This is a genomic window from Sinorhizobium sp. 22678 (assembly GCF_052044265.1).
In the GTDB taxonomy this organism is placed as follows: Bacteria; Pseudomonadota; Alphaproteobacteria; order Rhizobiales; family Rhizobiaceae; genus Sinorhizobium; species Sinorhizobium meliloti_A.
In genome coordinates this window covers 1-57671 of sequence record NZ_JBQEMS010000023.1, presented here as the reverse complement: position 1 = coordinate 57671, position 57671 = coordinate 1, and the positions used below count along the sequence as shown (strand labels likewise).

38 protein-coding genes are annotated in these 57671 nt (G+C 61.1%); 17 read left to right on the top strand and 21 right to left on the bottom strand.

All coding sequences use genetic code 11. The features are described from left to right. Nucleotides 1–209 precede the first annotated feature (209 nt). The 9 genes from ACTJKL_RS25800 to ACTJKL_RS25760 all read right to left on the bottom strand — a co-directional run bounded on the left by ACTJKL_RS25800 (nucleotide 210) and on the right by ACTJKL_RS25760 (nucleotide 10189). Nucleotides 210–1817 (bottom strand): GMC family oxidoreductase, encoded by a 1608-nt coding sequence (locus ACTJKL_RS25800; RefSeq protein WP_440854138.1) that lies wholly within the window; start codon nucleotides 1815–1817, stop codon nucleotides 210–212. A 68-nt stretch (nucleotides 1818–1885) separates the two neighbouring features. Beyond that, on the bottom strand, nucleotides 1886–3316 hold the full coding sequence (locus ACTJKL_RS25795; protein WP_440854137.1) for an NAD-dependent succinate-semialdehyde dehydrogenase: 1431 nt from the start codon (nucleotides 3314–3316) through the stop codon (nucleotides 1886–1888). Beyond that, the gene (locus tag ACTJKL_RS25790) at nucleotides 3306–4298 is read right to left on the bottom strand and encodes an NAD(P)H-dependent flavin oxidoreductase (protein WP_440854136.1); all 993 of its coding nucleotides are present in this window, start codon (nucleotides 4296–4298) and stop codon (nucleotides 3306–3308) included. The genes ACTJKL_RS25795 and ACTJKL_RS25790 overlap by 11 nt, the downstream gene beginning before the upstream one ends. A 1-nt stretch (nucleotide 4299) precedes the next feature. After that, complete coding sequence (locus ACTJKL_RS25785; RefSeq protein ID WP_440854135.1) at nucleotides 4300–5913, bottom strand: AMP-binding protein; 1614 nt, start codon at nucleotides 5911–5913, stop codon at nucleotides 4300–4302. Beyond that, nucleotides 5910–6677, bottom strand: coding sequence for an enoyl-CoA hydratase/isomerase family protein (locus ACTJKL_RS25780; protein ID WP_127666962.1), 768 nt, complete (start codon nucleotides 6675–6677; stop codon nucleotides 5910–5912). The genes ACTJKL_RS25785 and ACTJKL_RS25780 overlap by 4 nt, the downstream gene beginning before the upstream one ends. Further along, the gene (locus ACTJKL_RS25775) at nucleotides 6674–7864 is read right to left on the bottom strand and encodes a CaiB/BaiF CoA transferase family protein (protein ID WP_440854134.1); all 1191 of its coding nucleotides are present in this window, start codon (nucleotides 7862–7864) and stop codon (nucleotides 6674–6676) included. Before ACTJKL_RS25775 ends, ACTJKL_RS25780 begins: the two co-directional genes overlap by 4 nt. Beyond that, on the bottom strand, nucleotides 7861–8559 hold the full coding sequence (locus ACTJKL_RS25770) for an enoyl-CoA hydratase/isomerase family protein (RefSeq protein WP_440854133.1): 699 nt from the start codon (nucleotides 8557–8559) through the stop codon (nucleotides 7861–7863). Before ACTJKL_RS25770 ends, ACTJKL_RS25775 begins: the two co-directional genes overlap by 4 nt. Before the next feature lie 57 nt (nucleotides 8560–8616). Further along, entirely contained in the window at nucleotides 8617–9543 is a 927-nt protein-coding gene (locus ACTJKL_RS25765; RefSeq protein ID WP_440854132.1) for a hydroxymethylglutaryl-CoA lyase, read from the bottom strand. A gap of 85 nt (nucleotides 9544–9628) precedes the next feature. Then, nucleotides 9629–10189 carry a MarR family winged helix-turn-helix transcriptional regulator gene (locus ACTJKL_RS25760; protein WP_274857747.1) on the bottom strand — a complete coding sequence of 187 codons (561 nt, stop codon included), beginning with the start codon at nucleotides 10187–10189 and terminating at the stop codon, nucleotides 9629–9631. Nucleotides 10190–10324: 135 nt separating this feature from the next. Here ACTJKL_RS25760 and ACTJKL_RS25755 point away from each other — a divergent pair, with 135 nt between their 5' ends. The 6 genes from ACTJKL_RS25755 to ACTJKL_RS25730 are packed head-to-tail and all read left to right on the top strand — an operon-like array spanning nucleotide 10325 to nucleotide 16751. Then, nucleotides 10325–11452, top strand: coding sequence for an ABC transporter substrate-binding protein (locus tag ACTJKL_RS25755; RefSeq protein WP_440854131.1), 1128 nt, complete (start codon nucleotides 10325–10327; stop codon nucleotides 11450–11452). A 25-nt stretch (nucleotides 11453–11477) separates the two neighbouring features. After that, nucleotides 11478–12542 carry an ABC transporter ATP-binding protein gene (locus ACTJKL_RS25750; RefSeq protein WP_440854130.1) on the top strand — a complete coding sequence of 355 codons (1065 nt, stop codon included), beginning with the start codon at nucleotides 11478–11480 and terminating at the stop codon, nucleotides 12540–12542. A gap of 17 nt (nucleotides 12543–12559) precedes the next feature. Continuing rightward, on the top strand, nucleotides 12560–13441 hold the full coding sequence (locus tag ACTJKL_RS25745) for an ABC transporter permease (RefSeq protein WP_440854129.1): 882 nt from the start codon (nucleotides 12560–12562) through the stop codon (nucleotides 13439–13441). After that, nucleotides 13441–14265 carry an ABC transporter permease gene (locus ACTJKL_RS25740; RefSeq protein ID WP_440854128.1) on the top strand — a complete coding sequence of 275 codons (825 nt, stop codon included), beginning with the start codon at nucleotides 13441–13443 and terminating at the stop codon, nucleotides 14263–14265. Before ACTJKL_RS25745 ends, ACTJKL_RS25740 begins: the two co-directional genes overlap by 1 nt. Nucleotides 14266–14318: 53 nt before the next feature. Further along, nucleotides 14319–15701 (top strand): aspartate aminotransferase family protein, encoded by a 1383-nt coding sequence (locus ACTJKL_RS25735; protein ID WP_127666953.1) that lies wholly within the window; start codon nucleotides 14319–14321, stop codon nucleotides 15699–15701. 27 nt (nucleotides 15702–15728) lie between these two features. Next, nucleotides 15729–16751, top strand: a complete 1023-nt coding sequence (locus tag ACTJKL_RS25730; protein ID WP_440854127.1) for a histone deacetylase family protein — start codon at nucleotides 15729–15731, stop codon at nucleotides 16749–16751. A gap of 352 nt (nucleotides 16752–17103) precedes the next feature. Here the strand turns inward: ACTJKL_RS25730 and ACTJKL_RS25725 are convergent, their stop codons facing one another. From ACTJKL_RS25725 to ACTJKL_RS25710, 4 genes are all read right to left on the bottom strand, one after another. Beyond that, the gene (locus tag ACTJKL_RS25725; protein ID WP_440854126.1) at nucleotides 17104–26793 is read right to left on the bottom strand and encodes a Tc toxin subunit A-related protein; all 9690 of its coding nucleotides are present in this window, start codon (nucleotides 26791–26793) and stop codon (nucleotides 17104–17106) included. Between the two features lie 22 nt (nucleotides 26794–26815). Continuing rightward, on the bottom strand, nucleotides 26816–34432 hold the full coding sequence (locus tag ACTJKL_RS25720; RefSeq protein WP_440854125.1) for a SpvB/TcaC N-terminal domain-containing protein: 7617 nt from the start codon (nucleotides 34430–34432) through the stop codon (nucleotides 26816–26818). Nucleotides 34433–35214: 782 nt separating this feature from the next. Further along, on the bottom strand, nucleotides 35215–35628 hold the full coding sequence (locus ACTJKL_RS25715) for a DUF5615 family PIN-like protein (protein ID WP_027991992.1): 414 nt from the start codon (nucleotides 35626–35628) through the stop codon (nucleotides 35215–35217). Then, a complete protein-coding gene (locus ACTJKL_RS25710; RefSeq protein WP_155251006.1) occupies nucleotides 35625–36290 on the bottom strand; it encodes a DUF433 domain-containing protein in 666 nt (221 codons plus the stop codon). Before ACTJKL_RS25710 ends, ACTJKL_RS25715 begins: the two co-directional genes overlap by 4 nt. 471 nt (nucleotides 36291–36761) lie before the next feature. On the opposite strand from ACTJKL_RS25710, the gene ACTJKL_RS25705 reads away from it, so the two are divergent. After that, on the top strand, nucleotides 36762–38321 hold the full coding sequence (locus ACTJKL_RS25705; protein ID WP_440854124.1) for an ABC transporter substrate-binding protein: 1560 nt from the start codon (nucleotides 36762–36764) through the stop codon (nucleotides 38319–38321). Nucleotides 38322–38397: 76 nt separating this feature from the next. Here the strand turns inward: ACTJKL_RS25705 and ACTJKL_RS25700 are convergent, their stop codons facing one another. After that, nucleotides 38398–39300 (bottom strand): LysR substrate-binding domain-containing protein, encoded by a 903-nt coding sequence (locus ACTJKL_RS25700; RefSeq protein WP_411926841.1) that lies wholly within the window; start codon nucleotides 39298–39300, stop codon nucleotides 38398–38400. Nucleotides 39301–39394: 94 nt separating this feature from the next. Here ACTJKL_RS25700 and ACTJKL_RS25695 point away from each other — a divergent pair, with 94 nt between their 5' ends. From ACTJKL_RS25695 to ACTJKL_RS25655, 9 genes are all read left to right on the top strand, one after another. After that, the gene (locus ACTJKL_RS25695) at nucleotides 39395–40504 is read left to right on the top strand and encodes an NAD(P)/FAD-dependent oxidoreductase (RefSeq protein WP_440854123.1); all 1110 of its coding nucleotides are present in this window, start codon (nucleotides 39395–39397) and stop codon (nucleotides 40502–40504) included. Further along, nucleotides 40485–40784 (top strand): (2Fe-2S)-binding protein, encoded by a 300-nt coding sequence (locus ACTJKL_RS25690; RefSeq protein WP_411926839.1) that lies wholly within the window; start codon nucleotides 40485–40487, stop codon nucleotides 40782–40784. Before ACTJKL_RS25695 ends, ACTJKL_RS25690 begins: the two co-directional genes overlap by 20 nt. Beyond that, nucleotides 40781–42157 (top strand): FAD-dependent oxidoreductase, encoded by a 1377-nt coding sequence (locus tag ACTJKL_RS25685; protein ID WP_440854122.1) that lies wholly within the window; start codon nucleotides 40781–40783, stop codon nucleotides 42155–42157. Before ACTJKL_RS25690 ends, ACTJKL_RS25685 begins: the two co-directional genes overlap by 4 nt. Beyond that, nucleotides 42154–43275: an NAD(P)/FAD-dependent oxidoreductase gene (locus ACTJKL_RS25680; RefSeq protein ID WP_440854121.1), complete on the top strand. Its 1122-nt coding sequence runs from the start codon at nucleotides 42154–42156 to the stop codon at nucleotides 43273–43275. Before ACTJKL_RS25685 ends, ACTJKL_RS25680 begins: the two co-directional genes overlap by 4 nt. Continuing rightward, nucleotides 43272–44213: an ABC transporter permease gene (locus ACTJKL_RS25675; RefSeq protein WP_411926836.1), complete on the top strand. Its 942-nt coding sequence runs from the start codon at nucleotides 43272–43274 to the stop codon at nucleotides 44211–44213. Before ACTJKL_RS25680 ends, ACTJKL_RS25675 begins: the two co-directional genes overlap by 4 nt. Next, nucleotides 44210–45088: an ABC transporter permease gene (locus ACTJKL_RS25670; protein WP_440854120.1), complete on the top strand. Its 879-nt coding sequence runs from the start codon at nucleotides 44210–44212 to the stop codon at nucleotides 45086–45088. The genes ACTJKL_RS25675 and ACTJKL_RS25670 overlap by 4 nt, the downstream gene beginning before the upstream one ends. Nucleotides 45089–45108: 20 nt before the next feature. Then, nucleotides 45109–46956 carry an ABC transporter ATP-binding protein gene (locus ACTJKL_RS25665; RefSeq protein WP_440854155.1) on the top strand — a complete coding sequence of 616 codons (1848 nt, stop codon included), beginning with the start codon at nucleotides 45109–45111 and terminating at the stop codon, nucleotides 46954–46956. Between the two features lie 92 nt (nucleotides 46957–47048). Continuing rightward, nucleotides 47049–48158, top strand: coding sequence for an NAD/NADP octopine/nopaline dehydrogenase family protein (locus ACTJKL_RS25660; RefSeq protein ID WP_440854119.1), 1110 nt, complete (start codon nucleotides 47049–47051; stop codon nucleotides 48156–48158). Next, complete coding sequence (locus ACTJKL_RS25655; protein WP_440854118.1) at nucleotides 48155–49519, top strand: MmgE/PrpD family protein; 1365 nt, start codon at nucleotides 48155–48157, stop codon at nucleotides 49517–49519. The genes ACTJKL_RS25660 and ACTJKL_RS25655 overlap by 4 nt, the downstream gene beginning before the upstream one ends. Before the next feature lie 224 nt (nucleotides 49520–49743). Here ACTJKL_RS25655 and ACTJKL_RS25650 read toward each other — a convergent pair whose 3' ends face one another. From ACTJKL_RS25650 to ACTJKL_RS25635, 4 genes are all read right to left on the bottom strand, one after another. Further along, nucleotides 49744–52005: an ATP-binding protein gene (locus tag ACTJKL_RS25650; RefSeq protein WP_440854117.1), complete on the bottom strand. Its 2262-nt coding sequence runs from the start codon at nucleotides 52003–52005 to the stop codon at nucleotides 49744–49746. A 591-nt stretch (nucleotides 52006–52596) separates the two neighbouring features. Then, entirely contained in the window at nucleotides 52597–52815 is a 219-nt protein-coding gene (locus ACTJKL_RS25645; RefSeq protein WP_440854116.1) for a hypothetical protein, read from the bottom strand. A gap of 17 nt (nucleotides 52816–52832) precedes the next feature. After that, complete coding sequence (locus ACTJKL_RS25640; RefSeq protein WP_440854115.1) at nucleotides 52833–53270, bottom strand: hypothetical protein; 438 nt, start codon at nucleotides 53268–53270, stop codon at nucleotides 52833–52835. Next, on the bottom strand, nucleotides 53257–53562 hold the full coding sequence (locus ACTJKL_RS25635; protein WP_440854114.1) for a hypothetical protein: 306 nt from the start codon (nucleotides 53560–53562) through the stop codon (nucleotides 53257–53259). Before ACTJKL_RS25635 ends, ACTJKL_RS25640 begins: the two co-directional genes overlap by 14 nt. 136 nt (nucleotides 53563–53698) lie before the next feature. Between ACTJKL_RS25635 and ACTJKL_RS25630 the strand changes: the two genes are divergently transcribed. Next, on the top strand, nucleotides 53699–53944 hold the full coding sequence (locus ACTJKL_RS25630) for a helix-turn-helix domain-containing protein (protein WP_127587153.1): 246 nt from the start codon (nucleotides 53699–53701) through the stop codon (nucleotides 53942–53944). A 277-nt stretch (nucleotides 53945–54221) separates the two neighbouring features. Here ACTJKL_RS25630 and ACTJKL_RS25625 read toward each other — a convergent pair whose 3' ends face one another. From ACTJKL_RS25625 to ACTJKL_RS25615, 3 genes are all read right to left on the bottom strand, one after another. Then, nucleotides 54222–54425 (bottom strand): cold-shock protein, encoded by a 204-nt coding sequence (locus ACTJKL_RS25625; protein WP_411934440.1) that lies wholly within the window; start codon nucleotides 54423–54425, stop codon nucleotides 54222–54224. Nucleotides 54426–54518: 93 nt separating this feature from the next. Further along, nucleotides 54519–56351 carry an adenylate/guanylate cyclase domain-containing protein gene (locus ACTJKL_RS25620; protein ID WP_440854113.1) on the bottom strand — a complete coding sequence of 611 codons (1833 nt, stop codon included), beginning with the start codon at nucleotides 56349–56351 and terminating at the stop codon, nucleotides 54519–54521. 421 nt (nucleotides 56352–56772) lie between these two features. Then, the coding region (locus tag ACTJKL_RS25615) for an IS30 family transposase (RefSeq protein WP_440854112.1) at nucleotides 56773–57671 on the bottom strand (899 nt) is incomplete at its 5' end.

The following is a 57671-nucleotide window of genomic DNA, read 5'->3' as shown; positions in this document are numbered from 1 at the left end:
CCTCACCACGGGCGCCAGTGCCGCGCCAGCGGCTTCGTGCTCGGACCGAAGAGAGCTGTTCTTCAGTTCTTCACGAGCCCCGTGGACGGCTTGTTGCGAGGATGTTCACGTTCTGGGCTATTAAGATCGCATAATGTATCGACGGGAATTCGCTGGGGAGGTCCGGCGGCGTGAGCGGGCGCGACCGGCTCAGGTGCTAGGTGGGGTACTTACCTCAATCTACGAGCCTCGGGCTCCGACTTCTGGAGCACAAAGTCGGCGCAACGCTCGGCAATCATGATCGATGGGGCGTTGGTATTGCCACTGACGAGCGTCGGCATGATCGAGGCGTCTGCTATCCGCAGGCGCGGCACGCCGATTACCCTGAGCCGAGTATCTACGACCGCCATCTCGTCCCGACCCATCTTGGCCGTGCCTGAGGGATGATAGACGGTCTTCGCGATGGAGCGCGCGTGATACTCGATCGCAGCGTCAGTTTGCGCTTCGTCCCCGGGCGCCAGTTCACGGAAGCCGAGCGCTTTCATTGCCGGGGCGGCGAGAATCTTGCGGCCTAGCTTGATGCCGCGCACCAACGTATCGATATCGGCTTGTTTGGTGAGATTGTTCCCGACGAAAACGATTGGATCTTCTGCCTTTGCGCTTCTGATCGATACTTTGCCTCGAGCTTCCGGTCGCAGGATACATGGGTTGATAGAGACGCCGTGGCCGTCCATCTGGCCGCGCGACGCATCGCCAACAAGTGCCGGTGTGACGTGAAACTGTACGTCGGGCCGGCCGCAGCCGGACGTGTCGATGAAACCGCCAGTCTCAACAACGTTCGACGAGAGCAGCCCCGAGCGGTTGAACAGATATTGTAGGCCGTTGACCGCCGCACGTATCCCCCTGTCCTGCCCTTTCAGCGAAATCGCCCGGTCGGTAATGCCATAAACCGAGGCGGTAATGTGATCCTGAAAGTTCTCTCCGACGCCAGGCAGATCGCGTAGCACCGGAATGCCGTGGGACGAAAGATGGGCGGCTGGGCCAATGCCGGAAAGCATCAGAAGCTTAGGCGTGGCGAGGGCACCAGCGCAAAGGATGACCTCTTCTTTTGCTTTCGCCTTGTGGTCGATACCGTCAGCTGTCCGATAAGCAATCCCAGCGGCCGCGCCGTTCTCCATCAATATGCTGCGAACGGCACTTTCGGTACTGATCGTCAGGAGCGGTGATCCCCGTACAGCCTTCAGATAGGTTGCCGCCGTCGATCCGCGACGGGCACGAAACGTGGTCGTCTGGTAGAAGCCTATGCCTTCCTGGGACGCCCCATTGAAGTCATGCGAAAAGGGCAGGCCCACTTCCTGCGCGGCGCGGACGAAGGCTGAACTGATCGGGTGGCGGTGGCGCGGCTCGGAGACCTTCAAGGGCCCGCCGGTCCCGTGATACTCGCCGGCGAGTGTCTCGTTGTCCTCGCAGCGCTTGAAGACCGGCAGAACGTCTTCGTAGCCCCAGCCCTCGCAGCCAAGATCACGCCAGGTATCGTAGTCCTGCGCCTGGCCGCGAACATAGATCATTGCATTGACGGAGGAGCCCCCGCCGAGGGTTCGGCCCTGTGGCACAACAAGAACACGGCCATTGGCACCTGGTTCGGGTTCTGTTTCGTACATCCATGTACGCTTGGAACCGATCACGCGTACAAAAGTGGCGGGGATGTGGATGAAGGGCGTATTGTCCCGCGGACCTGCCTCCAGCAGAAGGACGCTTTTGCCCGCCTGGACAAGCCGGTTTGTAACTACGCAACCGGCTGAACCGCCTCCCACCACAATGTAATCGAAAGTCTTCATCCGCTGTCTGATCCTCCACGGCCCAGAGATAGAATGCGCCGAACGATGTTCAGCACACTGAAGAGGCCTCAGGCGCCGATGTGGCTGACGAATTTCACGGTTTGATAGGCATCGAGACTTTCCGCCCCGCCCTCGCTGCCATAGCCGCTATCCTTGATGCCCCCGAACGGCGTCTCCGCCGCGGCAATGCCGAAATGATTGATCGACACCATGCCGGCTGCAAGCTCGGACGCGAAGCGGTCAGCCACCGCCAGCGAGCGGCTAAATGCGAAGGCGGCCAAGCCAAAGGGCAAGCGATTGCTGCGCTTGATCGCCTCATCGACAGAGCTGACACGAACCAGTGCAGCCAGCGGCCCAAAGGGTTCCTCGTTCATTATGCGTGCCCCTTCCGGCACATCGGACAACACCGTCGGCTCGAAGAAGAAGCCGGCATTGCCAATGCGTCGGCCACCACATTCCAGCTTCGCGCCGGTTGCCACTGCATCCTCGACGAACATTTCCATCGCATCGAGACGCCGCGGGTTAGCCAGCGGACCCATCTGCGTGTCTTCTGCCAGTCCGTCACCGACCTTGAGCGCCTTGGCTCCGGCGACGAAGCTATCCTTGAAGCTGTCGTAGACGGAATCCTCGATATAAAAGCGGGTTGGCGATGCGCAGACCTGACCGGCGTTACGATACTTCAGCATGACGCCGAGCTTTGCGGCGGCTGCAATATCTGCGTCCGCCGCAACGATGTAGGGGGCATGTCCGCCGAGCTCCATCGTCGAACGTTTCATGTGCGAGGCGGCCGCCGCAGCCAACGCCTTGCCGACCGGAACCGAGCCAGTAAAGGAGATCTTCTGAATGATCGGCGATGCAATAAGATATTCGGAGACGTCGGCTGGGATGCCGAAGACGATGTTTACGACGCCATCTGGCACGCCAGCGTCCTGGAATGCCTTAGCGAGCTCGATGCAGGCGGATGGCGTTTCTTCCGGTGGCTTCGCGATCACGGAGCAGCCGGCCGCCAGTGCGGCGGAAATCTTGCGAACCAGCTGATTGATCGGGAAATTCCAGGGAGAGAAGGCGGCAACGGGGCCGACCGGCTCCTTGACCACGATTTGCCTGGCGCCAGGAATGCGCGAGGGGATCACCCGACCGTAGGAGCGGCGAGCCTCTTCCGCATGCCATTCGATGTGCTCCGGCGCTGCATTGGCCTCGCCCCGTGCTTCCGCCAGCGGTTTGCCTTGTTCACGCACCATGTGCTGAGCGATTGTCTCTGCGCGTTCGCGAACCAAAGAGGCTGCGCGCAGCATGACGCGGCAGCGTTCCAGAGCTGTCGTCTTTCGCCAGATTTCAAAGCCCTTGTCTGCGGCGGCCAGCGCTTCATCGAGATCGGTTCGTTCGCAGACAGGCAGTCGCGCAATGACCTGTCCGGTTGCCGGGTTCTTGACCTCGGTTGTGCGGCTACCAGAAGGCGCGCGCCAGGTTCCGTCAATCAGAAGCGGTTTATCCAACATTGCTTATTTCCTTCGAATTTCCGTCATAGACGGCGTTCGGCAGGCTGCTTACGACCTGCACATATTCCTTCGCGATACGGGTGACGATTTCGGCCGCAGGCAGAACTTCGGAGACGAGCCCCGTGCTCTGGCCGGCCTCCACCTTGCCCCCACTTACGTCCCCGTCGAGGGCCGCGGCTTTTAGAGAACTGGCGACGAAGACCGCCTTGCGCTGATCGTCGGAAAGTCCTTCGGTTTCGGCCCTGGCCATCCCTTCTGCGAACTGATTGCGAATAACGCGAATGACCCCGAAACCGCGTCCGACCACCATCGTGTCGGCAACTCCGGCTTTCACTAGCATATCCTGATAGGCCGGATGCAGACGTGCCTCGCGCGACATCATGAAGCGCGAGCCAAATTGCGCAGCACCCGCCCCGAGCGAGAGAGCGGCAGCGAGCCCGGAGCCATCGGCAAACCCGCCAGAAAGGATCAGGGGCATCTCGGGCACGGCCTTGGCGATCGCCCGACCGAGAACGAGTGTAGAAACCAGTTCCGGAGGCGGATGACCTCCGGCCTCGCCGCCAACCGCAATCAACCCATCGACGCCTGCGTCAGCTGCCTTGCGGGCATGAACCTCACCCGAGACGACATGCAAGCAGATCGTTCCGGCGGCCTTGAACCGATCGATGTACTTCTTCGGCCCGCCCTGGGAAGCAATCAACACCGGGATGCGTTTTGCCAAGAGCATGTCGATGATCGCGTCAGCGCCATGGCGGTAGAGGGGCAGGTTGACGGCGAAAGGACGATCAGTTCCCGCCCTGATCTCGTCGATTGCATCTTCGAGATCATGAGGATACATGGGGCCGGCAGCAAGAACACCAAGGCCCCCGGCATTCGACACCGCGAGTGGCAATGCCGAGTTGGAAGACGCCCAGGACATACCTGCCTGAATGATCGGCAAGTCGATGCCGAGCAATTTGGTGACGTTTGTCTCGATGCGCATGTCAGCCCTCGATGCCCACGAGTTTGCGCGCGTAGGCGACAAGGTGCTTCTTCTGAATTTTGGAGCTGGCGGTCATGCCAATCGACTCGAAATCCTCGACGATCCAGACGTGGCGCGGCACCTTGAAGCCCGCCATTTCCCGCTTCGACCACTCGATGATCTCCGCCGGTGTCGTCGCGCAGCCGTCGTTGAGAATTATGAAGGCGGCGGTAACTTCGACTAGCCGTTCGTCCGGTACGCCGACCACGGCCGCCTGGCGGATCAGCTTGTTCTGATGCAACACGTTTTCGACATCGGCGGGCGATACGTTCTCGCCGCCCACCCGGACGATATCCTTCGCTCTGCCGAGAAACCGTAACCGACCGGAGGGGTCCAGCGCACCGAGGTCGCCGGTCGATAACCAGCCATCGGCGGACAGCGCGGCTGCGGTTTCTTTCAGTTTGTCGAAATAACCCTTCATGACGTTCCAGCCGCGCACCTGGATCTCGCCAGGTTCGTCCGGTCCTGCATCACGCCCCTGTTCAGTGCGGATGCGGACATCGATGCCGGTTTGAACTCGCATGGCGGCGCTGACCCGAACTTCCTCTGGCTCCCACCAACAAGATTGCGCCACATTGGGAGAGGCTTCTGACAACCCGTAGCCAACGACGCATTCGCGTGCGCCGAGCTCGTCGATCACACGGCGAACGATCGTGGGGGAGGCCGCAAGCCAGGCGCCGCGCAGGTTGAGGTGACGCGACGGAAGGTCGGGATGCGTCAGGAGCATCAGCGCCATCGTGTCGTTACCGGAGAAATGCGTGCAGCGTTCCCTTTCCATCAGGCGGAGCGCCTCGCCGGGCTCGAAGCGGTCCATGCTCACCAGCGTAGCCGCGTGCTGCAAACATGACAGGATGGACAGCGTGGTGCCCGCTACATGGAAAAAGGGGCGGGCACTGTGGAAACGGTCTCCAGGCCGCAACCCCATTCGCAGGCCTGAGAAGAAGGCATTCGGCAACATGTTACGATGCCGAAGCAACACGCCCTTGGGGAAGGAGGTTGTGCCGGATGTGTATTGAACGAGGAGGACGTCGTCGGCGTCGTCCTCTGGTTTCGTGCGCACCAGCGTGCTTGCGCACAGCTCCCGCCAGTTTTCCGCGGCAGAAGGAACATCGTCCCCAATCACCAGAACTCGCTGCAGGTCTGGCAAGGCACCGTGGGGGAGCGCACCATCCAGGCCTGGACATACCTCGCGCAGCATTGCGATGAAGTCAATCTTGAGAAAACGATCGCAGGTAACGAGCGTGGTCACGCGCGACTGTTTCAGCGCATACGCCATTTCGGCGGCAACGAAGCGGGTATTGATGGGGACGGTCACGGCCCCCATGGATCCGATCGCCAGGAAGATGACGACCCATTCGGCGGAATTGCCGAGGCACAGCCCGACATGATCTCCCTTGCGCACGCCCGCTGCTGCAAGCGCATCGCGGGCGTCGGCAACCCTCGTTTCCAGATCCTGATATGTCAGTCTTCCATCGCTTGCGACAATCGCTTCGACATCCGGCGCAATTGTCGCCGAACGGAGTAGAGCGGCAGAGATCGTTAAGGGGCAAGTGGCTTGGAGATCGAGGTCGCTCATGTGCCGCTCTCACTGCCAAAGACTTCGGAGAACTTTTCGATACCGGAGCGCCAGTCGCCATCGGCAAGGCAGCGTTCGATTGCTGCCATCTCGATGCGGATACCGTTGCTGAGATTGGTTTCATAGCCGAGATCAACGGCCTGCTTGGACAAAGCCATGGCAAGAGGTGGTGCTGCGGCAATACTCTCGGCGATTTCCTGACCAACCTTCTCGAGTTCGTCAGCCGGCACGACCCGCGAAACGAGCCCGCGTTGATAGGCTTCTTCCACCGGCATGGTTCGGCCGGTGAAGAGGAGTTCCTTGGCGTTCATGCGTCCAATCACCCGCTGGAGCCGCTGGGTGGCGCCGACGGTCCCCCATTGTGGCTCCGGGAAGCGGAAGGTGGTTTTCTGCGATGCGACGACGAAGTCGCAACTCATGACAATCTCGCCGCCAGAACCGACGACCGGCCCTTGCGTCAGCGCGACAATCGGCTTACCGCAGCGACCGATCGCGTCATAAGCGGCGAAGGAGGCCTGCCGGCGAGCGAGCACCCAAGCTTCGTCCTTGTCGGTGCGTTCCTTCAGATCGGCGCCTGCACAAAAGACCGGACCGTTGGCTGAGAGCAGGATAACCCGAACGTCCGGCTTTGAGTCCAGGCGTTGAAATGCCTCGCGAAGCGCGATGCACATTTCAAGATTGACCGCGTTGCGGGACTGCGGGCGGTTCAGGACAACGCGCGCGACGGCCCCGTCCTGCGTTACCGATACAGCATCGAAGCTCATCCGATCGCTCCTTCCTTCCGAAGCGCCGCGATCTCGGCGTCGGTCAGGTTCATCTCGTCTTTCAAAATGGTGTCGGTATCCGCGCCGAGCAGCGGCGGACAGCCTATCTCGGGGGAGTCGAAGCCTTCGAAAATCACAGGGGTGCGAAGCGCCTTGAACGTGCCCTCTGCCGGGTGGTCGAACGTACCTACCATACCGCGCGCCCGCATATGCGGATCGTCAAGGATTTGCCGCGTCGTGTTGACTTCGCCGGCCGGGATGCCGACGGCGCGCAGCGCTTCTGCCAGCGGCTCGCGCTCACGTGCCGCGATCGCCGTGCGCATCTCGTCCATCACTCGTTTTCGATTGGCCACTCGCCCACCATTCTTGGCGAGGGCGGGATCGGCGCCGAGCTCTGGCAGGCCGAGCACATCACATAGTCGTCCCCAATGCTGATCGCTGCCGCTGATATGCAGCCATCCACCATCGCGGCACTGGAAGGCTGCTGAGGGAACGCGGCCCGGATGCTCTGTGCCCGAGCGGCCGATATCTTCATCCAAGGCGAAAAGGCGCGCGGCGGCCAATGCAAGCAGACTTGCCTGCACATCCATCATGGCAAGGTCGATATGGCACCCCTTACCACTGCGGCCCCTGCCGATGAGGCCGGTCAGAATGGCGATCGCGATCCACAGGCCGGCGGTTAAGTCCGCGATCGGCACTCCAGCCTTGGCCGGCGGCGTATCGGGATGGCCAGTCAGGTGCATGATACCGGACAATGCTTGAAACACCGTGTCGTAGCCGGCACGCTCCCGATAGGGCCCGGTCTGGCCGAAGCCGGTGGTGGAAACGTAGATCAGGCTTGGATTGAGCGCCGAGAGTTTGCCGTAGCCAAGATCGAAGCGATCCATGTCGCCCGGCAGGAAGTTCTCCAGCACCACATCGTGCTGTGCTGCAAGCCGTGCTGCGATCTCCTGCGCTTTCGAGGATTTCAGGTTCAACGTCAAGGAACGCTTGCCGCGATTGAAAGCAAAGAAGTAGGCACTTTCGCCGCCGGGAAGACGCGGCTCGAAGACGCGCGATTCATCGCCGCCACCCGGCCGCTCCACCTTTGTGACAGTTGCGCCCAATTCAGCGAGAATCTGGGTCGCCATCGGGCCTGCCAGGACGCGAGAGAAGTCCAGAATACGGATGCCTTCAAGCGGTTTCATTTGGCCTCCGTGCGGAAGCTGCGCATTTTAGCATTAAGCTCTCGGCCCGCGGCCATGGCTTGAGGGTAGGGGAGGTCTGCCACCTGATAGTAGAGCGCCTTTGCGGCCGACATGGCGAGCGGATTAGCCGCCGCCCAAACTTCCGCGATCTCCACGGCCGTTGCGACGACCTCCTCCGGAGCCACGACGCGATTGCACAGGCCGAGCGAAATAGCTTCGTTAGCACCGATCAGGCGACCGAGGCTGATCATCTCAAAGGCAGCCTTGCGGCCGAGCGACCGCTGTAGGCCGGTCATGACGAGTGCCGGCACGATGGAATGCTTCAGCTCGGGATAGCCGAATTTCAGGTTCGTCGCCGCCACCATCATGTCGCAGCCGATGGCAAGCCCCGCACCGCCGCCGACAGCTGCGCCCTGTACGGCAGAAACGATGGGCTTCGACAGGCTCTGCATCATCGCCTGCGTCCGGCAAGTCAGATCAGCGCGCTTTTCAACCAGATCTTGGTTTTCCGGCGTCAGCGCATCGAACTCGGACAGGTCGGCGCCCGCGCAAAAACCGCGGCCACTACCTGCCAGCACGATCGCGCGGATCGCCGGATCCTCATCCGTGGCCAAAAGCGCGTCGTGGATCGCTCGGGTGAGTTCGGTATTCAAAGCGTTGAGCTTGTCAGGGCGGTTCATCGTAACGATGCGCACGGCGCCGCGAGTCTCGACGAGAAGAACGGAGGAAGATCGATTGCTCATGCCCTAACCCTATGCTGCCAGATGGCCGAAGCCGCTGCGTGCGACCCGGCTCAAGAGTTCACGTTTGAGGACGGCCTCGCAGTGACGGGAGGCTTCTTGCAGTTTCTCCAAGTCGAGACCCGTATCGATACCTTCGGCTTCGAACAGGTTAACGAGGTCTTCTGTGGCGACATTGCCCGTAAAGCCCTCACCGTACTTTATCTGCGCCGGATGTCCCCCGACGCCGCCGATGGCGCTGTCGAACCAGCGGCAGCCTGCCTCATAGGCGGCGTAGCAGTTGGCGAGCCCCGTTCCGCGACTGTCGTGGAAATGAGCGATAGGCGTCATATCCGGCAATTCGCCGGCAATCCGCTTGAAGAGACTTTTTATCGAGGCCGGCGTGCCATGACCTGTCGTGTCGCAGACGGAGACATGATCCACACCAAGGTTCTTAAAGTGGGCAAGATCGGCGAGCACGCTCGACGGATCTACCTTGCCTTCGAAGGGGCAGCCTAGCGCCATGGAAATCACCCCGATTAGGCGGAAGCGGCCGTCCGCCAATTTCACCATTTCCGCAACATTCGCCCACTGCGCTTCGCGGGTGGTTCGAAGGTTGCGCTGGGTGTGGGCTTCGGTGGCAGAAACCAGGAGGCTGATTTCGTCAGCGCCATGTCCGGTATCGAGATCGGTAATCGCGCGCTGAACAGCTTTGATGTTGGGGCAGGTGGCCTTGTATCGAGTACCCTGGCGTCTGGTGATGCCGGCCAGAACCTCCGACGCGTCCGCAAAGACAGGGACGTGCACCGGGCTGCTGTAGCTCGTCGCCTCAATCCGGGGAAAGCCGGCATCCGAGAATGCATTGATCAACGCAATCTTCTCGGCCGCAGACGTCGAAACGGTCTCGTGCTGCAGTCCATCTCGCGCAAAGCATTCGCAGATTTTGATTTCGCTCGCCATGCCTCACCTCCGTTCGGCTTGACGACAGAAATGTATTTATTCGTTCACACTGTCAACTAGTTTCTTGCCCATGCAATGACATGCCTCACTCTTCCTCCAGGCTCTTCAGGTCCGATTGTGAGGCGGTGTTGCGCAATTCGTGGTAATATTTGCTGCTTGTTCGGGTAACGCGGCGCAAGAGCTCTACAAGGATTTGTTGCTCGGCACGGCTCAAGGTAGCGAGCATTGCCTCGTTTCGCTCGAAAGAGTCTTCGAGGATGCTTCGCGAAAGGGCCAAGCCTTCTGGGCTTAGCGTCAGCAGGATGCTGCGCCCGTCCTGCGGGTTGGCGGTCTTCCTAATGTAGCCGCGCTCAATCATTGTCGAAACAGTGCGGCTCATTTGGCTTTTCAGGAGGCCGCTATGTTTCGCCAGTTCCTGTAGCGGCACCTCTCCAAGGTATTTTAGAACTGCAAGAACGCGCCACTCTCGTGGCGTAATGCCATATTTGGGCCGAATGGAAAGGGCTGCAATACGGGTCGAAAGGCCTGCCAAGCGCTGAAGCTGGAAACTGAAGAGGTCGCGGATATCGGGTTCCTTTTCCGACTGCTCGTGGAGTCGGTCGAAGTAGTCCCCTGATTTTTCATTAAGCTGATCGCGGTTCCGCACGGCGTTTCCCCTCCGGGTGTGAATCGGTCTCTTTTCTGATCGATTTCTTTCGGCGACGCCAGCTTCGCCGAGATCTCGCAGAAAATTAGTTGACAGCGTGAACAATGTAGTTAATTTCGTCAACTAGATTGGCATGTGGCCGACGACTTGTCGACCGCGATGATCTCGCCAGAGGAGCGGCGGGGCGGTCCGATCTGTTTTCGTGGAGGAGCAAAAATGATTTCACTGCGGCATAAATCGGCCTGCCTCATTGGTGCGGCCATTATTGCGTCGATGGCGGCGCCTGCCATTGCCGCCGACGCGACACTGACGATCGCTGGCTTTGGCGGCAATCTACAGACGGACCTGCGCAACACGATCTGGCAGCCAGCGGCCGATGCGGCCGGGGTCCAACTTCGCGAGGAAACCCATGACGGCCTGGCGGCGGTACGGGTACAGGTACAATCCGGTTCACCGACATGGGATGTGGTGCATCTCGGCGCCGACGAATGCGCCGTTGGCGGAAAAGAAGGCCTGTTCGAAACGCTCGACTACAAGGTGATCGACACCGCTGGTTTCGATCAGCTCGGCTACGGTGACAACTGGATCGCAACGAACACGTATTCGGTAGTGCTCGCCTGGCGCACAGACGTATACAAGGACAAAAAGCCGCAAGGCTGGAAGGATCTTTGGGACGTGGAGAATTTCCCAGGCCGTCGTGCGCTGAGCAGCTATCCGCAGGAAATGATGGAGATTGCACTCCTGGCTGACGGTGTTGAGAAGGATAAGCTCTATCCGCTCGACACCAAGCGCGCGCTCGCCTCTCTGGACAAGATTAAAGCGAATGTCGCCGTCTGGTGGTCCTCCGGCGCACAGTCTGCGCAGCTGATCAAGGACAAAGAAGTGGACATAATGGCGATTTGGGGTAGCCGTGTTGCCAATGTCATCAAGGATGGTGCCCCCGTCGAGTTCACCTATCAGGACGCCATTCTCGGCTACGGCTGCCTCGCCATTCTAAAGGGATCGCAGAATGTCGAGGCGGCGCAGAAGTTCATCGCTGGCGTTGTGTCTCCTGAAGTCCAGGCGCGGATTCCGGAAATGATGCCATATTACGGTCCAACGAACAGCCGCGCCTTCGAAGTCAAGAAGTTCGCGCCCGAGGTGCTGGCCAAGTCGAACATGTCACCGGAAAATGTCAAGAAGCAAACCTTTTTGAACGCCAACTGGTGGCGCGACAATAATGTCCTCGTCCGCGAGGACTACAGCCTGTTGATGTCGAACTGACGTCGATCGCATACGGAGAACGGCAATGACATCGGGTGCAGTTTCGATCCGCCAGATCTATAAGGCCTATGGGAGCTACAAGGCGTTGGACGGCATATCTCTTGATATTGCCGCCGGGGAATTCCTGACGCTTCTCGGCCCCTCGGGTTCGGGTAAGACCACGCTCCTGAATGTCATTGCCGGCTTCGAGAGACCGGACAGCGGTAGTCTACTGGTCGACAATACCGAGTTCATCGCGCGGCCGCCGCATAAGCGCGATCTCGGCATGGTGTTCCAGAGCTATGCTTTGTTTCCGCACATGGACGTTTTCGCCAATGTCGCCTATCCGCTGAAGCTCAGAAAGGCGGATGCCTCGACGATTCGGTCGAAGGTGACAAAAGCGCTCGAAACCGTGCATATGGCCCATCTCGCCGGCCGACGCATTCACGAACTCTCAGGCGGTCAGCGTCAGCGCGTCGCACTGGCACGCGCCATCGTTTTCGAACCAAAGCTCCTTCTAATGGATGAGCCTTTGTCGGCGCTCGACAAGAATTTGCGCGAACATATGCAGGTCGAACTGAAGCGTCTACATCGCACGCTCGGCATGACGACTATATATGTGACTCATGATCAGCAGGAAGCGCTGACCATGTCGGACCGCATCGCCGTTCTCGATCGCGGCCGCATCATCCAACTGGATACGCCGAGGGCCGTTTATGACTCGCCGAACTGCAAGTTCGTTGCTGGCTTCATGGGCGATACCCGATTCGTCCCGGTAGAAAAGAATGGCTCGGATTTCGCCTTGAGCGGTCGACCACTGAAAGTTCGCGCCGCACCGGCAAAGGCCTCAAGCGACATCTTCCTGATGGTGCGCCCGGAGCGGTTGCGCTGGCACGGCACTCCCGAGCGGGACAATCGGATCGAAGGCAATGTCATCGATGTGATTTACCTTGGCGACAGCCATATGGTGTCCGTCGAACTGCCCCAAAGCACGGAGATTTCTATCCGCCATACCGGCGCGGAAACGACCTCCTTGCCGAAACCGGGCGATCGCCTCGCCCTTTGGATGACGCCAGAGTCCAGCGTCATCATCGACGGGGCCCGCTCATGACTATGGCGGAAACTCATATGCCCTCAATTGAACTCAATACGGACGTCCTGCAGCGGTCCCGCCGCAGAACAGGGCTTACCTTTATTGGGCTGTCTGCTCCCGCGTTCGTATTGGTCGTCTTGGTGCTTATTATCCCGTTCGCCTGGCTCGCGTGGATGTCGCTCTATGACGCATCGGGCGCTTTGTCGGCAGAAAATTATGCGCGTTTACTGCGCCCCGCCTATGTCGACAGCTTTCTGACGACCTTCAAGGTCGCGGCGATCGTCACCGTCGTCTGCGTCGTACTCGGCTACCCGGTGTCGTACCTTCTTTCCCAACTGCCGGAGAGGGTGGCGCAAATTTTGATGATCTTCATCATCCTACCCTTCTGGACGTCGGTTCTGGTGCGCACCTATGCCTGGCTCGTTCTCCTGCAGCGCCAGGGCCTCATCAACAACTGGCTGACGAATCTTGGGTTGATCTCGGAGCCGCTGCCACTCGTCAACAATCTGACGGGTACCATCATCGGCATGGTGCACATCATGCTGCCCTTTTTGATCCTGCCCCTCTATGCCTCAATGAAAACGATCGACCCCATCTTGTTGCGAGCGGCGTCCAATTGCGGAGCTTCGCCGGCCCAGGCGTTTCGGCAGGTGTTTCTGCCCTTGTCCCTACCGGGCGTGGCGACAGGTGTGGCGCTGATCTTCGTGCTGTGCCTCGGCTACTATCTGACGCCGGCTCTGCTTGGCGGAGGGCGAGTGGCGATGTGGTCGACCCAGATCGCCGACATGATCGCCAAATTTGCAAACTGGGGGGCGGCCAGCGCTCTGAGCGTAGTCCTGCTCGTTGTCACCGGCACCATTCTGTGGATTGTAAACGCGCTGTTCAAAGCCGCCAGTGTTAACAGAGGAGGCGTCTGATGCTGAAATTTCCGGCCTCCTCCAGCCAGATCACCCACGGCGAGCGGCTCTGGCTCTATATCTTCGTTGGGATCATCTTGGCCTTCCTGATCATCCCGTGCCTGATCGTCATTCCGATGTCCTTTTCGGATTCCCAATATCTCGAGTTTCCGCCCCGTGCGCTCAGCCTTCGCTGGTACGATACGTTCTTCTCCTCGCCAGAGTGGCGGCAATCGGCAATCGTCTCGTTCAAAGTGGCTGGCGCCACTACTCTCTTGGCGACGATCCTGGGAACGCTAGCAAGTTATGGCCTCTTCAAGTCGACGAACCCGTTCAACTTCGTCATTCGCAGCGTTCTCATCCTGCCAATGATGGTACCGCTGATCTTTGTGGCGATAGGCGTGTTCTTTGTCTTCGCGAAGCTTGGCATGAACAATACGCTGACGGGCCTCATCCTGGCCCATACGACGCTTGCAATCCCCTTTGTCATGATTGCCGTGACCAATGGTCTCCAGGGTTTCGACTTTAACCAGGAGCGGGCCGCCCGCAGCCTTGGTGCATCGCCGGCCTTGGCCTTCTTCACCGTCACCCTGCCGCAGATCAAGATCTCCATCTTCTCCGGGATGCTGTTTGCTTTCATTACTTCATTCGACGAGGTAATCGTGTCGTTGTTTGTCTCCAGCGGCGCCAACTCGACGCTCACCAAGCGCATGTTCGCCAACATCCGCGACCAAGTTGACCCGACCGTGGCTGCTATTTCGTCCATGCTGGTGGTTGCCTCGATCGTGATCCTTATAAGCGCGCAGTTCGTCAAAAGGCCGAAGGCCAGGGCCTCCGAACATTGAGCTTCGCGGTCCATCATTCAACGACTGGCAGCAGTCGCCCTTAGGAGGAAACCATGCTTCAGAATTCGCTTCGCGCGCTCGATATTGCCGTGCAGATCCATCCGCAGACCAATCTCGCTTTGCACGAGAAGCTAGGCCCGACGATCATGTCGCGCGGCGAGGGCGCTTATGTCTACGACGATGACGGTAAGCAGTACATCGAAGGGATGTCGGGCCTTTGGTGCGCCGCTCTCGGCATGAGCGAAAAGCGCTTGGTCGAGGCCGCGACGCGCCAGATGAATACTCTGCCTTATTACCAGAATTTCGCCCATCGAACGACGGAGCCGGCCATTGAGTTGTCCGATCGGCTGCTGCGGTTGGCGCCAGTGCCAATGTCGAAGGTTCTCTTTCAGAGCTCCGGATCGGAAGCCAATGACACCGCAGTCAAGCTCGTTTGGTACTACTTCAACTCGCAGGGGCGCCCGGAAAAAAAGAAGATCATTGCTCGCAAGCGCGCCTATCACGGCACCTCAATCGCATCCGCCAGTATTACCGGCCTGCCGCATCTACACCGCGACTGGAACCTACCGCTCGACGGCTTCCTGCATGTGACCTGCCCACATTTTTATCGTGATGGCTTGCCAGGCGAGACTGAAGAGGAGTTTGCAACGCGTCTGGCCGATGAACTTGACGCGCTGATCGTTGCTGAGGGGCCCGATACCGTCGCGGCCTTCTTCGCTGAACCCGCCATGGGCACCGGAGGTGTGGTGCTCCCCCCGAAGACCTATTTTGAAAAGATCCAGAAGGTCCTGAAGAAGCACGACGTCCTCCTGGTCGCCGACGAAGTCATCACCGGCTTCGGTCGAACTGGCAACTGGTGGGGGGCGCAGACCTATGAGATGCGACCCGATATAATCACCTGCGCGAAGGCATTGACGTCCGCATATATGCCGCTGTCGGCAATCCTCCTCTCGGAGCGCATCTATGAAGGCATGAGGGCACAGAGCGAGAAGATCGGTGTCTTCGGCCACGGATACACCTATGGTGCTCACCCGGTGGCCTGTGCTGTCGGGGTCGAAACTTTGCGCATCTACGAGGAAGACGGCATTATCGACGGCGTTAAAGCGCTTGGGGAGCACATGGGCAAGCTCATGCACCCTCTCATGGATCACCCGCTAGTAGGGGAGGTCCGTGGCGTCGGCCTGATGTGGGGCGTGGAACTGGTGCGTAGCAAAAGGAGCCGTGAGGCATTTTCGCCCGAACTGCAGTTCGGACTTGGCGTCCAGAACCACGCCTTCGAAAACGGCCTCGTTTGCCGCTCGCTTGGTTCGGCCATTGCCTTTGCGCCGCCGCTCATCGCAACCACGCAACAGATCGACCAAATCGCCGATCGTTTCAAGCGCGCGCTCGATACGGCTCTGGATGACTACACCCGTTCGGGCGGGAAGCTCGACTGAGCGAGATGTCTCACTGAGGGAGAACGAATGCTGGCAATATGCGACGATCGGCAGGCGGCTCACCGGCCATTAACCCGGCTGGCTGGCGGAGGGCTCGCCCCAAATCCGGAACAGCCGCAACGTATCGAATTATTGAAGCTGGGCCTGAGAGACTGCGGCATCAGACTAGTTGCCCCGACTGCGCATAGTCGAGACGCGATCGCGGCGGTCCACGATGCCGACTACCTGGATTTCCTTCAGAACGGGTTTTCGGAATGGAAGAAATCTTCGGCCAATGGGCCGGAGATGCGTGCCAGCGTCCACCCGACCGTCCGGATGAACCGCAAGCCGATCGATATTCTTGGCCGTGCTGGATATTTTCAGGCGGATGCCAGTTGTGTCGTTCTTGACGGGACCTGGGAAGCGGTGCGCGCAAGCGCCGATACCGCAGTTGAGGGAATGACGCGGGTCTTGAATGGCGAAGACATGGTATATGCGCTTTGCCGTCCGCCCGGTCACCACGCCTACGCCGATAAAGCTGGTGGTTTCTGCTACCTCAACAATACTGCGATCGCTGCGGAGCTTGCCGCCCAGCGCGGATTGCGGGTTGCGATCGTCGATGTTGACGTTCACCACGGCAATGGGACGCAATCGATCTTCTACCATCGAGCGGACGTACTGACGCTCTCAGTGCACGGCGATCCGGCGTATCTCTATCCATATTATTCAGGTTACGTCGATGAACAGGGGGAGGGGAAGGGGCTTGGATTCAATTACAACTTTCCCGTGCAACTATTGTGCGACAGTGAAGCCTATCTTGCCGCCGTTGATCTTGCCTGCAACAGCGTCCGGAAATTCTCGCCCGACGTACTGATCGTTGCACTGGGGCTGGACGCCTCATCCGCTGACCCTTTCGCCTGCATGAATGTCGATGAGGAGGGTTTTCGACGCATGGGCGAGCGCCTTTGCAAGCTGTGTAATAAAACCTTGGTGGTTCAGGAAGGAGGCTATCCGTCACCCGCGCTGCCGGGTCTGCTGAAGAGCTTCCTGGATGGCTTCACGTCCCGTTGAAGTCAGACCTTGAGGCAGATACGAACATTAGGCTTCCCGCACTCTCGGCGATTCTCTTGTTATTCGCCGTCAAGGCCTGGCGACATTCGTGGGCTTTGACGGACAAGTAAGTTCCCCCCGGCCTTAATCGGCAGAAAGGCCGCAATCTCCGTATGTTCCGGATTTGTGCGCTTAGGATCGCATAATGTATCACCGGGAACACGGCGATGAATGTAGCTTCGGCGTGGAGGGCAAGTGAGGGCAGGGGGTCGCCTTCGAATCTAAAGCGACAATCTCATCGGGTTCCTTCCTATGTTGTGAAACACGGGTTGAACCTGCGTGACAATTTCCGGGCTCGATCCAACGCACGCGCCTACGCGTCGGGCAACGTGAATTTCAGGAGCAGGTAGATGTCCTCAATCGCGTCGTCGGTCGGCGGCGGGATCGTCACAGTCCAAGCCTCGTTGGCATCGCTGTCGAGTTCGACTGAAGTCGCATTTGCCACATTGGCTTCGCTGTCGCGCTTGACGATCAACATCGCACTGCCCGTTTCGGCGCGCTTGGCGATGTCGCGGAACTGGTGCGGCAGCACCTCGCGCTCCACCTGCAAGGTGGTCGGCGCCGTAGCGCCGCGGAAACGGTGCCAATCGTCCTGCCGGTCGTGTCGCAGGCTGATGAGGCGATAGATACCGGTCTTTGCCGCCTCGTGCCTGATTTCGTTGAAAGCCTTGCGTAAGGCGCCGGTCGCCGCGCTGGTAAGCATGGCACCACCATCTCGTGCTGTATAGCGGATATGGATCACGACGTTCGAAATCGTCCGATAATCGAACAGCGGAAAATCTCGCGGCAGTGACAGGGTCCAGTCCGAGATCGCGCCGGTCCCTTCGAACGGCCGGTAGCGATCGTCCGTGAATGAGGTGTCGAACATGCCGGTGTCTTCCCGACCAGTGCTGCAGACCATCATCTGCTCGAACGGCAGGCTGATCGTTTTGAAGCGCTCGTCCCCGTCGCCGGTGCGGGGATAACTTGTGCTCGTCGGCGTCGTCTCGACCTTGATGCGGACCGCGTTCGAGTTCTGCCGCAGTGTAGCGTTGACGGGGGTATAAGGCCCAGTGACGCCGGCAATCGAAATCGCCACCGAGTGGATGCGCCGGAAATAATGTCCGGGATTGTCGAGATCGAACAAGGCCTCGTCAAGCGCGAAGTCGCAGGAGCCGGTTTCGCGCAGCTTGACCAGTGCCCAGGGATTGATGTCCTTGAGCGAGAAATGGCGCGTCAACTCGGGACCACGCCGCGCCTGCTCCAGATAGGAGGCCTCCAACTGACTGAGCGCAAGCCGCATCGGATCGGCAGAATAGAAGCCGCGCAGCGATGCATCCCAGAGATTAGAAGGCAGGTCCGGCGGGTCTGTCTGCCAGTCGTAGCGATAGCAGGCCTGCGCCTGTTCGACGGCATCCAGCACCATCGACCAGGCGCGCTTCTGCAGATCGACGAGGCGAGTTTCAATGCGTGTGTAGAGTTGTTCGGCGGTGAACTTGCTAGCAAGAAAATTTTCCACTGCCTTGATCCGTGTCGTCTGTTCGATGTGGTTGTCGCGGTCCTGCACCATTTGCTGCTTGTGCAGCGTGGCGCCGCGCTTGAGCTGGTCGATATGGAGGATTTCGGCGGCGGCGGTGTTGAGGCGCTCGGCAAAGTCGCGTTCGCGCCAGATGAAGCTCGCCTGCTTGCCCGCGTTGCTGGCTAGAAAACCGAGCATGGTCGCACCGGCGCGCATGGCCCGCGCGCCCGCCGTCAGCACTGCGCCAAGCTGGACGCCGCCGAAATGCACGGCGGCGCCGGCGCCCAGAGGCTTCACCGCGCCTTCGAAATTGGGAAGCACGGAGATCACGCCCGCCAGACCTTCCACCACGCTCTCGGCGGCATTGACGGCCGCAGCCTCAAACGAGCGCACCACCTCATCCTGCTCTTCTGCGAGGATCTTGCCATTCTGCAGCTTGACCGATATCGGTGTGATATTGATCGCGTTCAACGGATCGCCGGGGGCGATGGCGATGTTCAGGTTGGCGCCATCCACGAGCTTGAGCAACCGCTTCGGCGCATAGCGGCCATTGGCTTTGACGGCGCCGGTGTCTGCATCGAGCTCGGGACTGGCGACCTCGTCGAGCGCGCCGAGCTGCTCGCGCATGTTCTCCCAGCGCACGGCGGCGATGGCACGCTGCGCATCGAGCGCGACAATGTTCTGCTCCGCCTCGTTGATCTGCTGCTGTTTGACGACGGCGATGAAGTCCTGCATCTCGCGCTCATGCGTTGCGTGCATCAGTTGCAGATGCTCGGCCTCCTTTTTCTCGAGTGTGGTGAGCAGCGCCGCGATGATATTCGCCAACGCTTCGACGCGCTCGCGGGCGATGCGCAGATGGACGTGGAAGCGATGATGCGGCCTGTCGGTGCCGAGTGCGCCATCCACCGCAGCCTGCAGGTCGGCGCCTGACGCTGCAGCCTTGACGAGAACAGCGGGGTCGATCTTTGGGCCGAACAGCGCTGGCTGCCGACGCACGCCTTCGAGCGTCATGCCATTGCGCAGCTTGTACAAGCGGTCAGCGACGAGATCGAACAGCTCAAGGAATTTTGAGTCCGGCGGCATGCAGAAATAGCCGGTGGCGGCGGTGCGCATCAGCGCGCCGCCCGTGGTCGTGCCGGTGCTCGGGCCTGTCACGGCCGTCAGCGCCGGCAGCTGCTCCTCGATGGTGAGCATCACGTCGCCGAGCTCGTTCAAACGCGGCCGCAGTTCGGCATAGCTTTTCGCTGGCACGACCGTGCGCTGCGACATCAGCTCCGGCTTGCGGCCCATCATCGCGCTCGGCACGAGGTAAAGCTGGAATGCCTTGGCGAGGCTCGTTGGATCGTAGCGGCGGTGGAAATATTCGCCCCACTTGAGCCAGGCCTGCACTGTCTTGATGAACACGAGCTTCTTCATCGCATCTGGGCGCAGGCGAGCGATCCGATACGGCTGATACGGATAGAGGCGCGACTGCTCGATCTGCGCCAGCAACGCCTTGCGATCGGGATCGTCGCTCGTGGCCGCCAGTTTCTGCACGAGCTGATCAAACGGCAGCTGGCCGGGCTCGCGAAACGGCAGAAACTTCCACGCTAGTTGTGGGTCCTCGACCGGCGACAGCGGATCGAGAATGCGACCAAGCGCCTTGATCGCCTCCTCGAAATGGTTGCCCTGAAGCAACAGATCGGCGACGAAGAGATGGAAGTCGCGAAATAGCTCGTTGTTGTAGACGCCGAAAGGCGTGCCGGCGCCGAAGTCGACGCTCTCGACCATGGCGGCATTTGTCACCTGCTGCGGATCGGGGTCGTAGCGCTCCTTGAACGGCTGGCTGCCGGCCATGCTCAGCCGCTGCGTCGACTCTCTAAACAGCGCTTCGCTGCCGAACTTGCGGATCGTCATCGCGAACTGATCGGCGAAGGGATGGAAGAAGGGCGTGAAGGTCGCCTTGATCGAGGGGACCTCGACACTGCGCATGCCGACACCGAAATAATTGTGATCGATGACGTCGTAGAAATCCTTCAGCGGCTGCGCCACCGACGCCGAGAGCGTCGTCTCGGGAACGATCGCAGCTGCCGTGACGAGGTTGACATCCAGCGCCGGCAGCGACTGAAATGTCGGGCCGATGCTGGCCTGGACCTTCTCCCTCTGAAACTTGACCCACGGCGTGTTGCTCGGCGCCTCGGTGGAAATCGCGGTGGCGATCGCTTTCGCTTTCGCGATGATGTCGGTATTGAACGGATCATAGGTGCCGACACCGGTCTGGTCTGGCTTCGACACCGCCTTTTGGACCGTGGCAGTGGCCGGCACGACGTCGACATGGTAACTACGCTGCGAGTCGGTAAGGAAGAAAGGGGCCGCCAGCGGCTTACCATAATATTGGTTGAGTGGTGTCAGCGTGCGTGGCGGCCCCCGCCTTAGCACCGTGAAGCCCTCGGGCTTGTCACTCGTCGTCACCGCGGCGAGTCCGCCTTGTCCGGCCAGTCCCATGAAGCGGCGCGAGGTGCCCACGAAGTCGACATGATCGCCCGATGCGTTGCCACTGGCGTAGCGCACGTTGACGCTGGCGCGTAGGTCGTCGAAGGCGAAGGTGGAGAGCCGCAACGCATCCTTGCCGCTCGCCTGTTCGAACAGGTCGATGGCAAGCTCGTGGGGATTGCTCAGATTGGCCTTGAGAAACAGGTTCTGCGGCGGCGGAAACTCGGCGGTCTCGAAGAAGAGCGGCGCGCCGATCACGCTCCCGAACCCGCCAGTGCCGACCGCGAAGCCGGTCGTCTTGTAGGTCTCGTGGAAATCCGCTGACACCTGCCGCGGCAACCACGCACCATTGTCGTAGCGGCTCCAGTTGAGCTTGATCTCCCAATATTCCGGCGGCGGCGATGAATTCGATTGGCCGGTCTTGACGTCGATCGCCGGACTTTCATTCGGCGTTTCCACCTTGCGCACGAGGCTTGGCCAAAACACGTGCAGCCGCCGCTTCCACACCACCGGAATAAGGTGAACGCCGCCGACCGGCTTGGCCGATTTCCCCGGCGTGCGACCGCCCGGCCGGTCGCGCTCAACCGCCTGGATGTCGAGCTTCATCGGTTCCCACGCCGTCCATTCGGACGACGCCGCGTAGGTGTTGAGGCGCCGATAATAATAGTTGCGCTGCACGCCGCCGCGCGTGCGGCCGATCACGTGCAGTACGTTCTTGTACTTGAAGGCTTCGTCGGGCGTAAAGTCTTCCTGCAGGAAGGTGCCGCAAATTTCGAGATTGGCGACTTCGCCCAGCCGCTCGACATAGGTCGTCAAGGCCTGTGTGATATTGTTGGGCGTCGGTTCGTTCTCGCGCGTGAACGCCATTAGGTCCTTGAAGGCGGGCGTGATGTCGTCGCGCAACGCCGGGTCGAGATACCAATGGGTGAAGGCCAGCACCTCCATATTTGCCTGCCAGAATCGGAAATCGCCGAGCGTGTCCCACTCGGGTCCGACCTGTGCCGGCGAAATCCGCAACCTTGGGTCCGGATTGAGCAGCTCCAAGCCCAGGCGGATGCGCTGCACGAAGATCTGCGACACCGCATGCGCATTGGCGATGCGCGAGGTCACCAGAAACGCGTTGATCTGCGGGTCGATCAGGAACTCGCTGAACAGCGCATCCTTGTTGGCGAGGCCCTTGCTCTCGAGCAGATAGGCGACGAGCGCATCGCGCCGCTTTTCGCGGATCGGATCGTTCAGCTGCTGGCTGACCGTGAGCCACGCGTCCGGATCATGCCGTTCGCGCACGCCGGCCATCAGCGATTCGAGCGCCGCATCGCCGGTGTCGTCCTCCTCGAGATCGTTCGCTAGGGCAGCCAGCTGGTCGGCCGCTGTCGCCGCCGCCTTGGCGATGGCCAACCGGTCGTCGATGGCGATCAACGTTGCGAGCGGATCGGTGTGCAACTGCACGGCCGGCGTAACGTTGATCATCGCCGTGACGATGGTGAGCACGTCCGCTGGCTGCACTTGCGCCAGCGCCGCGACGGCCGCGACCACAGGGTCGGTCCAGGTGGCGCTGTCCGGTGCCGCCACCGCGGTAATGGCCGGATCGAGCAGCGCGCCGCGAAGGGGGAAGCGATCGCGCCATTGCGCATAGTGGGAGGTGCGGTCCCAGATTTTCTGTAACGCTGCTTGATCGGGGGCGGTCAACAGCGCAGTCAGATTCGCCGGCAGGATGCCGAGGCCGCTGCCGAGCCGGGCGAGATCGATTTCTGTCAGCGTGAAGGTCGACAACAGCGTGCCGACGCGGTCGATCTGTTGCAACACCGCGATCGCCGCAGCATTGCTGGCATCGTCTTCGGGCCGCTGGAACGGGCTCAAGGCCGAACCAGCCTGCCGTCCATGGATCAGTGCCGGGGTATCAGTGAGCTTGCTGACAACCGCCGGCGGCAGCTTAAACGCTTGCGCCAACGTTGTCTTCACGATCGTGCGCCGTTGCGCATCGACCATGACCGGATCGCTGCCGGGCGGCGTCGCATAGGCGAGGACCGCGGCGCGGATTGTCTTCAGCATGCCGGCGAAATCCTTGCCAGCAGCGTCGTTGTCGGCTTTGCCCGTGGTGAAATATGCGCGCGCCGCGCGTTTGCCGGCATCGCCCGAGGCGCGGATGGTATCGACGAACGCGGCAAGTGGCGCCAGTGTCGGTGGATCCCCGAACGGCGAGCCGCTCGCGGTCAGCGCCAGATATTCGGCGGGTTGTAGGCCGAGCGCGCGCGCCAGCGCGGCCTCGCGATAGAGGCGGGCCAGCGTTGCGAGCGTGAGCTTGGTAATGCCGAGACGTTGTGCGAGCGAGGCAATGTCAGCGGTTTTCCAACCGAAGGCGGCGGCGACGGTCTTTTCGTGGCCGGCGAGATTGGGCGCAGCGGCCAGCACTGTACCATCGCTGGCGCGCATAAAGATCTTGTCGAGCCGCGCCAAACCGGTGCGGATGAACAGCCGATCGTAGAGCGAGTCCGGTCCCTGCGCATCCATCTCGGCGAACAGTACCGCAGTCCCGGACCAGTCGAGGCCAAGCGTGTCCTTGAGGGCGGCAAGATCCGCGAGCGCGCACAGTTGCGCTTCGGGCGCGCCCGCCGACGCAACGGCGCCGAGCGCGAGATCGAGGTCGTGAAAGGCGATGCCGCTGCGCCGCGACAGCCGCACGAAGCGATGCAGCTTCAGCCAGTCGTCGGCTGAGAGCGGCGAGCCGTCGACATGGCACAGGCGCGCCTTGTCCGTGTCGAGTTCGCCGGGCGGATCGATGAACAGCGCCTGCGCCTGCAATGCAGTCGTAGCGTCGCTCCAAGTCTTCAGGTCCGATAGCGGCAGTTGCACCCAGTCGAGCAGCGCCTGAAGGTCCGCGGCTGCAGAGGCGAAGCCGCCCTCGCGTAGGATCTTGAGTGTCATGACGCCGATGGGCAGGCGGTCGAGCACCGCGCGTGCGCCCGCGCTCCAACGGCCGCTGAGCACCCGCGTCTTCGTCAACACGTTCAACTCGCCCACGGTCAATCCGAGCCGCTTCGTCGCTTCCGCGAGGATTGACACGCGCGACAGCCAGTCGGGCGTGCCGACTGCGAAACCGTAGAGCGTTTCCGACGCGTAGGCCGTGTCGGCGCCGGCGAAATTCTTACCGGTCAGAATCTGCCAATCGATCGGCAGCAGGCCGAGACGTTCGGCGGCAAGCCGCGATGTCGCGCCGGCACCGGTGCCGAACTGCCGGATCAGGTCGGCGCGGCTGACGCCGATCTGCGAGAGATAAGCGCGCGTCGTCGTCGTCACGCGGCTGAACGGCAGGCTGATCGGGTAGGTGGCCTTGGCTAGCGTTTGATAGGCCTTGCTCACCACGTGCTGCGGCTGCGCGGCGAGCTCCTCGCTGGTAATGTCAAGCGGATTTTGGTTTGCCTGCGGCGGCAGCGTCGTCGCATAAGCGATCTGACTTTCGAGAATCTCGTTGATGAGATCGATGGTCGGCAGCGTCGTGTTGGTGTTCTCGCACGACAGCTTGATATGGACGAGGTCGGGGCGCCGACCGACAATGCCCTTGGCCGGATTGCCGATCAGCACGTCTAGCGGCGTGACGCCAGCGGCGTTCGGTGAGCAGCGCTTGTCGAGAAACTCGAAGACATTGACGAGATAGGCGGGCGCGCCCCACAGCGACCGGCATTCCTCACACTCGCACATGTTGCTGTTGCCGAAGAGCTGTGCCCATGTCGGCACCGATGTCGGATCGACGCTGCGTGTGATCAGTGCGGGCAGGGGATCGAAGGCGGCCTGATGCAAACCCATCAGCATCGAGCCGGTCGCTTCCATCATCGCCGTGGCGGAATCGTGCACGGCGCTCAACGCCGTCTGGGTCTCAAGCGGGGCTCCGTTGAAATTGGCCAGGAAAGCCCGCTTTCCGAAACGGGCGACGTCGAATGCGCCGGCGAACGGCTTGCCGGTCGGTGAATTGGCGGTCACAAGCGCGGACAGCACGTCCGGTCCGGCGCTGACGACGTAAAGCCGCTCGACGCGTTTCACTGTCGACACCGCTTCGTCGGGATCGTTGATGCCATCGAGCAGTTCGGCGCCGCGCGTGGTCATTAGCTCGGCAAAGCCGCCACTGCCGAGTTCGTATTCGGTCTTGACGACGATCCGCTCCATTAGTTGCGTCGCGCCTGCGCTGAAGTTGTCTGGTGTCTGGCCGCTCCACGCCCTGGCGAGGCGCGCCACCACGGCAGTCGGGTGCGCTGCTTCGATCACGCCGGCAATGCCGCTTGCGAACCGCTTGCGGGCGTCGTCAGGCGTTTCGCCCTCGCGCGGCGGCGGAACTGGAGCACCATTGTCCCGGATGAGCGTGTCGATCCGATCAATATCGAGATCAATCGCGAGCTCGCGCAGGGACGTTGCCTCGCGGTTCGACGCGCGGATGGCGTCGATCAGTTCGACATTATTATTGGTCAGACTGGCGAGTTGCAGCGAGAGCTGCAGGCGCGGCACGTCGACCTGGGCGTTGTTGGTTTTGAAGGTGGCCCAGAAGCTCGGGATATCGGCGGCACGATCGCCGAATTGCTGCAGCAGGGTGGCGCTCGCGTCGGCGTCCGGCACGAACGCCTTGAACGTGTCGCCAAGTGCGCCGAGATCGCCACTCGCTGCAACCGTCAGCACGGTGTGCGCCGCCGCTTTTCGCAGGTCGACCGTGAGCCTGTTGATGTCGTTAGCGACGTCGTTGATGACGGCCTCGCTCACGGCTTGGCGGTAGGTCGTGATCAGCGTCTCCGCCGGCGTGGCCGCCAGCGTGCGCGCATCGCGGATGCCGAGCAGGCGCGTGAACGCGTACATCACCTGCGGATCGATGTCGTTGAAGTTGGTCTTGCTGAGTGTCCAGGCCACTGCCAACGCCTCGACGCGTGCAAACTCGCGCGACACCTCGCGCGCGGCGAAGGAGATATCGCGGTAGCGCGCCTCGTCGAGATCGGCCGGCGACCGTTCGCGCAGCAACGGCGCCAGCGCCTGAATCAGGTCTTCGTACTCGACCACCGTTTTCGCTAGGACGCCGGTTGCAACCAGCCGCACGGATTCCTTGCGCCGCGCTGGAATGCCGAGGGAAATGTCGCGAACCGGCATCGGCAGCTCGGCGGTGACGGTGAGATCGCCTTCGACCGGCAGGCGCGTGATCGCAATCGGCTCGACCGGCTCGCCATTGATCCGCACCACGAACATCAGGTCGGCAATGGGCGGCGCCGCATCGGCGTCGGAGAACTGCTCAAGCTTATAGGTGATACGAAACGCGCCGTCGCTGTTGGTGATGTAGTGCTCGTCGCCGAGTTGCTGCCAGTTCGCGCCGATATCGCGATCGAACAGCTGGATCTCGGCTTCGGCAATCGGCGCGCCGCCGGCGTCGAGCAACTCGCCGACGACCATGTAGTCGACGAACGTCGTCTCACCCTCGATCGGTCGCGTGCGCGGAATGCGGAGATCGATCTCGGTGTGGCCGTCGCGGTTTGGTGTCGGTTCCGATTGCGCCTGCAACGCGCCGGAGACATCGTAGGCGCGCGCCACCATGACAAGGGCGTCGGTCGGTCGTTCGATCCCGGGCCGCTCGCGCAAATAAAAACGGCGATCGTAATAGGCGCGGTAGCGGCCGCCAGCGTCGACCGGGACGATCGCCGCGGCAATGCTGCCGAGATTGTGCTGATCGTCGACGCGCACCAGGCAATCCTGCGCCGGCGCGCCATCTTCGTAGTACACGCTGCCGGAGACGACGGCGAGCAATTCGCGATCCACCAGCGCGTCGTTCACTTTCCTAGCGGCGGCCTCCGTGATCACGCCACTGGAATTGACGCCAAGGCCGAGTCGGTCGAACAGATGCGCGACGGCGCGTGTCGTTCCAGTGCCGAAGCGCTGTTGCGTGATTTCATCGGACGGCATGTCCGGAAGATCGAGGCGCTGGAGGATCGCGTGCAGATTGGCGACCGCTGCACCCGACGCACCAGGAACCAACGCCGTCAGCGCCACGATCAAGACCGGTTCCATCGCGACCTCCCTTTACGTCCGGTTAGAGCCCGAAGCCATAATTCGCCCAGTTCATATGGATCCAGTTCGGGAACTGACCTTCGAACCAAGCTTGCGCACAACGTTCGCACGCAGCACCCGAACTGGTCGTGAGGCCGCCGCCGGCGCCGGCTTCCTGAAGTGGGAGAATCGCCGACCTTTCAACATGCGCTTGGATGGCAAGACGGCTTCCGGCCATGATCGGTGGTGGACCGAGCTGCGTTCCTGGCGGCAGCTGGATGTGACCGCCAGTGACGAGCTCATGGGCGCCAGGATTCGAGAACGTGATAGCGGTGATGCGCTCACCGTTGACGATTGTGGTCGCGCCGCCCACTTGCGTCGCGCGAGGAATGTAGTTGCCCGCGGGCGTCGGCCATCCCATGTAGGGCTGCACCTGCGCGTAAACCTGATTGACCTGACCCTGTAGTTCGCCGCCCATCGTTTCCAGTTCGCCCATGAACTCGAACGGATTCTGCGGCGGCGGTGGAGGCGCGGGCGGTTCGAGCGGCGGCTCGATCGGTGGTATGGCGCCGCCGCCTGCGCCGGCGAGTTGCTCGAGCGCTGTTTCCGCGACCATAGGTGCCACAACCGACACGCCGACCTCGACCGCGGTCAGCGTCGTCTGCATGCCCTCGAAATTCTCTTTGATCTCGAGCTGCTCGACAGTCGTTGGATGCGCGACGGGAGGCTTTGGGCCGAGCGGGTCAAGCGCCAGGTGCAGACCCTCCTTCAGGAACGGCGTGTGCCCGGCAATGAGGCTGATGCCTTTGTCCATCAGCCATTTCTCGCCGCCTGACTTGGCGGCTTCCCATTTCTCCTCTTTGGTGACGCGATGGATCTCGGCGGCGTCCTTCTTCTCCTGCGCCTTCTTGGCTTGGCCTTGTCGCAGCCGGCGTTGCTGTTGCAGCACGCGATCGGCTGAGGGCTTCTTCGGCTCTTCGAGATGCTTCGGCACGTCTTCGGGGTTCTTGTAGACCTCGCCGATCAGGTCCGCGTCCTTGATGCGATTGGCTTCCTCCCAGGCCTTCTGCGCCTCTTTCGACTTCGTCCCGTTCGGATCGACGAGCTTGATCGGATTGCAGCGCCAGGCGACATATGCGCTCAGTCCATCGACGAGGCCGGCGGGATCGCACGCGGTCCAGCGGCCGTTCCAGGGCATGTAGTAGCGGGCGCGGTGATAGTAGAAGCCGCTCTCGTCATCGCGTTCGCGGCCAGTATAGCGATAGCGCTTCGACGTCTCGGTGGCGGCGCGGATTGCGCCGAGCGATGTCGAGCCGAACGGATGATACTCCTCGTAGGAGACGATGGCCGCATTCTCGTCGAGCTCCAGCACCGCCGAGCCGATGTGATTGTCGAGCTGCCAGCGCCACGCGCGCGCGGGCGCCGGGTCTGAGCCGTCGACATCGATGGTCCGCGTTTCGATGTCGAGCAGCGAACCGCCTCCCCCGTCATCGATGCGCAAGGTTTCGCGTTCGCGGGTGATGGTACCGGTGCTGCTCAGCCGCCGAAACAACTCGAAGCCGCCGAAATAGATGCGCTCCTCGCGAAAGGCGATGCCGCCGCCCGCATTCGGCCGCTCGACGATCTTGCGCGCGCGCAGGCCGCTACCATCATAGACGTAATAGACGTTGCCGCCGCCGCCCAGGCTCGCGGACTGCATACGGTCCTGATCGTCGAAGACGATCGCCGCCAGGCGGGCCGTCTGCGTGATGTGGCCGGATGCGTCGTAGGCGAAGCTTTCCGTTGCCGGCTGGCCATTGGCGCCGACCTCCGTGCGCGTCAGGCGGTTGTTCTTCTTCCCCGGCTCGAACGGGCTCGGCTCGTTGTAGACGTAGCTGCGGGTCCAGCCGCTGCCGCCGGCGGCGTGCTTGATCTCCATGAAGTTGCCGACCAGGTCGTAGCTGTAGGTCTGCGTATAGTTCCGCATCAATTGCGGATCGGTCGGAATCGGCGACACCCAGCGTTCGCTGTCCGTGTCTGAAGGCCAGGATTGATTGGTGTTGCCGCGATGCTCGCGGCCCTTGGCCTGCGTCAGCCGATAAAGCGAGTCATACTGATAATCCATCTCCGGCTTCACGACCGCGCCGGCAAAGATGATGGTCGGCTGCGCCGTATCCTCGATATGCGTGACGTTGCCGACGGGATCGTAGGTGTAGGAAAGCGCCTGCAAGCCGCCGGGCTGATCGCCGGCGAATGCGCTACCGCGCGTCGTCGTCACGCTGTCGAGGCGATGCGTCTCCGCATCGTAGCGATAGGTCGAGGTGACGCCATTGCCGTAACGGATCTGCGTGCGCTGGCCCTTGGCGTCATAAGTGACGGCTTCGACCGCCTTGCGCGTGGCGGTTGCGGGATCGAGCAGACTGGTCGGCACCGTGACGGCGCCAAGCCAGACGCTGATCGCGTTGAGCCGCCCGGCTTCGTTGTAATGCGGCTGCGCGACATTGATCGGCGCGCCGGGACGCGAGGAGCGCGGCGCCACGATCTGGATCTGCCGCCCTACCGCATCGAAGCGCGCCGCACCTTCGAAAGACTCGTCGGCCAGCACCGTATTGGCCCAGTCTGGCTTCTGCGTATGGTCCTTGGCGAATTGCCGGCGCGAGTGCACCAGATTGCCTTTGAAATCATAGGCAAGGTTGGTGAGGACGCCGGCGCCGTCGAACACCTGATATTCACGGCCGCGGAGGTTCTGCGCCGCGCCCTGCGCCTCGCCGTAGATCTTGCGCGAACGCAGATACTCGCCGCCGGCATCGGCGATGAACAGGTCGAGCGGACGCCGCCCTGCATCGTAGGTCAAGCGCTGTACATGACCGCGGCTGTCCCAGGTGCGGATCGGCCCGCCGTCAATCGCGAACAGTGTGCGGATGACGCCGCCATCGAGGCTTTCATCGACCGCCAGGCGGCCGAACAAGTCGTAGTCGCGCCGGCGAACGATCCGGCCGAGCGGATCGCGCGTCTCGCGTTCGAGTCCGGCAATATCGATCGCCGAGACGGTGCGAACCGGCGCGCCGTCGAGATTGGCGATCACCAGCATCACGCGGCCGGAGGCGTCGATGAAACTTTGCCGTGGCGTATCGCGATGCGCTTCGGCCTTTTGCGCGGCCTGCTGCGCAAACGGACCCTTGCCGCCGCCGATCCGTTGCGTATACCACGTGGAGCCGCGATCACTCGGATCGAGACGGGCAACATACGGGCCGATATCGGGATCGGTCTCCGGCGCATCGATGCGTACGCAATCGTTGGCATCGAAGGCATGATACTGCCAGGCATCGAAACGGATTTTCTCCAGCGTTCCGTCCGGCCGCAGCGTGCCGATGCGGCGCAGCAGCGGATCGTAAAACACGATGCTGCTCTTCCCGATGCGGATATCGCCCTCATACGTCGGGGTGTCGCGAAAGAACGGTTCGTATTGACGGACGACGGCGCCCTTGTTGTTGAGGATCGTCCAGCCGCTGACGATCCAGCGCATCGGAACGTCGGGACCGCCGGGCGTGAGAGGCCCAGGCTCGCAGATCGTTCGTCCCTGAATCATCCGGCCGAGACCGTCGGTATACGTCACGGCGATGCGCACGCGGCTCGCTTGTCCGGCGGGCAGATCGGCCGCGTGCATTTCGCGCGTCAGCACGATCGTGCGCACCGGTCCGTGACCATCCTTGAATGCAGCGACATCGTAGAGCGCACGGCTGCTGGCGGGCCCAAGCAACGCCGCTGCCTGCGCCTGCAGCGCGACCGGATCGGTCAGCGCCAGAAAGTTGAGTGCCGGCGCAGCGAGATAGCTGTCGGCATCGGCAAGCGTTTCGCCGAGGCCTTCGCCGTCCTTGCCGGTCATGGCGATGGCACTCGGATGCCCAAAGACATCGAAGGCGACGCGCGCGCGATTGCCGTTGGGGTCGATCGTCTCGCGCGGCGCCAGCACGCGATAATCGTAGGCGGCGCCGACAACATTGCCGACCGGATCGGTGGTCGCCACGGGCACGAGATAGTGCGGGTCATAGTCGACAAAGGCATGCGCGCCGAACTGATCGCGAGTCGCGCGCGGAAGAAAGAAATGCGCGCTCCCTTGCGTGCGCTCGGCGGCGGCGCGCGCGTCGCGTTCGGCCGGATTGGCAGCGTCCTCGGGATGTTCGGCGGTGCGCTCATAATAGACGCGCCCGGACGGCGCCCAGGAATTGCCGTCGCCGTCGAGATCGACATAGCCGCCTTCGCTCAGCATCGCCGCATTGGCGGCGCCGTTGAACAATCGCTGCAGCAGCGGTGCGGTGAAGGCGAGGGCGTAGCTCTCATAGGGCAGGGCGCGCGGCGGCAGCTCGCCCCACGCCGCGGGGCCGGTGAGGTCGTCGCGGCGAAAGCGCGTGCGGCCGCGCTGCAACAGCCGCTTCTGCGGCGCGGCGTTGGGATCGACCGTATCGGTCGGCGTCAGTGCGGTAGCGGCGATGGCAAGCGCCGCGATGGTGTCGAAGGCCAGCGGCCAGTTGGCATCGCTGACGCCGAGGCCGCCGAGTTCATAGCCGCGCGTTTCGGCAATTGCCGGCAGCCGCCAAGCACTGGGCAGATCGACCGCGTTGGTCATGTCGGCCTGTGTCAGCACCGCCTGCGTTGCCACCACCGGGGTATCACCGAGTGGCGGGCGTCCGAATGCAATCGCCACGCGTTCGAGAGCATTGCCCCAGGTGTCCACGCGCGTGGTGAAGTCCTGTGCAATGCGTGGCGCGGCGATGCTGCGCTCGAGCGACAGGTTCAACGTTTCGCGCGGCAGCACCAGACAGATCGCATGCTGGCTCTCGCGCGCCGACTGCCGGACCTGCACGGTCATCGCGTATTGATGAATGGTGTAGGGAATGGCGGCCGCCGCCGTGCCGTCGAGGCCATAAACCTCCTCGCGCAGCAGGCTGCCCTTCAACGCCCGGCAGGCTTCACGCCAGTCCGGTGTCGCCAGTGCCGGCGGCAACACAGCCGATGATAACAGCGTGCGGCGATGCAGATCGCTCCAGGTCGGATCGATGCCCGTTGCCGGCGCGCCAAAGTAATCGCGCGCATAGAGCGCGCCCATGTCGCCATCGGCCGTCGGCAGGCCGATATGATACCAGCGCCGCGTCAGCACCGGCGGAACCGAGGCGGCGGCGACGAAGTTCGCTGCCTCGCTCGCGTCGTAAGTGCCGTCCTCCTCGGTGTCCCATTGCTCGACGTAGCCGAAGCCGCGAAACTCGCGCGCGACGCCGTCGAAATAGCCGTGATGATAGGCATAGCGCGTCGCGAAGCGATGGCCGTTGACGAGGTCCCGCGTCTCGACGCGTTCGACGACGTTGACGGGAAACGGCAGGCGCGTCACCCAGTGGGAGCCCTGCAGACGGTCTTCTAGAAGAAACCGCGTCGAGGTGGCGTAGGTAATCCGCGTCTCCGCGCCGAGATTGTTGCGCGTCGCGGTGAGCAGATACGGCTTGTCGTCGCCCACCAATGCCACGTAGCGCATCGGCTTGTCGCTCGCGCGCGACGACCACACGAGACAGGCGGTGCCGTTGCCGAGGAGGTCGCAGGCCTGCACCTGTGACAGCGCGTCATGATGCGGAACGGCATCGAGGTGCCGGCCTTCGGCAAAGCGCGTGCCGGTGCAATTGCGATAGACCGACCATCTGAACTTATCGAGGTAGACCAGATCGGCGGTGCCGGAGCCGTCGGTATCGATCAGCCGCACGCGTTCGGCATCGAACGGCGCGTCACGATCGAGCGGTGGCGCTGCGTCCATTGCCTGCTTCGCGCCGAAATGGCCGTAGCCGAGATTGGGCCAGTAGCAGACCTCGCGCGCCCGGATCCGCACGAGGTCCGGCAGCCCGTCGCCCGACATGTCGGCCGTGAAGATCATCTCCTCGGCATTGTGAAAGACGAGGACGGGCGCGAGCTCCTCGCTGTCGGCGTGCAGTGCGGCGCAGGCCGCGGCAAATCCCTTGGTGCCGAGGCCTGAATGCCAGGCCACCTGATCCTGTTCGGTGATGACGAGGTCCGGCAGTCCGTCGCCGGTGAGATCGAGCAGGCGCAGGCTGGGGTCGCGCCAGTCGATTCGGGGCGCCGATGGAAACGGCGTCAGCGGCCGCGCATCGGGAGACTCGACGAGGTCGAGATAGCCGGGCGCGACGGAGTCGAGCGACAGCGCCTCGCTGCGCCCGTCACCATCGATGTCGAGGAGTTGCAGTTCCGGCGTAACGCCTTGCGGCAGGCGCGACAATGTCTGTGCCGCGCCGATGCGCACCTGCGCGTCGTTGCCACCGGCCGTCGTCAGCGGCGAAACGTTGGGTTTGAACAGCAGCGCTTCGGGCGTCTTGATCAGCGCGCCTGGCAACGCATCGCCGAACAGATCGACCCATTGCACGCCGGCATCGTCGAGGCCGGCTGGCAGATTCTGCAGGCTCACATCGTCGACTGGTTTGACATCCGCCCATTGCTCGGGCGGCAGGGAATAGGTGAATTGCAGCGGCGGCAGCGCCCGCGCCGCGCGCGCGCCGGTCGACGTCTTGGCGAAGCTCCACGGCGTTATCGATGTGAGCAGTGACGCTGCTGCGTCGAGGCGATAGGCAAACACCTGGCCGTTGACCAGCGTCGCCGGTTCGCCGAGTTCATCGGGGAAGCGATGAAACAGCAGCACGCGCTGGCAAAAGCGTCGAGTGCGGATTTCGAAGCCGGCGCGGTAGGTTGAGAACGGATCCGGTCGCAGCGTCCAGGCGCGGCTTTCGGCTGGTGTGGGATTGTCCTGGTCGTGGTCGCCGTAATCGAACACAAGTTCGAACATAAAATCGTCGCTGCCCGGGGTCGCATTGCCGTAACGCACGCGCTTTGGATAGGCCTGCACCAATGTGTCCGCGGGCCTTCGCTCCGCGGCCATGGATGCGTCGACGCCAGCATCGTCCTCGCGCTTGTAGTCGATGCGCAATCGGTTGCCGCGATCGTCCAACCGCTCGCGCAGCAGCCAGGCGAACGTGGCGCTGGTAGGGTGTTGCCGCGGCCGTCCAGCGATCCGCGAGGCGGCGTCCGGACCGTACACGCTGGTGACATTGCCCGACGACGTGACGAGCCAGTGCTGCTCTCCCGTCGTCTTGTGTGTCCAGCGCTCGATGCGGGAAAATTGTCTCTCGATGCGCGGCGCGTAGCGGCGGATGACGTAGCCGTCGCGTTCGTCGACCACAGGCGCGCCCGAGGCAGCACGCAGCGGCACAAGGTCTTCGCCGGCAAACTGGAAAATGTCGCGCGCGTTGCCGCTGTCGCTGTCCATGTAGTACGGCAGACCGCGATCGGTCTTATAGCGGATTGAGGGTAGATCGAGCGTCCACCCCCAGCCGAAGATATCTGCGCCGAGCCCAGAATCATAAGTGAGACTCAGGCCAGCGTCGAAGCCGCGCGCGCGCGTGGATGGAAGTGGGAATGACAGCGTCGGCGTGCCGTTGATGGCATTAACGCGAAAACTTTCGCCGATGCCTCGAATGGCGCCGCCACCTTTAGGGAGTTCCAGCCGTGGGATCGTGAAAGCCGGCTTCGGTCCGGAGGGTTCAGGCGATAACGGTTCTGTTGTGCCGTCATCGCGTGGCCGCACATTCTGAAACGCAACGCCGGACCTTTCGCCTGGAGCCCAGGACATGCGTCTACCTCCGGTTAGCTTGGTCAATTACGACATTGACAGTGCTGATGGCAGCCGCGTCGAATATTCGCCCCTGTCAATGTCCTTGATCTTCTCCATACGCTCGAATTTTTTAGTCGGGCCAAAAAGCATAAGTCGCTTGGCGGTTAATTAGGGTCTACTTTTTTGTGTGTTTTATTCGCCGTTAGCGACAATGCCGCTACGAGCGGGCATGCGCACCTTCGCCGCGTCCGATCGCACTGCGCTTGGGGCTCATTTCATTATCCCTCCCGAGCCCACAACATCGGAGTCTTGATGCTCGCCTCAGTTGATTCCGCGCGCTCCAAAAGCAAAGTCGTCAGCGCTTGGGATGTTCGACATGATCGGCCGGCGGGCCCAAAATAGACTGGAGGCGGTAACTCCGGGATGCTCACCGCCGGACTGAACGTAGCCTCTCCACAACATCAATTTGTAGCAGTAGCAGAGTTGCAGTATAAGCGAGATTCTCGCGACTGCTAATAACCCGTTTGGGTGAGTGACGGGGGTCCATCTTGAGCCGCCGCTCATACATGACTGAACGGGTTTAGGTGAAGCTATCGGCCGTCGGCCTTTGATAGCGCTTGAAGCGGTAGTTCGTTTGGACGCTTCATGTCGATGTTCTCGCTATGTGCTTCGATGATCGCATAATGTATCGACTGAAACACCGCGCCGCAGTCGGTTAAATTCTTGGAAAATGCCCTAGCGACAGAGCGTGAGTGAGTTCACTGGTTTAGTGGCTTAGCTCCGCCCCCCGGCCTTTTTGACTACTCTTTCGGCAGAGCGTACCGAAGCACATGGAGGTCTTCGTCTTCGACCGAAATCTCCAGCACCTGATTGACGAGATCATCGTCATTGTCGAGTTCGATCAATGCCTGCTCGAACAGCTCGATTTGCATGTCGAGGTCCATACCGGGCGGACCGTTAAGGCAGATCAGCCCGGCATGGATAGCGACGTCGGCGTATTGCCCTTTGGTGCCTGGCTTGTCTTTTGATCCGCGGAAATCGACCGAATTCTTCGTGACAAACGTCCAGTCGCCCTCAAGAATAATTGGCTTAAGCTCCCAATCCTTCAGGCCGCCCAATTTCATCCAGACGACATGGCTTGTTTCGCCGTGGCCTTTTTCGATTGCCATTTTTGCCAGTTCAGGACTGAGACACTCATCGATCAGATACTTCATCCCGTTTTCCTGCGACGGGGGACGCGACGATCTGTGATGATGACCGAGCCTTCGGGAAGGTCGCCGAAGGCGCGGGGCCGGCCGCGCAAGGGGTTCGCTTCGGCATAGATTGAAGCGAGCCTTATCTTCTCCGCGTCCAAGCTCGGCCAAGTTTCCAGAATACGCTCGGTTGAATGACCGGCGGCCTGCGATGCGGCAACATCGTAGACCGGAACGCGGCTGCCGCGCACGACAGGTGTGCCGCCAAGAATGTCGGGAGAGGACGTGACGATCTCTCGCGCCGCGGCAAGGTCGTCCAGCCGTTCGCTCGCACCTCTCATAAAGGGCATAAGATCGATCGTCAGGAACTCGTGGTGCACAGTCCAGTCCTCGCGCAACAAAGCCGGCCAAGGGAGCGTGCGCGCTCTTGCTAGTCGATCCTCTGCCGTCCGGATGGCAAACAGTCGTTCTTCCGAGGTGAGACGGCGGGCGCTTTCGAAATAGAAGGAGATGAGCGAGCAGGCCCCAGCCAGGATATGACGACCGTTGTCGAGCGAAACGAAGGCCTCTGGGAGAATGTGTTCGTCGATGACGCGATTGATGTCGCGTAGGCTCACGCGCGAGACAACGGCAGCCTCACTCGCCTTCAGCATTTCCGCAACTGCGGGCATGTGGGCCTCCATATTAATTCTTCCGATGTGCCGGAATATATAATCAGTAGGCAGAGATTTCAAGGCCTTGACGAGGAACGGCTAGCGCCGCTGATAGAAGTCGCGGTAGGGCATTACGGAAAAGCAGCGCCGGTCGCAAACCACGTTCTGAATTTTCGTTACATCTCAGAGGTTCAGCAACGAAATAGGGGGCCGCAAGTTCGAATCCCTTCAACTGCTCCATAGCGGATACTGTGGTCCGTGGTTCCATCTCTTTAAGACTTGAGCTGTTGCTCACTCCCTTAAGGTGATGGCGCTGTTCCGGCGATTGTAGTGGGACTGCCGGTTGGCCGAGAGGGACGCGGCACCTTTGGTGGCAACTTTGCACCGAGCAGCTGGCGTACTAACCGGGCCATATAACCTCCGCGAATACCGGTCTAAAGTAAGCGACTTTGACAGCTATAGTGAAACGTGGCCGGATCTCATCATAACAAGGAGGTGAACATGAAACTGAAGAATATTAAGATGGATGCGGCTGCAATTGCTTTAACGCTGGGTACATTTGCGGTCGCACCTCAGCTTGCGGTAGCGGAAACGCTCCGGGTCGGGATTAATGCGCCGGATATCTCAACGCTCGATCCGACGCGAGCAACTGCAACCGCGGATGTAACGCTCGTCTCCTGGATGTTTAACGGGCTTGTGCGTTTCCCACCCGGTAGCGCGGACCCTGCCAAGATCGAACCGGATCTGGCAGAGAGCTGGACTTCTTCGCCCGATGGTTTGGTCTGGACCTTCAAGCTTCGCCCGAATGTCAAATTCCATGGCGACTACGGCACGCTGAGCTCGGAAGACGTGGTCTTCTCCTTGATGCGCGCCAAAGATCCGAAAACGTCGTCGTTCTCAAGCGATTTCTCCGGTGTAAAATCGATCGATGCAGTCGATCCGATGACGGTCAGGATTACACTGAGCGAGCCGGTACCGGGTTTTCTCGGTCTCATCGCCAATTATCATGGCGGCAATATCATCAGCAAAAAGGCGTTTGAAAAGCTCGGCGCGGATTTCAAGAGTCGGCCGATCGGGACCGGGCCTTTCATGTTCGAAAGCGCGATCACGCAGCAGGCCGTCAACCTGAAGGCTTTTCCCGGATATTTCAGGGGCGCGCCGAAGCTCGACGGTATCAGGTTCGACCTCATCCCGACCGACTCCAGCCGCGAGCTGGCGTTCCGTTCCGGCGAGCTCGATCTCATTTACGGCAAGCGCGAACAGCGCTGGGTAGACCAGGCAAAGGCGTGGGATGGTGCGGTCGTCGATATTTTCGCACCCGGCGAATATCGCACCGTATTCCTCAACAAGTCTCGTCCGCCTCTGGACAATGTGAAGGTCCGTCAGGCGGTTGCGCAAGCCATCAATGTCGACCAGATCGTGCAGTTCGTCGGCGCCGGCGTTGGCCCGAAAGGGTGTTCGGTCGTTCCCTCCGGCTATCTAGGAGAGGATTGCAGCTGGACCTATAAATACGATCCCGCCGCTTCGAAGAAACTGCTTGCGGAGGCCGGGTTCCCCAAGGGTGTGCAGCTTTCGGCTGTCGTGTCCTCGAATTCGTCACAGCTCCCGATCATGGAAGTCATCCAGGCCCAACTGGCCGAGGCAGGCATCGATCTGCAGATGAAGGTGGTCGATCATCCGACATACCAGGAACAGATCCGCAAGGACCTGGGCGACGTCGTGTTTTACGGCGCTGCGCGATATCCGGTAGCGGATAGTTATCTCACTCAGTTCTACCATTCGGATTCTGCGATCGGAAAACCGACCGCTGTTACGAACTTCGGCCATTGCGATGCGTCCGATGCCGAAATCACCGCGGCGCGGCGGGCAACCTCGAAGGACGAGCGGCTGAAGCAGTGGTCGGCCGCCCAGAAGAAGATCTTCGAGCAGGTGTGCGGGGTCCCGCTTTTCAGCCTGATGCAGGTCTGGGTACACAGCAAGGCGCTCGATTATGGCTATGAATTGAAGGGCTCGCTCAATCTCGCTCCGCCGATCACCGAAAAGACGACGCTGAAACGCTGAACGATCAAACTCCCCTGTCTGGCCTTGGCCTGGGCGTCCGCATCCGTGCGGATGGCACAGTCCGGGGCCGTTTTTGTCATGGAGCGATCGTCGTACTCAGTGCCGCGGAATGTGCGGCGGCTACGAAATCGGCGACGAGGCTGCTGTTGCGGGCGCGAACCGGCCGGACGATCTCGTATTCGAACGCAATTTCAGGAACGAAGCGACGGATGGCCACCCGGTCGGCGACAATTTCCATGGAGAGGGGATCGCCGATTGTCACACCGAGCCCGGCGGCTACAAATTCGGCGACATTCGGTGCTGTCGTCGCTTCAATAACGATCCTGGGCCGTAGGCCATGAGCGTCAAACGCTGCATCCACTTTCCTGCGCATCATGCTTGTTGGGCCGAAGGCGATGAATGGTTCGTCTGCAAAGTCGAGCGGGGTCAATTCCTTTTTCTCGCAAAGGCGGTGTCCTTTCGGGAGTATCGCCACCGCCGGCGGGCTTTTGAGAGCTTCACCCACGACGGAGGGATGTTCCAGCCCGCTGATGACCATCACCACGTCGAGCCGACGGAGGAGGACAGCCTCGGTCAGGAACTGCGAACTCCTTGCTTCGACTGACACGAAGACATCGGGGTGACGGGCTCGAAACAATTTGAGAACCCTGGTTATGAACGGCCCGGATAGCGCCGGCATCGTTCCTATGACCAACTGCCCGTGTTCTTCGCGGCGGATGGCCTCCACTGCGCGCGCAAGCTGATGAACTCCACCGAAGATGCGTTCGACCTCTTCGTAGAGCCGCATTCCGCGGCCTGTCGGCACCAGCCGGCCGCTGTCGCGTTCAAAGAGCTGCAGTCCGGTGTCGGCCTCCAAATCCTGGATGAGCTTGCTCGCGGCCGGTTGCGAGATGCGCAGGATATCTGATGCCCTGCTCACCGTACCGGCCTCGACCACGGCCATCAGCGCCTCCAGTTGCCTCAAGCTGGGATTTCTCACTGGTATAACCCTCACGAATACAATGGCAAAATAAGCGACTTTGACTTTCTACCTCTTGGCGCTGATTGTGACAAGAAAGAAGGGGAGAAACGACTTGGACGCAGACGTCATCATTATCGGCGCGGGCGTGGTCGGCGCGGCACTGGCATATGGAATGGCGCTGAAAGGCAAGCGCGTCGTTGTTCTGGACGGAGCGGATCGCGACCCGCGTGCTGCCCGGGCAAATTTCGGCCTGGTCTGGGTTCAGGGCAAGGGGTCCGACGCGCCCGCCTATAGCGCGTTGACCCGCCAGAGCTCGGATCTCTGGCCCATATTCAGGAATGAACTTTCGACGGTCGCTGCCGATCGCGTGGACTATGAACGGCCCGGAGGGCTGGTCTACTGTCTGAGCGAAACCGAGTATGCGAACCGGGCCGCCATCAACGAACGAACCCATAATCAAGGTGCGCAGGCCGACACGGAAATGATCGAGCGCGGTGCGCTGGAGCGCATGCTGCCTGCGGTGGGCTTGGGTCCCGATGTCGTTGGTGCGAGCTACTGCAAGCTCGATGGCCATGTGAACCCGCTGCAGCTTCTGGCGGCTTTGCACCGCGCGATCTTGCTTCTCGGGGGAAAGATCGAATTTCGCAGTCCGGTTAAAGGGATTGTACCGGTCTCCCACGGGTTCCGCGTGATCGTACCGCATGGTGAGTTGCAGGCGCCGCGCGTCGTTGTTGCGGCGGGGCTTGCAACGCCGGCGCTGACCGAGCCGCTTGGATTGGCCATGCCGATGAAATCGGAGCGGGGGCAGATCCTTGTCACGGAGCGGATTGCACCCATCCTGCCTTTTCCCGGCAGCGGCTTGAGGCAGAGTGCCGACGGCACGGTGATGATCGGCGCGACGAACGAGAAGATTGCCGATACGAGCGTCACGGCGGCGTCGGCAACCAAACTGGCGCAAAGGGCGACGCGGATCATCCCGGCACTCGGGTCGGCCCGGCTTGTCAGGCAGTGGGCGGGTCTGCGTGTCCTTCCACTCGACAAGACACCGATCTATGCGGAATCGGCGGACTATCCGGGTCTCTTCGCGGCAGCCTGTCATTCAGGCGTGACGCTTGCTGCGGTCCATGCCGCTGTCATCGCGCCGGCCATGGCCGGCGGTCATCTGCCCGAGGATCTGGCAGCTTTTTCCAATGGAAGATTCAATGTTCAAAAGTGTGCATGAAAAGCCTGGAAAGGCTTCGGACATGATCGTCCGCGTCAATGGCGTCGAAATCGGCGCCTGGAATGGCGAGACGGTGGCGAGCGTATTGCTGCGTGCTCCTGGAGCCGGACGAGGATCGACAGTCAGCCGAACACCCCGCTTGCCCTATTGTCAGATGGGCGTCTGTTTCGAGTGTCTGGTGACCGTCGATGGCAACGCCTCGATGCAGGGCTGTCTCGTTCCGGTGGCGCCGGGCATGAGAATCGAAAGCCAGCACGGGCCGCGGGAGATCTCGAAATGAAATACGATGTGGTGGTGATTGGCGCTGGGCCCGCCGGCATGTCGGCTGCAATCCGGCTCCGGAAAAACGGTTCGTCCGTTGCGGTGATCGACGAGCAACCCGCACCGGGCGGCCAGATCTGGCGCGGCGTTGAGCGCAATTCCGGGCCGGTAGCCGAGGCTTTGGGTACTGATTATCGCAAGGGAGACGCGCTGGTGCAGGCCTTTCGTGCCTGCGGCGCCGATTATATGCCCGAGACCCAGGTCTGGCAGATCGAAGAAGGATGGAACCTGTTCCTGACGTCAGGAGGAAATGCCCGTCGCATCGGCGCGCGCGTCGTTCTGCTCGCGAATGGCGCCCAGGAAAGGCCGGCCCCTTTCCCGGGCTGGACGCTTCCCGGCGTGATGACGGTCGGGGCGGCGCAAATCCTGCTCAAGTCCGGAGGGATGCTGCCGCAAGGCGACGTATGGATTGCAGGCGCCGGGCCGCTGCCGCTGCTTTATGCGACCCAGCTCCTCGGTCTCAAAGGACGTATCGCAGGTTTCCTCGATACGTCGCGCAAGCCGGGTCTCGCGGCTCTGACCAAGCTTACTGGTGCGTGGCGCGATATTCCCGGCTTGTTGAAGGGAGCACGCTGGTTTCGCGATTTGCGCAGGAGCGGCAAGATGGTGCGCGGTTTCCATGACCTCCGCGCTGGGGGCGATGGGCGGCTGCAATATCTGGAATGGCAGTCGGCGGGCGAGCGACGCAAGGTGAAGGCCGACATTCTCCTCGTACATGAGGGCGTGGTGCCACGCATCCATGAGACCATGGCGCTCGGATGCGCCCATGAATGGAATGAGCTGCAGAACTATTTCACTCCGCAGCTCGACGGATGGGGCGAATCCAGCAAGGCTGGACTGTTCGTTGCAGGCGACGCTGGCGGCATTGGTGGTTGGCTGGCAGCGACGCTGTCCGGCGAAATCGCGGGACTTGGGATCGCCAAGCATCTCGATGCTTCCTTCGATGCGGAAGGTGAACGGCATAAAGCCGGTCTGGACAAGCGCCTTGCGAGCGCGCGTGCGTTGCGCCCGTTTCTCGACGCGCTCTATCCGCCGCCGACGGCCAGCATTGCAGACGAGGTGATTGTCTGTCGCTGCGAAGAGGTGACTGCTGCGCAGATCCGTTCCGTCGCGAAGGTCAGCGCGCCGGATCCCAATGCGGTGAAGGCTGCGACCCGTTGCGGAATGGGACCCTGCCAAGGCCGGCAATGCGGCTATTCGGTTCAGGCGCTGGTCGCGGAAGCGCACGGAATCCCGCCTCGCGACGTCAGCTTCTTCAACATTCGCCCACCGCTCAAGCCTGTGACGCTCGGCGAGATCGCGGCGCTCGGTGATCTGGAAGACGTATCATGAATGCGGATCTTCTGGTCATCGGCGGAGGGCTGCATGGTCTGTCGGCGGCCCTGCAGTCGGCGCGGCGCGGCGTGTCGGTCATTCTTGTGGAGAGGCATTTTCTCGGCCGGCATGCTTCAGGCGCGACTGCCGCAGGGATCCGCACGCTCGGGCGGGATCCGGCTGAACTGCCACTCAGCCTAGAGGCTGCCGGGACCTGGCACGAGATGAACGAGCTTGTGGGCGACGACTGCGGCTTTATCGCCTGCGGGCAGTTGCAGGTCGCGGAGGACGAGGTTGCGCTGGCCAAGATCCAGGCCCGCATTCGTGGTCTGGAAGCCAAGGGCTTTACGCACGAGACGGTCATCGGCGGCGATGAGATGCGGGAACTTGTGCCCGATCTTTCACCTCACTGTCTTGGTGGCGCCTGGGTCGCCGTCGATGGTTCAGCCGACCCGCACCGCACGATCATCGCCTTCCGCGATGCCGCGTTGCGCGCGGGCGTGAAGATCGTCGAACAATGCCTGCTCACCGGCCTGCAACGCCGGGCCGGTCGATGGATCGCGGAGACATCAGTCGGCGTCATCGAGGCGGGAACCGTCGTCAATGCCGGCGGGGCCTGGGCAGACCGGGTCGCAGAGCTGGCCGGAGAGCCTGTCCGCCAATCCATTCGCACCTCGATGATGGTGGTGACGGAGCGCACGCAGGCGCGCGTCAAGCCGGTCGTCAGTTCGCTCGGGAGAAAGCTCTCCTTCAAGCAGACCGCTCAAGGGACGATGGTGATCGGCGGTGGATCGCAGGGCCGGCTTGCCAGTGACCGGCAGTCGGCGGGCGTCGATTTCGTGGCGCTGGCAGCATCGGTCGGCGCCGCTGTGCGTCTGTTTCCTGCGCTGAAGGGCTTGCGTATCGTTCGGACCTGGGCTGGCATGGAGGCCATGACGGAGGACCACCTGCCGGTCATAGGGTTCTCGCGCAAGGCGACCGGCCTCGTTCATGTCTTCGGATTTTCCGGCCATGGTTTCCAGCTTGTACCCTCGGTTGGCAGGGTGGTTGCCGATCTCGTCTGCGAAGGCCAGACCAATCTCGACCTCGGCGCCTTTGACGTCGAACGCCTTGCCAAGGAAAGGGCAGTTGCATGATCGGCTATGTGATACGGAGACTTCTCCTGGCCATTCCAACATTGCTTGCAATGCTGACCATGGTCTTCATCCTGGTCCGGCTCGTTCCGGGCGATGCCGCCGTCGCCATGCTGGGCGATCGGGCAAGCGCACAGACACTGCAGAACCTTCGGGCGCAGCTCGGTCTCGATCAGCCCATTCCGGTTCAGTATGTGCGCTTTGTCACCGACATGCTCAGCGGTGATTTCGGTCGCTCGATGACGAGTGGGCGCACGGTTCTGGAAGAAGTGGCGCTGGTCCTTCCCTATACGCTGGAACTGGCGCTGGCTGCGATGTTGATCGGGACACTCCTCGGCATTCCGCTCGGCGTCGTGGCGGCGGTCAGGCGCAATCGGTGGCCGGACTATGTCAGCCGGATCCTGTCTCTCGTCGGCCTGTCCTTCCCGGGCTTCGTCTCCGGCATATTGATGCTCCTCGCCTTCGCCGTCTGGCTGCAATGGCTTCCGGTCATGAGCAGGGCCTCCACAGATACGCTTAGCCATCTGCGCAGCCTTGCTCTTCCGGCCCTCAATCTCGGGCTGATCATGACGGCCTATATCGCGCGGGTGACCCGTTCATCAATGCTGGATGTGATGGGTGAGGACTACATCCGGACTGCGCGGGCCAAGGGGGTAAAGCCGAGCAAGCTCATCATGCGGCATGCTCTCGGCAATGCCCTGATCCCCATCGTGACGGTGGTCGGACTGTACTTCGGCACGTTGATCGGCAATTCCGTGCTGACCGAGATCGTCTTCACGAGGCCCGGTCTCGGCAAGCTGATCCTCGGCGCCCTCCAGTCGCGCGACTACACCCTTCTTCAGGGTTTGATGGTGGTCTTCGCAACATTCGTGATCCTCGTGAATACCGCAACCGACCTGATCTACGCTCTCGTCGATCCCAGAGTGAGTTATGCGCAATGACCGACTTTGCCATTTCCCAAAGCATGCCGGCCAGGCAATCCAGCCCTGTCTTGAGGGCTCTCCGCCGCAATCGTTTCGCCTGGATCGGTATCGGGTTGCTTGCCTTGATCGTTCTTGTAGCGATCTTTGCCCCGGTCATCGCGCCCTATGACCCGCTCAAGCAAAACATCCTTCATCGCCTGAGCCCGCCGTCATCGGATTTCTGGTTCGGTACCGACAGTTACGGTCGCGACGTTCTCTCGCGTCTGCTCTATGGCGCACGGATCTCGCTTTCCATCGGCTTTCTGTCCGTGCTGATCGCCATGGTTGTCGGATCGGCGCTCGGAATCCTGGCCGGTTATATCGGCGGAGTCTTCGACCAGATCGTCATGGGCATCGTCGACGTGATGCTTTCCTTCCCGACGCTTCTGCTCGGCCTGATGGTCGCCGCCATGCTGGGCGCGAGTTTCGAAAATCTCATCATCGCCATCGCGATTACCGAGACGGCACCGTTCGCACGTGTTGCAAGGGCACCGACGATCGCCATGAAGCGCCGTGACTTTGTCGAGGCCGGCAGGTCACTGGGTTATACGCCCCTGCACATCATGCGGGTGCATATTCTCCCCAACATCCTGTCGGACATCGTTGTCGTGGCGACTCTCTGGATGGCATCGGCGATCCGTACCGAAGCTTCGCTGGCCTTTATCGGTCTCGGCGTCCTTCCACCGACCGCGACTTGGGGCGGGATGATCCGCGAAGGATTCGACAATATCCTGAGCGCATGGTGGCTGGTTGTCTTCCCGTCGCTCGCCATTCTTCTGACGGTGCTTGCACTGAACATTCTTGGTGATGCGCTCCGCGATGCGATCGATCCCAAAACAAGGAGCCAGGGATGAACCTGATCAGCGAAAGCCCGATGCACTATTCTGGCCAGGAAGCAGGGTTCACCGCACCGGCTCGCGAACCGGTCCTGTCGGTTCGCAACCTCAATACTTCCTTCAGGACCGGCGACGGATGGAAGAACGTGGTCCGCAACATCTCGTTCGATATTGCCGCGCGGGAGACGGTTGCGATCGTCGGCGAGTCCGGTTCCGGCAAGAGCGTGACCTCGCTTTCGATCATGCGACTGCTGGCCGTGGAATCGAGCCGGATCGAAGGGCAGGTTATGCTCAATGGCCGCGACCTGCTTTCGCTGCGGGAAGAGGAAATGCGCCGCGTTCGCGGCAATGACATTTCGATGATCTTCCAGGAGCCGATGACCTCGCTCAACCCGATTTTTTCGGTCGGAAAGCAGATTGCCGAGGCGCTCACCGTCCACACGGACATTACCGAGGCCGCGGCAAAAGCGGAGGCTATCCGGCTGCTCGAAAAGGTCCGCATTCCAAATGCTGCAAGCCGTTTCGACGAATATCCACATCAGTTCTCCGGGGGCATGCGCCAGCGCGTCATGATCGCCATGGCTTTGGCTTCCAGGCCCAAGGTGCTGATCGCCGACGAGCCCACCACGGCGCTCGATGTGACGATCCAGGGGCAGATTCTCGATCTGATAAAGACGCTTCAGGACGAAGAGGGCATGGCGGTGCTCTTCATCACGCATGATATGGGCGTGGTGGCCGAGGTTGCCGATCGTACCATCGTTTTGTATCGCGGCGATGCGGTAGAGGCCGGCAAGACCGAGGACATCTTCCATCGTGGTCAACATCCCTATACCCGCGCGCTGCTGTCGGCGGTACCGAAGCTGGGTTCGATGGGTGGACGCGACCTGCCGCTTCGCTTTCCCACCGTTGATATGACGACGGGGCAGCAGGTTCCCTTGGCAAAGGTATCCGACACTGTCGCACGCGCGAAGAGACCGATCCTCGAAGTCAAGGACCTGACGACCCGCTTCCATATCCGGTCCGGCGCGTTCGGCCGAAAGACAGGAGCGGTGCATGCGGTCGAGAATGTTTCGTTCGAACTCTTCGAAGGCGAGACGCTGTCGATCGTGGGGGAATCAGGCTGCGGCAAATCGACGACCGGGCGCTCGATCACGCGGCTCATCACGCCGACCGGTGGCAAGGTCACGGTCGACGGCCAGGACGTCATGAAGCTCAGCCAGTCGGCGCTTCGGGCGATGCGCCGATCCATCCAGATGATCTTCCAAGACCCCTATGCGTCGCTCAACCCACGCATGAGCATCGGCGCCGCAATCATGGAGCCCTTTCTCCAGCACCGTCTCGGAACTAAGAGCGAGGCCCGTGACAAGGCTGCGATGCTTCTGGAAAAAGTGGGCCTGTCAGCCGATATGATGGCACGCTTCCCGCATGAATTTTCAGGTGGCCAGCGCCAGCGTATCGCCATTGCCCGCGCGCTGATGCTTGACCCGAAGGTGATCGTTGCAGACGAGGCGGTGTCGGCACTCGATGTCTCGATCAAGGCGCAGGTCTGCAATCTGCTTCTGGATCTCCAGCAGAGCCTCAATCTCGCATTCCTGTTCATCAGCCATGACATGGCGGTCGTGGAACGGGTCAGCCACCGCGTCGCAGTCATGTATCTCGGCGAGATCGTCGAAATCGGCCCGCGCGCGGCGGTTTTCGACAACCCCCAGCACGACTACACCAGGAAGCTGATGGCAGCCGTGCCGGTGCCAGACCCGGCACGGCGCAGGATCAAACGCAACATGGTCGTCGATGAACTGAAGAGCCCTGTCCGGCCCGTCGGATACCAGCCGGCGGTGCGGCAGTATCGTGAAGCCTCGCCCGGTCATCTCTATCGGGTCGATTGAAGTCTCTGGACACGCGATGGTCCGGTTGATCGGGCCAGAAATTGAAGGCCGCTTCGGCCTCCTTGCCAGGCTGAGTAAAAAGGAAAATCACGATGCGTGTAGGTATTGCCGGAGCCGGCGCTATCGCCATGGGATATGCGGCATTTCTTTCCGGGAATGGGCATGCGGCATGGCTGTGGTCTCCTTCGGGAAATGGTACGAAGGAACTTCGCGAAGGCAAGGCCCTGCAGGTGTCGGGAGCCATTGAAGGAGAGTTCCATCCTCAGGTGGCTGAGGGAGCCGCGGATCTGGTGAAGTGCGATGTCATCGTCCTGGCCTTGCCCGCCTTTGGCTACCGGCGCGTTCTGGACGAACTCGTAGACTATCTGGAAGCCCGCCATACCGTCGTCATCAGCGCGCATCTCTCATTCGCCGCGCTCTATCTTGCGAAGAAGTTGAGCGAGCGTGGGCTTCAGATTCCGATCGCTGTCTGGAACACGACGCTGCTGACGGCCAAGGCGCAATCGAGACTGCATGTCAGGGTCGGCGCAATCCGTTCGAAGGTCGATATGGCGGTCGTGCCTGTTCGGAGCGCGGATAGTGCTTACAAGATATGTGCCGAGGTTTTCGGCGACAGGTTCCTGCTCAAGGACGACCTGCTGACGATCGCACTCAGCAATCTCAATCCGCAAAACCACATGGGTATTGCGCTCTGCAATCTGACGCGGATTGAGCGGGGAGAGACGTGGGGTCAAAACTCCAACATGACACCTGCCGTCGCGAGATTGTTGGAGCGGTTGGACCAGGAACGGATCGCCATCGCCTCGGCATTCGGCAAGACGGTGCGCACCATCCTCGATCATTCGGCCTTGTCGCACGGCGCTTCGGGAGACTCCGTGGCGGAAATCTACGCCAATCTGGCAGCCAGCGGCAAAGATCCGCAAGGCCCCAAGAATATCAACACACGCTATGTCCTCGAAGACGTGCCCTTCGGTCTCATGCCGATGCTGCATCTCGCGCGAATTTCCGGGGCAAGCGCGCGGCTTCATGAGTGCGGGGTTGAGTTGCTTGAGACGTGCTACGGGCGCGATTTCGCCGCGGAAAACGATATCCTCGGCGAACTTGGAGCCTTGGACAGCGACCGGCTCCGGCGGCTGGTCGTGGAAGGTTACCCTGCCCGCTCTTCGGCTAATGGGACCGGGAAAGAAGCTGCATCACAATGAGCGGGACATCCGACGAGGTGAATGACGGTTTCCATCAAAACAGCAACCTGGCGCACGTTGTATCTTATATCGATACAGCGCGCCGGCAGCCGGTGGGGGATCTTCCCCGTCGGGCCGCTTTAAGATGCATTCTCGATCTCCTCGGCGCCGCCGCCTCGGGGATCAACCAGCCCGGCGTGCTTGCGGCTCGAAAGACGGCTTTGGCAACAATGGCCGCCGGTGACGTGCCAATCTGGTTTTCCGGTACGACCAGTTCGGTTGTCGGTGCAGCCTGGGCAAACAGTGCCGCGGCGGCAGCGCTGGACCTGGACGACGGGCATCGACTGGCGCGCGGTCATCCGGGCGCGGCGGTCATTCCCACAGCACTTGCCATCGCCAGTGAGACGGACGCCTCGCTGGAAGACACCCTTCGTGCAATCATCATAGGCTACGAGGTCGGCGTCACCATCGGTGCCGCGCGCACCACTTACGGCAATACCGGGACGTGGTCGTCCTACGCTGTGGTCGCCACGGCAGCCGTTCTGCACGGCACCGCGCCCGAGATACTGGCGCATGCCCTGGCGATCGCCGGCGAAAGTTCACCCAACCAGTTGTTTGCCAGCGCCCCGGTGCCTCGAAATCCGGCTCCCGAGGCGAGCGATGTGAAAGAAGGCATACCGTGGTCGGTGGTCACGGGGCTGGTCGCCTTGAGCCTCGCCGAAGCGGGACATACGGGACCGCGCAATATCCTCGACAGCACGCGACATTACCGGTTTTCCGAGGATCTCCGGCTCGGCGTCAATCCGCATATCTGCAATACTTATTTCAAACTCTACGCATGCTGCCGTCACATACACGCGCCGCTTGACGCCTTGCTTCAAGTTGTAGGTCGGTATTCGATCGATCCGCGTGCAATCGACGCCATCGAGGTCGAGAGCACCAGCGGTGCATTGCGCATCTCGAACCGGGATAACCCGACAAATCTTGTCGATGTGCAATACAGCATCCCGTATTGCCTTGCGCTTGTGACCCTTCAGGGGTCTCAAGCACTTCTGCCGCTTACACCAGCAGTCCTGGGGCAAAGCGCAGTCGTCGATGTGGCCCGAAAAGTCACACTGTCAGTGAACGCGGATTTCGATGCGCGGTTTCCTACCGAAACATTGGCTCGGGTCACGGTGACGGTGAGGGGGCGGCATTTTGTTTCGGATGTTACCGCTCCGAAAGGGGAGGCAAGTGATCCCCTGTCGTCGGCAGAACTCGAGGCCAAGTTCCGCGCCGCGACGCGCTTTTCCCTGACCGCGGATCATCAGGACAGAATTCTGGCAGCGATGAACAAAGCCTGTGCGGGCGACATTTCACACTTGATGCCAAGCATCAAGTAGCGCAACTCACCCAAGAGAGCAGTAGTGGTAACTCGCAGTGCCGACCTGACCGACCTCAATTTTACCTTTGAATGTCTGAGGTCCCAGAATCAACGACGTTACGCCTTAGTGACATCTTTCCAAAGGCGTAGCTGCAGAGTGAGAGGGTCAGCGGTTCGTATCGGTTCAAGGCGAGGGATTCGCAGGCTCGCTCAGCGGTTGCACGACGACGGAGAGGGCGACCGCTACATTTCAGGACTTCGCGTAGTCCCGATTTCGCTCTGGTCCAATTCTTCCCTCGTCGGCTTAGCTGGATCCTCCGCTTTCAGACCCTCGGCCTTTTGCGGAGCAGTGGCACCCGGCTCGGCAACGGCATCTGCGGGCGCGGGCAGGGGGCGATTTAGCGCCTCGCTAGCGGCCTTCTTGTCCGGGTCGAACTTTCGGCGCAGTAGTATCGGTCGCTCTACCTGCACTGCCTTACCGAATGCGAGGAATTCGAGGAACCGCAGATTGGGAATCACCTTCACATGGTCGTGACTGAACACGCTTTCGAGGAACGTGAGACTCGTCTGGTCGATGAGCGAATACGCAAAGAACGTATTACATTGGGAAAGAATGGTCTTGCTCACCAGCGCCGTCCGCTGACTCACCACGAGTAAGCCGACGCCATATTTTCGTCCTTGAAGCGCGATTTGTCCGATGCGGTAGACGACATACTGCGTGTTCGCGTCGAATCCGGCTCCGTAGGTTTCCGGGATGATCGTATGCGCCTCTTCAAGCACGAGCAGCACCTGACGCGCGCGGCGGTTCGCACGCGCCCATTCCATAATGGTTGAGAGGAACAGCTCAGTCACGCGGACGCTGGCGCGAGAGCTGGACAGTTCCGAGAGTTCGAGGATCGCGAGCTGCTGTTGGTCGCTTCTAAGGAAGGCGTCCACCTTTGCCTGAACGTCAGCCCGAATCGTCTTCAGAAATTTATCGAGATCCTTTTTCTCGGCGCCTGCGCCGTAGGCGCCTGTGTCCACGGCAAAGAGCTTTGCGTCGAACTCCTCGACGGCCTTTTTGTCCAAGGCAGGGAAAATCGGATTTAGGTCCGCAAGTCGGTGGCGGTACTCCCCCGTGAAATCGACGCAGAATACCTTGGAGCCGCGGGCGACCGCCTCACGAATGACCGTGAGCGCCAGTTCGGTCTTTCCGGTGCCGGTAATGCCTAGGATGGCGGCGTGATAGAGGATCAGATCGTCAATGTTTACCGCCACCCCGATGTCGGTAGAGGGGACGGTGCCCACGATGAACTGTCGGTCCATGAGCTTCGTTGCGGGGAAGTTCATCTCCGGTGCGCGGAATACCGGCATGTTCATGGTCGGGAGCCATGGGAACTTTATGAAGCCTTTCTCCGTCGAATAGCCGCCGAGCTGCACCGCGCGCACGATATGGGTGCCCCGCGGATTCTGGTCGAAAGTTTCCTCAGCGGTCTGCGCCTCCACGATTTGATAGAAGATCGTCTCGCCGCGAAGGCGGGTAAACACAACCTCGCCTTCGGCGAGATCCAGGCTTTCGGACACTTCGAAATAGATACTGCCGATCGTAGAACGCTCCACGGTGAAGCCGGCAACCTCGGAGCCAGGCATTCCGCACATGGTCGCGATGAACTCTTCAGTCTTCTTGCGATCGTGCGATTCGTGAACGCAACCGGCGACGCTCGGAATTGGCTCGGCCACCTGAGCGATACAGATCCCGGTACCGACGACCTCAGTGCCTTGGACTTGGGTGAAGAGTGCCAGGAGGTATTTCTGATCGCCATCGGGCATCGCCGCGATGTGCAGCCGGCCGGGTTTCCAAGAGCCAACGCGATTGAGCTTCACGCGGATGATGTTCGGGTGGTCGATCCGGTCGATGGTCCCAACCTGCGGCGTCCGCGCAGAGGCGGTGCGCTCGACCCGGAATTGGCGCGCAAGGGAGAACGCGAGCTCAACCGGCCGGACCAAGATCATGACGAGCCACAGGATTAAAAGTGCCGCGACAGATCCCGGGGAGGCTGCGAACGCACCCAGAATGCCGATGAGTGCCGGCGGCGTATACACGAGCTCACCACGACCGAGCGTGTCGCACAAACGGCGCAACAGACTTCCCCACGCATCCTGCGGCGCGCTGTCTGTGCGGATCATCGCTTGGAAACTGATGAAGCCGACGAATCCAGCCCAAGCAATGCCAGCGTATCGCAGCGCAGTTAGCGCCGGCGGCATTGGGGTGAGAACGGAAAGGTCAGCCGTGATGAGGAGAACGAGGGCGGTTACGGCGTTCGCGAAGGTGTCGCGAGGCGGACGAAACCATGGCGAAGACAAGAGACTGAAGAGCCAGAGCGTAATGCCGCTGATAAGCCACAGGCTTTCCAGGCCGCTCGTTGGGAGCCAGTAGCCGGTCGCGACATGAAACGCCGTGTAGAAGATGGCGAAATTGAGAGCGACGATCGCCGCTCTTTGCTTAAGACTCGGGTAGTCCTTCATCGCCTTCCCCCCATCGGCCATGTGAAATCATAGCGCGGCTACCGAGGGGCGAAAAGTTTTGTTCCACCTGCGATAGCGGCCGTAGCAGAGATGTGAGGAATGTCCGCTCAAGAGTTTCGCCACAAATCTCCGAATGACGGCAAAGGGGGCGCACCCACCACTCCGCCTTTGGGACTCTGCATTTGGGTCGAGGGCAGTCGTGTCCTCAGGAGCGTGGTGTGCGGCACGCCGCCAGGATGTTCCCGTTCTGTGCTAAAAAGATCGCATATTGTATCCACTGGAAGCCAGAAGCGCCGAAGCGCCAAGCAGACGTTCGGCTGGTGCGGGTAGTCGAATTGACCAGAACTTGTGTTTGCTAAATCGGATTGTCCACTTACGGGCTTACAGGTCCTTGGGCGCCCTCACCACCTTTCGGACCTTCCGCGAAATCTCCTCGAGCGTCGCCATTACGCGGTTCACCTGCGAAAGTGTGGAATTCAACTCAGGAGCATACTTGACGACGAGATACTCTGTGCTTGAGGAGAGGGTTGCCAGGTGCGCCAGGGTACGTTTGCGCAGGACAAGTCCTTCGGCCACTGCTATTCGCGCGCGCTAGCCAGGATCAGTTTGAAATTCACGGATCGTCTGGTGATCGTAACCTTTGGCCTGAAGCAGTGCATCTAGATAGAGCTCGATCGCATGAAGAGCCAGCAGCCGTTGCGGAAGGTGCTTACCCCGGGATGGGGATTCACCAACCTTGGCGGCAGCGGCTCTATATTGCGCTGCCAGGTTCAGAACGTCTCGCACGCTTGCTGTTTTGCCGCGGTCCATTTGAATAGACCTCCCTGTCAGAGTGAAACTTCATGCTTGGTTTCGACCGCGTCGTCAGCCGTTCCGGCAGAGGTTTTTGGGTTTCGCGTCCCGGCGATCCGGATGAGGTCCTTCAACATGGTCCGCAGCTCTGGCCAGGGTGTGTCCTCGAGTTTGAGACCCGGATCGTGCGTAACGATCAGGCAATGGAGCTTTGCGGCGACTTCGATCACCGAGGAGGGCCGTGCGATCAACATCACGCGCCCCAGTATCCCCGCTTGCTCTGCGAGCTCCTGTTCCAGAGCGGCGACTGCACTGTAGCCAAGGCGCTGATCAGCCTCCGTCCACTGTTTCCGACGCTCGCGCAGCTCGGCTTTTGAGGCGACATTCAACTTCGCAATGCTCTTCATGGCGGCAAATGAGCGAACCGCGACGGAGCCGTCGTCTCCAACTATTTCCAGCTCAGAAATCGGCAATCCGCCGGCTGCTTGCAGCATATCCGCAGCAAGCTTTTTTCTGAGACGAGCGGATCGGGCGCAGTGATGATGGTACGCATACCATCGGGGCCACAGTTCTCTGACAGGCGTCGGACCGCTCTCTCTGCTTGCCGGCAGGTTCTGCGATGCGGGCGCTTAGCAAGCGTGCGGTAACGGGGAGAAGATTACGTCGGTCGATCTGGTACGGCAGGTTTTTTATGGCGCCTTCGTCCACGTCTGTTTTTCCAGGCGTAATTGCAGGCAAAGTTCTGCTAATCTCAGAATCAGCCATGATCCAAGCTCCAACAAGCTAGATTGTGGTCAGGCTGGTCTCGCGTGGTACGAACACGTGGGTCCAGCCGATTGCAGCTTAGGAGGGTACCGTTGCCGAGCCAAATGGGCAAGAAAAATCACAACAGTGTGGTGAAATGAATGCTATCCAGTGCAAGCTTGCTCGTGTCGCCTTGGGGTGGGGTGTGCGGGAGCTAGCCACCGCGGCAAACGTTTCGACGCAGACGATAAGCCGCCTGGAAAGAGGTGAACTGCTGAGAGACGCCACGCTGAATGGCATAAAGCACGTGTTTGAAGTCGCTGGCATAGAGTTCATCGAGAATAGCAGCGACGGCTTCGGCATAATGATTAACAAGCCGCATTCGCCATTGGCGGATCGCTAGGTTATTGAGCTGGCGCGAAGCCACGCCGCGACAATACGTCTTGCACTCACCTTAAAGCTTCCTATCTGAGCTTCCATCCTCGACACGGATCATCGAGATGGATCAACCGGGCACACACGCATTTTCCGATCGCGAAATCGTGAAGTCATCCCGCCTCAGCGGGACAACGGATTCGCGCGGAGCACCGTGACTTGCCTCTGTTGTCAAAAGAAGCGTCTTGCCTCGACAATGGACGTTGATGGTTGCGGCATCTGTGAAGAATGCGCCCTGATGCGGCTCAGACGGTCCTGACGTTCTCGGCCCTCGATTTTCCACTCTTGCGATCCTGGCCAATCTCGTAAGTGACCTTTTGGCCGTCGCGAAGGAGGCTTCCCCCGTCGATCGCCGACACGTGGACGAACACATCTGTTCCGCCGTTATCGGGAGAGATGAAGCCGTATCCCTTTTCCTGATTGAAAAACTTCACAGTACCGATTGCCATTCTTCCACGCGGCACAATTCCGGAAGTCGTCGCGACATGCTGCCAGGAACGCTCCTCACCGGTAAGCGATCGGTTCTCTAGGCAATCCACCCGTCAATTCAGGCCGGCACGGGCAAGTCCCTCGACCAGGCGCGCCCGATCCTCGGCCTGGACGAAAGAAGATGTTGCTCCGACCGCGTCCCGTGAGATGTCAGGGACTAGCGACTTGAGCCGTCCGAGCAAGTCCGTGGCAGCCTCCTGGTTGTCCAGAAGTCCGGCGCAGGCCGTGCCGATGACCAGCGGAACCGCGTGGCCAGACCGCAAGCGATGCGCCTCCCGTGCATAACTTAAACCGAGCTCGTAATTCGCGCCCTGGAAGTAAGCCATGGCGTAGTAGAACTGAAAGTCGCCGAGAAAAGCCTCGCGCGGGCTTAGTCTGAGGGCGTAGTCGATGCAAGGAATGGCGTCCGCCGCGCGGCCCCCGTTGGCATGCGCAAGTCCCAACTGGCCGTGTGCAAACGCTGAGTTGGGGTTGATCGCGACAGCCTGGCTGATCGCTGCCATCGCCAGGACATTGTCACGCGTCGCAAAGGCTGTCATCGCCTGCGCAAGGTAAGCCCACGGTTCCTTATCGTCCGCGGCAATGGCTTGATGGACGATATCCCTCGCAAGGGCCAGGGCGTATCCCATGTCCTCCCACCCCTGGAACGCTCGCCACATCGTAATCCAACCTTTCATGGCGAGTGCCTGGGCATAATTGGGAGCCAGTCCGATTGCCCGATCGAGCAGGGGGAGCATCTTCCGGCTGCTCTCCTCAGACAACTGGGAACACAGGAACACCGCCCGCACGACACATTCCCAGGCATCAAGGCCATGATGCGGCTTGGGGCTTTCGCGGGCATGCTCTGCCGCCAGGAGTTCCGGCCCGAGGCGGCCGACGACGCTTGCGGTGATTTCGTCCTGAATGACGAAGATGTCGCCGAGGTCGCCGTCGTACCTCTCGGCCCAAAGATGGGCTTCAGAGGCCGCATCGATGAGCTGCGCGGTCACCCTCACGCGGTTGCCGGACTTGCGGACACTTCCCTCAAGAACATAGCGGATCCCGAGTTCGCGCCCGATGGCGCGCACATCCACGGGCTTCCCCTTGTAGGTGAACATCGTGTTCCGGGCGATCACGAAGAAGCCCTTGAGTTTGGATAGCGCGGAGGTGATGTCCTCGGTGAGCCCATCGCTGAAGAAGTCCTGCTCCGGGTCGGCGCACATGGCGTTGAACGGCAGCACCGCAATGGATGGTCGGTCCGGAAGTGCGGGCCTGGGCGATGCCGTTCGTGCGGTCCCTTCTAGAAGGGGGCGGTACAGTCGCACCGGCCGCTCCATGTTCTTGAGCGGGCGTTCGCCGAGGTACTCGTAGTCGCAGTCAAGCTTGCCCTGGAGGTGATCGTACGCCGTGCCGGAAATGCAAATGCCGCCTGGATCCGCCAAGGTCTGGAGGCGGGCCGCGATGTTGACGCCGTCGCCGTAGAGATCCCCATCAACTTCGTGGATCACATCACCGAGATTGACGCCGATCCGGAAGATAATGCGTCGCTCGGTTGGGATATCGGTCTGGTTCTCGGCAACGCTTTTCTGGATGGCGACCGCGCACGCGACGGCATCGACGACCGAACCGAACTCCACGAGCGCACCGTCGCCCATCAGCTTGACAATACGGCCCTGATGCTCGGCCAGCAGCGGATGGATCACCTCCCGGCGCAGAACCTTCAGGGCCGACAACGTCCCAGCCTCGTCATGTTCGACGAGGCGGGAATAGCCGACGACGTCAGCGGCCAGGATCGCGGCCAGCCGCCGCTCCGCTCTTGCAGTTGCCATGGCTGTCTCTCCCTCAGGAGATCCGCCGGATGAAGCCCAGGCGATTGACGCGTCATGCACCATGCGGCTGCCCGACACCGCACCGTGCTGGTTCATGATACCACTGAGAGGATCATGTGGCCACGCGTCACGAGAGTGCCGCCTTCGACAGGAACAGGATCCGCGAAGCCGTCACTGCAAAGGTCTGTTGCGGTCCAATGGAAGGACGGCGCCATTCGATGGAAGGTTCGTGTTCGGGACTTCGAACCCACTGGCGCGCTGAACTTGCCGAAGCGGTTTCTTCCGTCGTTGGCGGTGGGAACAGTTGCTCCGTCAGCCACGTGTCCCACCTCAGGATGGCCGGGAGTGGGGCAGGACTTCCCCTAGGGCTCTGCAGCGGTAGGGCAGAGCAGGGTCGAATGGAGCCGTTCTTCACGAGCCGTGCGCGGCTTGTTGCCAGGATGTTCACGTTCGGGAGAATCTAATCCAAGTGCAACATTGACGGGTGAAGAGTAGGGCACTACGCGCATTTGCGCAAATGCGCCATGAAGACCTCGGTGGGCGTTCGATAGCCCAAGCACTTGCGCGGGAGCGCATTCATATGTTGGGCGAGGGCGACGAGCTGTTGCTGACTGACAGCGGAGAGATCGGTATGGCCAGGCATGAAGCGGCGGATGCGCTTGTTGGTGTTTTCCACGGCACCTTTCTGCCAAGGCGCACTGGGGTCGCAGAACCAGCTCCGCGCGCCGATGCCCTCTTCCAAAGCCCTGAATCCGGCAAACTCCGTGCCGCGATCAAAGGTGAAGCTCTGCCGGGCAAAGGCTGGCAAGGGAGAGAACGTTTCGATGATCTTGTCCATAATCGGTCGTGAATGCCGGCTGTGGTTCTTGATCATGACGGTGTAGCGGCTCTTGCGTTCAACCAAGGACGTGACGTTGGCGTTGCCCAAGTCACGCTGGAAGATCAACAAGTCGCCTTCCCAGTGACCGAACTGCGAACGATTACCAATGAAATCAGGACGTTGCGATATCCTGCAGGCAGCAGGAAAAGTGCCGTCGCGGGGTTTCCTCGAGCCGCGGGGGCGGCGTTTGCGGCGGCCTTCCGCCAGATGCTGATGGAGTTCCAGCGCCTGATCTTCCTTGCCATAGATGAAGCGATAGATCGTCTCGGTGCAGACCCGCACGGCGCTCACGCCATCGGCGAGCAGACGACCGGCAATCTGTTCCGGTGACCAAAGTGCCTTCAGCTGCTCGATCACCAGTTCGCGCAATTGCGGGTGCCGCACAAGCTTCCTCAAACGCTGCCGCCGCTCTTTGCGGATATCGTCAGCAACGGTCGGGAAGTAACCGCTATAGTCGGGCAGCTCGCGATCGTGGAAGGTGTTGCGCCTGATCTCACGGTAAATCGTCGATCGATGAC

What these genes read in the sequence shown, in the direction of transcription:
- ACTJKL_RS25670 (WP_440854120.1), top strand. Translation starts at nt 44,210, where the DNA reads ATGACCGACTTTGCCATTTCCCAAAGCATGCCGGCCAGGCAATCCAGC.
- ACTJKL_RS25740 (WP_440854128.1), top strand. Translation starts at nt 13,441, where the DNA reads ATGCTGAAATTTCCGGCCTCCTCCAGCCAGATCACCCACGGCGAGCGG.
- ACTJKL_RS25705 (WP_440854124.1), top strand. Translation starts at nt 36,762, where the DNA reads ATGAAACTGAAGAATATTAAGATGGATGCGGCTGCAATTGCTTTAACG.
- ACTJKL_RS25745 (WP_440854129.1), top strand. Translation starts at nt 12,560, where the DNA reads ATGCCCTCAATTGAACTCAATACGGACGTCCTGCAGCGGTCCCGCCGC.
- ACTJKL_RS25765 (WP_440854132.1), bottom strand. Translation starts at nt 9,543, where the DNA reads ATGGCGAGCGAAATCAAAATCTGCGAATGCTTTGCGCGAGATGGACTG.
- ACTJKL_RS25720 (WP_440854125.1), bottom strand. Translation starts at nt 34,432, where the DNA reads ATGTCCTGGGCTCCAGGCGAAAGGTCCGGCGTTGCGTTTCAGAATGTG.
- ACTJKL_RS25775 (WP_440854134.1), bottom strand. Translation starts at nt 7,864, where the DNA reads ATGAAACCGCTTGAAGGCATCCGTATTCTGGACTTCTCTCGCGTCCTG.
- ACTJKL_RS25715 (WP_027991992.1), bottom strand. Translation starts at nt 35,628, where the DNA reads ATGAAGTATCTGATCGATGAGTGTCTCAGTCCTGAACTGGCAAAAATG.
- ACTJKL_RS25685 (WP_440854122.1), top strand. Translation starts at nt 40,781, where the DNA reads ATGAAATACGATGTGGTGGTGATTGGCGCTGGGCCCGCCGGCATGTCG.
- ACTJKL_RS25625 (WP_411934440.1), bottom strand. Translation starts at nt 54,425, where the DNA reads ATGGCAATCGGTACTGTGAAGTTTTTCAATCAGGAAAAGGGATACGGC.
- ACTJKL_RS25665 (WP_440854155.1), top strand. Translation starts at nt 45,109, where the DNA reads ATGCACTATTCTGGCCAGGAAGCAGGGTTCACCGCACCGGCTCGCGAA.
- ACTJKL_RS25800 (WP_440854138.1), bottom strand. Translation starts at nt 1,817, where the DNA reads ATGAAGACTTTCGATTACATTGTGGTGGGAGGCGGTTCAGCCGGTTGC.
- ACTJKL_RS25655 (WP_440854118.1), top strand. Translation starts at nt 48,155, where the DNA reads ATGAGCGGGACATCCGACGAGGTGAATGACGGTTTCCATCAAAACAGC.
- ACTJKL_RS25735 (WP_127666953.1), top strand. Translation starts at nt 14,319, where the DNA reads ATGCTTCAGAATTCGCTTCGCGCGCTCGATATTGCCGTGCAGATCCAT.
- ACTJKL_RS25675 (WP_411926836.1), top strand. Translation starts at nt 43,272, where the DNA reads ATGATCGGCTATGTGATACGGAGACTTCTCCTGGCCATTCCAACATTG.
- ACTJKL_RS25785 (WP_440854135.1), bottom strand. Translation starts at nt 5,913, where the DNA reads ATGAGCGACCTCGATCTCCAAGCCACTTGCCCCTTAACGATCTCTGCC.
- ACTJKL_RS25730 (WP_440854127.1), top strand. Translation starts at nt 15,729, where the DNA reads ATGCTGGCAATATGCGACGATCGGCAGGCGGCTCACCGGCCATTAACC.
- ACTJKL_RS25725 (WP_440854126.1), bottom strand. Translation starts at nt 26,793, where the DNA reads ATGGAACCGGTCTTGATCGTGGCGCTGACGGCGTTGGTTCCTGGTGCG.
- ACTJKL_RS25750 (WP_440854130.1), top strand. Translation starts at nt 11,478, where the DNA reads ATGACATCGGGTGCAGTTTCGATCCGCCAGATCTATAAGGCCTATGGG.
- ACTJKL_RS25650 (WP_440854117.1), bottom strand. Translation starts at nt 52,005, where the DNA reads ATGAAGGACTACCCGAGTCTTAAGCAAAGAGCGGCGATCGTCGCTCTC.
- ACTJKL_RS25790 (WP_440854136.1), bottom strand. Translation starts at nt 4,298, where the DNA reads ATGCGCATCGAGACAAACGTCACCAAATTGCTCGGCATCGACTTGCCG.
- ACTJKL_RS25635 (WP_440854114.1), bottom strand. Translation starts at nt 53,562, where the DNA reads ATGGCTGATTCTGAGATTAGCAGAACTTTGCCTGCAATTACGCCTGGA.
- ACTJKL_RS25780 (WP_127666962.1), bottom strand. Translation starts at nt 6,677, where the DNA reads ATGAGCTTCGATGCTGTATCGGTAACGCAGGACGGGGCCGTCGCGCGC.
- ACTJKL_RS25710 (WP_155251006.1), bottom strand. Translation starts at nt 36,290, where the DNA reads ATGGAGGCCCACATGCCCGCAGTTGCGGAAATGCTGAAGGCGAGTGAG.
- ACTJKL_RS25630 (WP_127587153.1), top strand. Translation starts at nt 53,699, where the DNA reads ATGAATGCTATCCAGTGCAAGCTTGCTCGTGTCGCCTTGGGGTGGGGT.
- ACTJKL_RS25660 (WP_440854119.1), top strand. Translation starts at nt 47,049, where the DNA reads ATGCGTGTAGGTATTGCCGGAGCCGGCGCTATCGCCATGGGATATGCG.
- ACTJKL_RS25680 (WP_440854121.1), top strand. Translation starts at nt 42,154, where the DNA reads ATGAATGCGGATCTTCTGGTCATCGGCGGAGGGCTGCATGGTCTGTCG.
- ACTJKL_RS25795 (WP_440854137.1), bottom strand. Translation starts at nt 3,316, where the DNA reads ATGTTGGATAAACCGCTTCTGATTGACGGAACCTGGCGCGCGCCTTCT.
- ACTJKL_RS25690 (WP_411926839.1), top strand. Translation starts at nt 40,485, where the DNA reads ATGTTCAAAAGTGTGCATGAAAAGCCTGGAAAGGCTTCGGACATGATC.
- ACTJKL_RS25645 (WP_440854116.1), bottom strand. Translation starts at nt 52,815, where the DNA reads ATGGACCGCGGCAAAACAGCAAGCGTGCGAGACGTTCTGAACCTGGCA.